This window comes from Lysobacter sp. P5_B12, from assembly GCF_056400425.1.
Map to the genome: position 1 here is coordinate 55204 of NZ_JBFULG010000008.1, position 56023 is coordinate 111226.

The window sequence follows — 56023 nt, forward strand, 5'->3', positions numbered from 1 at the left end:
TGGGCCCGAAGAAATGCACGCGCGCGGCGGGCGTGTCGTCGAACATCAGGTCTTCCCACCGACCGGGCGACATGCTGTCGGCCAGGCCCGGCCGCGAGATCGCACGGTCGGGCACGCCCCACAGGGGCGTGGCCAGGCGCGGGAACAGCCAGAACGCCGCCAATGCGATCGGCAGCCCGAGGCCGATCATGCGACCGGTGCTCGCCAGGCGTCTGAACCACGGCGTGGTGTCGGACAACTCGCCCGATTCCAGGTCCGACAGGCGCTGCATCGCGATCAATGCGCAGACCACGGCGACCAGGCCCAGGCCGAGCGAAACGGGGCCCTGGTCGAGCAGGAAGGTCGCGAACGGCGCGAACAGCGCGAAGCCCAGCAGGCTGCGCGCATCGCGCACGCTGTCGGTTTCCGCGGGTTTGACCGCGAGCATCGCGGCGAGGATCGCGCAACCGGTGTCGCGGCCGAAATTCACGCCCATCGTCGCGAACACCGCGCCGGACATGCCCAGCGCGAGGATTACGCGCAGCCACGCCGGCAACGGACGCCGCCATGCGCCCACCGCGACGGCGATGCCGGCGGCCAGGATGCCGGTCGCGAGTTTCGGATCCAGCCGCAGCAACAAGGGCGCGACGCACGCGGCGCCTGCGAGGAGCACCGTCGCGCGCGAGCGCGGATCCAGGCGCATGCGGCTCGTGGAGGGCGAGGCGCTCATGCGTGCCCCGGCAGCAGGGCGAGTGCGCGCAAGCACGCATGGCGATGCGCGGGCCCGTGCGCCGGGCCGATCGGCGCATGGCCGGGCACGACGAGGCGATAACGCCGCGCATCGCGTTCGGCTTCGTCGACCCAGCGCGCGAGGCGACGGATGCGCGCTTCGGTTTCCATGCCGGACAACACCTGCCAGTCGAGCACGATGTCGGCCGATTGCGGGCGTTCGTATTCGCGCACCAGCAGGTTGCCCAGGCGCGCGGTGGGTTTCCACGCGATGGTGCGCGGCGGATCGCCGCGACGGTACGCGCGCAGGTGGTGCACGTCGTCGCCGAGCGGATGCAGGCGCGCTGCCGCGGCCTCGCCCGCGCCTTCGGGCAGCGGCGGGCCGTCGGCTTCGGGATGCGGATACACGAGCAGCGGTTGCTCGGGCCAGATCCACGACCATGCACGGACGATGCCGAGCGGGCGCGTGGTCGACACGCGCAGGCGCGGAAGATCGAACCAGCCGCGCTGCGAGGTCGGCAGCGCGATTTCCACCTCGCCGGCGCCGTCCTGCAGGGACAACTTTCCCGCGCCGCCGGCGCAATCCACGCGCAAGCCGCGTCGCGCGCGACCGCGCTGATCGGCACGTGCGTGGATGCGCACCAGGATCGGCGTGCCGGCGGGAACGGGGTCGCCACCGACGGCGACGAAGCGCATGCCGCTCAACTGGAGATGCGCGCTGAGCAGGCTCGTCAGCGCAGCGCCCGCGAGCAGCAACATCAGCAACAGCGCCGGGTTGTTGTTGTAGTTGAGCGCGCCCAGGCCCATCGCCATCAGCGCGGCGCAGAAGAACAGGCCGAAGCGCGTCGGCAGGACGTAGATGCGGCCGCGATGGAGCTGGATCGGCACCGCTTCGGGCCCGCGCGGGCGCGCGAAGGTCTCGATCCATGCGCGCAGCGCGTGCGGCGTGGCCCGCATCGTCAGTCGACGGGAACCGCGTGCAGGATCGCGCGCGCCAGCGCCGCACCATCGCCGGCGTCGGCGTCCGCGCCCAGGCGATGCGCGGCGACGGGCGCGAACAAGGCCTGCACGTCTTCGGGCACGACGTGTTCGCGACCGAGCAACAACGCATACGCGCGCGCCGCACGCAGCAGCGCCAGGCCCGCGCGCGGCGAGAGCCCGACGCGCACGCCCGGATGGCGACGGCTGCGCGCGAGCAAGGCCTGTACGTAGGAAACCAGGGCCTCGCCGGTGTGCACGTCGTTCGCGGCGGTGCGCAGCGCGAGCACGTCGGCGTTGCCGAGCACGGGCTTTGCCTGCGCGATCAATTCGCGGCGGTCGGTGCCGGCGAGCAAGGCGCGTTCGGCCTCTTCGCCGGGATAACCGAGAGTGAGGCGCAGCAGGAAGCGATCGAGCTGCGAATCGGGAAGCGGATACGTGCCCGCCAGGTCCACCGGATTCTGCGTGGCGATCACGAAGAACGGCGAGGGCAGGGCATGCGTGCGCCCGTCGACGGTGACCTGGTGCTCGGCCATCGCTTCGAGCAGCGCGCTCTGCGTGCGTGGCGGCGCGCGATTGATTTCATCGGCGAGCAGCACGTGCGCGAAGATCGGTCCGGGATGGAAATCGAAACGCCGGGATTGCGCATCGAACACCGAGACGCCGAGGATGTCGGCCGGCAACAGGTCCGAGGTGAACTGCACGCGCTGGAAACCCAGGCCGAGCGTGGCCGCCATCGCATGGGCGAGCGTGGTCTTGCCCAGGCCCGGCAGGTCTTCGATCAGCAGGTGGCCATCGGACAACAGCGCCACGAAGGCCAGCCGGACCGCCTGCGCCTTGCCCAGCACCAGCGTGTTGACCTGGCCCTGGGCATCCCCGAGGGCCTGGCGGAGCGCATCGGGTAGCATCTTCGCGGCCGGGAGTGCAGACATACGCTTCCTGCTGGGTTGGGCACGATGTTCGATGGAGTGTACGAGTTCGAGTCTAACGAGGCCGGGGTCGATGCGGAACGAAGAAGACGCACGACGCGCACGACGCGCGTTCCTGTGGACATGGGCCGTGGTGGCCGCGATCAAGTTGCTGGTCGCGGTGCGCCTGCCGCCGTTCGTCGATGAAGCCTTCTACTGGCAGGAGGGCCAGCATCTCGCGCTCGCTTATTCCGACGTCCCGGGCCTGACGGCATGGCTCGCGCGCCTGGGGACGGCCGTGGCGGGCACCAACGTCTTCGGCTTGCGCTGGCCGTTCCTGTTGATCGGCATGGCCTTGCCGTGGCTGATCGTGCGCATCGCCCGGCACGCGTGCGCGCCGAAGGACGGCGACCGCACGTGCGATGTCTTCGCATGGCAGGCCGGCTTGCTCGCGGTGCTCTTGCCCCTGGGTGGCACGCTCGGCTTGCTCGCGGTGCCCGACGTGCCGCTCGCGCTGGCGACCTTGTTGTGCGTGGATGCCGGCGCGCGGCTGTTGCGCAAGGTCGATCCCGCCGGCGCGCTGGAACTCGCCGCGGGCCTGGCCATCGGCGCGTTGAGCCACTATCGCTTCGCGGCGGTGATCGGCGTGGGCCTGGTCGCCTTGCTGATGATCCCGCGCGGGCGCCACGTGTTGAAGGATGTGCGCACGTGGGTCGCGCTCGCGATCGGCGCGGTCGCGTGGACGCCGCTGATCGTGTGGAACCTCGACAACGCCGATGCGGGCCTGCGCTTCCAGCTCGTCGATCGCCATCCGTGGGATTTCCATTTCGACGGCGCGTGGTTCTTCGTGATCCAGGCGCTCCTCGCGACGCCGTTGTTGTTCGCCGCGATGGCGCACGCGGCGGTGCGTGGTTGGCACGGGCAGGGCGCGGACGATCGCAACCATGCCAAGTATTTCGCGCTGCTCGGCGGCGGCACCGTGGTGGCGTTCTGCCTGCTCGGGTTCTTCGCCGACAACGAGCGCATCAGTTTCCATTGGACGCTCGCAGGGCTGTACGCACTGGTGCCGCTGGTGCCGGCAACGCTCGCGCAATGGCCGCGCGGCTGGCGTCGCGCGACGTGGGCGCTCGCGGTGGCGGGCCTGGTCGCGATCCTCGGGTACTACGTCGTCGTTTCCAGCCCGCTCGCGCGCGCGCGGTTCGCGGCGGCGAAGTGGTATCCGGCCAATTTCGCCGGCTGGGGCGCGCTCGCCGATGCGGTGCGCGATGAACGCGCGAAGCTGCCGCACGATGCGCGCATCGTCGCCGACAATTTCAAGGTCGGCTCCGAACTGGGGTTCGCGCTCGACGATCCGGACATCGCGGTCCTGCCGCATGCACTCAACGTCGCGCATGGGCGCGCGCCGCAGCTCGCGTTGTGGAAATTGAGCGTGCACGATCGCGCGTCCTTGGGCGAACGCGAGCTGCTGCTCGTCGTCGGTGCGTCGGAAGTGCGCTATCGAGACTTGCTGCAGCACTACCACGCCCTGTGCGACATGCTCGGTCCGTTGCCGCCGCCGCGCGTGGTGAACATCGACCACGGGCGCCAGCGTTTCCTGTTGTTCCGCATGCCCGCAAAACGCGCGAGCGGCCAATGCACGGCGCCGGCGATGGCCTACATCGATTCGCCATTGGCGAAGGCGCGCGTGTCGCGCGATTTCGAAGCGGCGGGGTGGGCGTTCAAGGATGGCGTCGGCATCGCGCGCGTGGAAGTCACGCTGGATGGCGAAGTCGTCGGCCTGGCCGATTACGGGCAGCAACACGTGGGCATCCGCGGTTACTGGCGCGAATCGAACGATCCGCAGCATCCCTACGTGGCGTGGACCGCGCGCGTGCGCGTCGGCGCCGTGTCGCCGGGCATGCATTGGCTCGGATTGCGGCTGACCGGGCGCGACGGCAGCGTCGAACAATGGTCCGAGCAACCGCTGCGGATCGTCGACTGATCCTCAGGGAAGCGAAAAGCCCGCGGCGCGCAGCATGCGCGCCGTGGCGATCATCGGCAGGCCGATCAACGCAGTGGGATCGTGCGTTTCGATCGCATCGAACAGCGCGATGCCGAAGCCTTCGGATTTGAAGCTGCCCGCGCAATCGAAGGGTTGCTCGGCATCGACATAGCGTTGCACTTCCTCGACGGCCAGGCGCCGGAAGCGCACGCGCGTGCAATCGACCGAATCGAAGGCGGCATCGTCGCGCCGCACGCTCACGGCGGTGCGGAACACCACGGTGCGCGCGGACATGGACAGCAGTTGCGCGATGGCCGTTTCGCGATCGCCCGATTTGCCGAGCGGCGTGCCGTTCAGGTCGGCGACCTGGTCCGAACCGATCACCCAGCTTCCGGGATGCGCGGCGGCGACGGCTTCGGCCTTGGCGCGCGCCAGGCGGAGCGCGAGGGAGGCCGGGGATTCGCCCGGGGCCGGCGTCTCGTCGACCTCGGGCCGCACGACATCGAAGGGCAGGCGCAGGCGGCCGAGCAACTCGCGCCGGTAGGGCGAGGTGGAGGCGAGGATCAGGTGCATGGTCAGGCCAGCGGCGCGCGGGCGCGTTCGATGAGGGCCAGCTGGGCCTCGATGCGGGCGCGGGCGGCGTCGATCGACGTGCGCACGGTCTGGAGTTCGCCCAGCGAGGCGGTCTGGCCGTGCTTCTGGAGCCACAGCCGCTGTCGGAGCATCTCGCGCAGGGCCTGCTGGACCGGGTTGTCTTCGTCGCCGGCCACGGCCTCGATCTCGGCCCGGGCCACGCGCAGGCGGGCTTCCAGGGCATCGGCGGAGTCCAGCAGGGCGGCCACGGCCCGCTGGCGGCCCCGGTTGGCCCGGCGCCGCAGGGCCAGGATGAATGCGGCCGCGACGACCACCGCAAGGATGAGGATGAGAAGGGTGGTGGTCACGCAGGCTTCCGTGGACAATCTGCTCGGCAGTCTGCCGTCCGATTCCCTGCCTTATCAAGCAGTTCGAAGTCCGGCGGTTTGACACCGACGGGGTGAGTGCCTAACAATTCCCGGCTTATGTCCGCCGATACGCCCACCCATTCGGCCGGTCACCCACGCGGGCTTCCGGAACAATTGGACGCCTGGCGCATGGTCGCCGCGCAACGCACCTTCGAAGGCGCGCTGCCGCTGGCCGGCATGCAGCGGTTGAAGGGCGCACTCGCGGACACGGAAGGCAGCGCACGCGTCGAGGTCGAATTCGGCCAGGACATGTTGCGCATCCCCTTCGTCGAGTTGCGGATCGACGCCAGGCTCCCGCTGGAATGCCAGCGCAGCCTGCAGAAATTCGCACTGCCGGTATCGATCGTGCAACGGCTCGGTCTGATCCGCGACGAGGAAGGGGAGAACGCATTGCCGGAAGGCTACGAGGCGCTGCTGGTCGGCGACGATGGCCTGCTGCGGCTCGCGGAGCTGGTGGAGGACGAATTGATCCTCGCCGTCCCCGTGGTTCCCGTGGCGCCCGGTACCGAGGCGGTCGAGCGCGACTGGACCGCATCGGAAGAAGAAATGCAGCGCGCAAGTCCGTTCGCCGGGCTGTCGGCGCTGAAGGACAAACCGAAAGGCTGATCGCAGCCCTTCGACAATTCAAAAAGCTTTCATCGGAGCAAGACCATGGCTGTCCAGAAGTCCCGTGTTTCCCCGTCCAAGCGCGGCATGCGCCGTTCGCACGACGCCTTGACGGCCAAGCAGCTGTCGACCGACCCGACCACGGGCGAAACGCACCTGCGCCACCACGTGACCGCCGACGGCTACTACCGCGGCAAGAAGGTCGTGCCGTCGAAGAACCGCGTCGTCGAAGAGTGACGATCGCGGCGCTGGCGCGCCAAAGCGCCGGCGCCCCCGGGCCAATTCCATTCAGGGCAGGGGCATGACCCAGCAAGTGTTCGCGCGCATCGCCGGTACCGGTAGCTATCTGCCGGAAAAGGTCCTCACCAACGACGATCTGGCAAAGCTCGTCGATACCAGCGATGAGTGGATCACCGCGCGGACCGGCATCCGCGAGCGCCACGTGGCCGCCGAAGGCGAAACCACCGGCGACCTCGCGTACCACGCAGCCGTCCGCGCGCTCGAAGCCGCGGGCGTGCAGGCCTCCGAGCTCGACCTGATCATCCTGGGCACGACGACGCCGGACCTGGTGTTCCCGTCGACCGCGTGCCTGGTGCAACACCGCCTCGGCGCGCTCGGCTGCCCGGCGTTCGACGTCAACGCCGCCTGCTCGGGTTTCATCTACGCGCTCACGGTCGCCGACAAGTTCATCCGTTCCGGTGCGGCGAAGACCGCGCTGGTGATGGGTTCGGAAACGCTGACGCGCATGGTCGACTGGACCGACCGCACCACGTGCGTGTTGTTCGGCGACGGCGCCGGCGCGGTCGTGCTCAAGGCCGACACCGAAACCGGCATCCTCAGCACGCACATGCACGCCGACGGCAGCAGGAAGGAATTGCTGTGGAGCCCGGTCGGCGTCTCGGTCGGCTTCAAGGCCGAGGAAAACGGCGGCGTGCGCATCCAGATGACCGGCAACGACGTGTTCAAGCACGCGGTGAAGGCACTGGATTCGGTCGTCGAGGAAGCGCTCGAAGCCAACGGCATGGACCGCCACGACATCGACTGGCTGATCCCGCACCAGGCCAACCTGCGCATCATCGAAGCCACGGCCAAGCGCCTGGACATGCCGATGGACCGCGTGGTCGTCACCGTCGACAAGCACGGCAATACGTCTTCGGGTTCGGTGCCGCTGGCGCTGGACGAAGCGGTGCGCGCGGGCAAGGTGCAGCGCGGGCAACTGGTGTTGCTGGAAGCCTTCGGCGGCGGCTTCACGTGGGGCTCGGCGCTGCTTCGTTACTGATCGTTCGCGCCGCATCGGCGGCGTGTCGGACTCCGCAGTTCACACGTTACATACGTCGTCGTACAGACGCCCCGCGGCGAACGCACTTATCATGCCGCCCTCTTCGCAACGGGTGACCGCGTGAGCAATCCCCAACTCGCCTTCGTTTTTCCCGGACAGGGCTCGCAATCGGTCGGAATGCTTTCCGATCTGGCGGCGGGCGATGCGCGCGTGCGCGCGGCGTTCGACGAAGCCTCCGAAGGCGCCGGCGCGGATCTGTGGTCGCTCTCGCAGCAGGGCCCGGAAGAGCAACTCAACAAGACCGAATTCACGCAGCCCGCGCTGCTCGCCGCCGGCGTCGCCGCATGGCGCGCGTGGCAGGCGCGCGGTGGTGCGCAGCCGGCGTTGTTCGCGGGCCATAGCCTGGGCGAATACGCCGCGCTCGTCGCCGCCGGTGCGCTCTCGCTGCACGACGGCGCCAAGCTCGTCCGCCTGCGCGGCCAACTGATGCAGGACGCCGCGCCCGCCGGCACCGGCGCGATGGCCGCCGTGCTCGGCGCCGAAGACGCGCTCGTGCTGGAAGTCTGCAAAGAAGCCTCGGGCGACAACATCGTCGTGCCCGCCAACTTCAATTCGCCGGGCCAGATCGTCATCGGCGGCCATGCGGCCGCGGTGGATCGCGCGCTCGAACTGCTCGCCGCACGCGGCGTGCGCAAGGCCGTGAAGCTCGCCGTCAGCGTGCCGTCGCACACGCCGTTGATGCGCGAAGCCGCGAACCGTCTGTCCGAAGCGATGAACGCACTGTCGTGGTCTGCGCCCGATCGCCCGGTGGTGCAGAACGTCGACGCCGAAGTGCACGAGGGCGTGCAATCGATCCGCGATGCGCTCGTGCGCCAGCTCTACCTGCCGGTGCAATGGACCGGTTGCGTGCAGGCGCTCACCGCGCGCGGTGCCACGCGCATCGCCGAATGCGGGCCGGGCAAGGTGCTGACGGGCCTGGTCAAGCGCATCGACAAATCGCTCGACGCGCGTGCGATCGGCACGTCCGCCGACATGGAATCCGCGCTCACCGAATGGAGCCAGGCATGAGCGAACAAACGTTGAAAGGTGAAGTCGCCCTCGTGACCGGCGCGAGCCGCGGCATCGGTGCCGCGATCGCCGACGAACTCGCCGCCCTGGGCGCTACCGTCATCGGCACGGCCACCACCGACAACGGCGCGGCCGCCATCGGCGAACGCCTCGCCGCCAGGGGCGGCCACGGCCGCATGTTGAACGTCACCGATGGCGCGTCGGTCGAAGCGCTCATCGAAGCGATCGGCAAGGAATTCGGCGGCGTCTCCATCCTCGTCAACAATGCCGGCATCACGCGCGACAACCTGTTGATGCGCATGAAGGACGAAGACTGGCAGGCGATCCTCGACACCAACCTGACGAGCGTGTATCGCACCTCCAAGGCCGTCATGCGCCCGATGATGAAGGCGCGCAAGGGCCGCATCATCAACATCGCCTCGGTCATCGGCGTCACCGGCAACGCGGGGCAGGCGAACTACGCCGCCGCGAAGGCCGGCATCATCGCCTTCAGCAAGTCGCTCGCGAAGGAAATCGGCAGCCGCGGCATCACCGTGAACGTGGTCGCCCCGGGCTTCATCGCCACCGACATGACCGCGGGCCTGCCCGAGGACGCCAAGGCGGCGCTCGTGGGCCAGATCGCGCTGGGCCGCCTCGGCGAGCCGGCCGACATCGCCCGCGCCGTGGCCTTCCTGGCCGGGCCGTCGGCGGCTTACATCACGGGCGAGACCCTGCACGTCAACGGCGGCATGTACATGCCCTGACGGCTGGGCCAAGCCGCCACTCCATTTCACCCACCGGCTTGCCGGGCCAGGCCCCCACGCGCCGCCGCCCGGCTTCCACTACACTACCCGCCTGAACAGACTCCCTGGAGGAGCACGATCCATGAGCAGCATCGAAGAACGCGTCAAGAAGATCGTCATCGAACAGCTTGGCGTCAAGGAAGAAGAAGTGACCAACAGCGCTTCGTTCGTCGACGACCTCGGCGCCGACTCGCTCGACACCGTCGAACTGGTGATGGCGCTCGAAGAGGAATTCGAGTGCGAGATCCCGGACGAAGAGGCCGAGAAGATCACCTCGGTGCAGCAGGCCATCGATTACATCAAGGCGCACGTCAAGGCCTGAAGCAGGGCATGACGTCGCAGCCACGGGGCCGCTTTCGCGGCCCTGTGTGTTTCTGCGATTGCATTCGCCGCCGTACGTGAATCCTCGTACGGCGGGTCCAAGAAGTTGAGGAGCACTCTATGCGTCGCGTCGTCGTAACGGGAATGGGCATCGTCTCGCCGCTGGGCAACGACCTGGCAAGCACCTGGGACGGCATCGTCAACGGGCGTTCGGGCATCGGCCCGGTCACGCACTTCGATGCGTCCAACCTGACCACGCGCATCGCCGGCGAAGTGCGCGACTTCGACGTCACCCGCTGGGTGGGGCCGAAGGACGCCAAGAAGATGGATGAGTTCATCCACTACGGCGTGGCGGCCTCGCTGATGGCGCGCGACGACGCCGGCCTGGTCATCGACGAGTCCAATGCCGAGCGCATCGGCGCGATCATCGGCTCGGGCATCGGCGGCCTGCTCGGCATCGAAGAGCAGACGATCAAGGCGCACGAAGGCGGCCCGCGCAAGATCTCGCCGTTCTACGTGCCCAGCACGATCATCAACATGGTCCCCGGCCAGGTGTCGCTGCTCACCGGCGCCAAGGGTCCGAATTTTTCCGCGGTCTCCGCGTGCGCCACGTCGAACCATTCGATCGGCATCGCCATGCGCATGATCCAGCACGGCGACGCCGACGTGATGTTCGCCGGCGGTGCCGAACGCGGTTCCACGCCGACCTCGATGGGCGGCTTCTGCTCGATGAAGGCGATGTCCACGCGCAACGACGATCCGACGCGCGCCTCGCGCCCGTGGGACAAGGACCGCGACGGCTTCGTGCTCGGCGACGGCGCCGGCATCCTCATCCTGGAGGAATACGAATTCGCGAAGGCGCGCGGCGCGCGCATCTACTGCGAGCTCGCCGGTTTCGGCGCCAGCTCCGACGCCTTCCACATGACCGCGCCCAGCGAAGACGGCGACGGCCCCGCGCGTTGCATGGCCGCGGCCTTCCGCGACGCGAAGATCAACGCCGACCAGGTGCAATACCTCAACGCGCACGGCACGTCCACGCCGCTGGGCGACGTGGCCGAAACGCTCGCGATCAAGCGCGCGCTCGGCGAGCACGCGTACAAGACGATGGTCAGCTCCACCAAGTCGATGACCGGGCACCTGCTCGGCGCGGCCGGCGGTGCCGAAGCGGTGTTCTCGGTGATGGCGCTGCACCAGGGCATCATTCCGCCGACCATCAACCTGGAAAACCCCGGCGAAGGCTGCGACCTGGACTACGTGCCCAACGTGGCCCGCGAGAAGCACATCGACATCGCGGTGTCGAACGGCTTCGGCTTCGGCGGCACGAACGGCACGTTGGTGTTCCGCCGGATCTGATGGCAGGAGACGGGCCCGTGCTCGTCACGCACCAACTCGACCCCGCCCTCGACCTGCTGGCCCTGCACCGGCAGGCGCCGGCGCGTTATCCGGTGCTGCTGGAATCCAGCGCGCACGGCACCGCGCAGGGGCGTTGGGACATGTTGTTCGTCGATGGCGGCGAAACGGTGCGGCTCGATCGCGACGGTATCGTGCGCGACCAGCATGGCACCGCGCGCGACGGCGATTTTCTTTCGGCGCTCGATGCCCAGTGGCAGGCCGCGCGCGTGCCGCGCGACGAACCGCGCTGGCCCTTCCGCGGCGGGTGGGTAGTGTTCCTCGCCTACGAACTCGCGGGCGAAGTCGAACCGGTGCTGCGCCTGCCGCAAGCACAGGGGCGCGTGCCCGTCGCCCATGCGATGCGCAGCCCCGCGGCCGTGTTGCGCGATCATGCGACGGGCGAAGTGTTCGCGATCGCCGAAGCAGGGCGGCGCGATTGGATCGACACGATCCTCGCCGATGCGCAGGCTGCGGCTTCGTTGTCGCCATTGCCGGAATGGCGCGCGCCGGCGTCGATCGAAGAAGACGAACCCGAGCGCTTCACGCGCGGCGTCGAACGCGTGATCGAACACCTCGCCGCGGGCGACGTGTTCCAGGTGAATCTTTCGCGCGGTTGGCGCGCGCGTTTCGATGCGCCGTTGCCGCCGGCGGAATTGCATGCGCGTTTGCGCACCGCGAATCCGGCGCCGTTCGCCGGCCTGTTCGCGGGACCCGACTGGGCCATCGTCAGTTCCTCGCCCGAGCGCCTGGTTTCGATCCGCGGCGATGCGGTGGAAACGCGTCCGATCGCCGGAACGCGCCCGCGCTTGCCCGGCGATGACGAAGCAGCGCGCATCCGCGAGCTGGTCGGCCATCCGAAGGAACGCGCCGAACACGTGATGCTCATCGACCTGGAGCGCAACGACCTCGGTCGCGTTTGCACGCCGGGCAGCGTCGAGGTCGACGAACTGATGACCGTCGAAAGCTACGCGCACGTGCACCACATCGTGAGCAACGTGCGCGGCAGATTGCGCGCCGATGCAACTCCCGGCGACGTGATTCGCGCCGTATTCCCCGGCGGCACGATCACCGGTTGCCCGAAAGTGCGCTGCATGCAGATCATCGCCGCGCTGGAGGGGCAGGGGCGCGGCGCGTACACCGGCGCGTTCGGCTGGTTGAACCGCGACGGCGACCTCGACCTCAACATCCTGATCCGCAGCGCGGAACTCGAAGGCGACACGCTGCGCTTCCGCACGGGCGCGGGCATCGTCATCGATTCGATTCCGCAACGCGAGCTCGACGAAACGCGGGCGAAGGCGCGCGGATTGCTGCGCGCATTGGGCGCGGGCGAATGAGCGGACGCTCGTTCATCGGCGATCACCGCGTCGATGCCTTGCCGGGCGACGCGCGTGGATTCGCCTATGGCGACGGCGTGTTCGAAACGATGCGCGTGCATGCAGGCACGGTGCCCTGGTGGGAGGCGCATCGTGCGCGCCTCGAAGCCGGCGCTGAACGGTTGCGCCTGATGTTGCCATCGGACACGGCGATCGACGGCGTGCTCGCCGAGTTGTTCGACGATGTGGGCGACGGTGTCGCACGCCTGATCGTCACGCGCGGCGGGGGTGGTCGCGGATATGCGCCCGACTTCGATGCACCACCGGTCTGGCGGCTGTCGCGCCATCCGCTTCCCGCGCCGGTGCGCGAAGGCGGCCTGGTCCTGCGCTGGTGCGAAACCCGGCTCGCCGTGCAACCCGCGCTTGCCGGGCTCAAGCATTGCAATCGCCTCGAGCAGGTCCTCGCGCGGGCCGAGTGGAGTGACCCCGAGATCGACGAAGGCCTGATGTGCAGCACCGACGGCGACGTGGTCTGCGCGACCGCCGCGAACCTGTTCGTCCTGCACGGCGATCGATGGACCACGCCGCGCATCGACCGATGCGGGGTGGCCGGCACGTGCCGTGCGTGGCTCCTGTCGCAAACCGGCGCGACGGAAGACCGCCTGGCCCCCGCCGACGTCGAAACCGCCGACGCTGTCCTGCTCTGCAATGCCGTGCGGGGTATCCTGCCCGTGGCCCGGCTTCAGGCGCGCACGTTCGCGCCGCACCCGGCCGTGGGGGAGCTCGTGCAGCGCCTGTCGCGCGCGCATCCGGGCTTTTCCGCAGGACCCTTGCAATGACCATGGAGGTGGCGTGACACGCAGTCGACGCAGCCGGCGCCAGCCCGGCCCACGCCGCAGCCGCGGCATATCCAAGCTTTTCGTGCTCGTCGTGCTGCTCGCATTGGCGGGCGCCGCCTTCTGGGCGTGGCAGCGTTACACCGGGTTCTCCGATGCGCCGATGGCGGGCATCGAGCAAGGGGAAACGTTGGTGGTGAAACCCGGCGATTCGCTCGCCAAGGTCGTCGCGCGGTTGCGCGCATCGGGCGTGGAAACCGGGCATCGGGTCGAATGGCTGGCGCTTGCGCGCGAGCTCGGCGCGGCCAACAAGATCCAGGTGGGCGAGTACGCACTCGAACCGGACATGTCGCCGCGCGACCTGCTCAAGGCCTTGCGCGATGGTCGCGTCATCAGTCGCGGCTTCATGATCGTGCCCGGCTGGACCATGCGCGATGTCCGCGCCGCCCTCGAGCGAGACACCACGCTGCAACACGAAACCGCCGAGCTGACCGACGCCGCGCTGATGGCGAAACTCGGCCACGCGGGCGAACATCCCGAAGGACGCTTCCTGCCGGAAACGTACCAGTACGTCCGCGGCGACAGCGACCTGGACATCCTGCGTCGCGCGCACGATGCGATGACGCGCGCGTTGGATGCCGCATGGGAAGCACGCGCGAAAGACACGGTGCTCAAGTCGAAGGACGAAGCACTCATCCTCGCCTCGATCGTCGAGAAGGAAACCGGCGTGGCCGATGAACGCCCGCAGATCGCGGGCGTATTCGCGCGACGGCTCAGGCTCGGCATGCGCCTGGAAACCGATCCGACGATCATCTACGGCATGGGCAGCGCGTACGCCGGCAACATCCGCAAGGCGGACCTGCAGGCCGACTCGCCCTACAACACCTACAAGATCGCCGGCTTGCCGCCGACGCCGATCGCGATGCCCGGCATCGACGCGCTGCGCGCGGTCGTCAATCCCGCGGGCGGCAACGCGATCTACTTCATGGCCGTCGGCGACGGTAGCGGGCGCCACGTCTTCAGCAGCAACTACGCCGACCACCAGGCCGCATGGCGCGCGTACATGGCGCGTTATCGCGCAAGGAATCGTGCGCAGTGAACGGCCTTGTGACGCAACCGCGCTTCATTTCCCTGGAAGGCGGCGAAGGCGCGGGCAAGTCCACGGTGCTCAACGCCCTGCGCGATGCGCTGATGGCCACCGGCGCCGAAGTGGTCTGCACGCGCGAACCGGGCGGCACGCCGCTGGCCGAACGCATTCGCGCGCTGCTGCTCGATCCCACGCATGAGCCGGCATCGGCGGAAACCGAACTCCTGCTGATGTTCGCCGCGCGCGCGCAGCACGTGCGCGAGACGCTGCTGCCCGCGCTGCAACGCAATGCCTGGGTGTTGTCGGATCGCTTCACCGATTCCAGCTACGCCTACCAGGGCGGCGGGCGCGGGCTGGATCCTGCGCTGATCGCCGAACTCGAACGCCGCTTCGTGGTCGTGCGGCCGGGCCTGACCCTGCTGCTCGACCTGCGCGTGCAGCAGGGCCGCGAACGCACGCGCGGGCGCGACCTGGTGCCCGATCGCATCGAAAGCGAGCGCGACGAATTCTTCGAACGCGTCCGCGCCTCCTATCTGGCGCGCGCAGGCGCCGAGCCCGAGCGCATCCGCGTCATCGATGCGTCGGCCTCCGCCGAAGATGTCGCCCTGCGCGCGACGGCGCTGTTGCAGCACTACATCGAAGGCGGCCTGTGACGCCGCTCGCGCCCTGGCAGCAGCGCATCTACGACCACCTGCTGTCGGTGCACGAAGCCGGCCGGCTCGGGCATGGCGTGTTGTTCGTCGGGCCCGCGGGCATCGGCAAGCGCGCGGTCGTCGAACGCCTGGCGCAACGCGTGCTGTGCCGGCAACCTCCCGAATCGGGGCTGCCCTGCGGCACGTGCAAGAGCTGCCAGTTGTTCGTCGCGGGCACGCATCCCGATTACAGCCTCGTGAGTTTCCTGCCGAACACCGAAGGCACGAAACTGCGCACCGAGATCGTCATCCAGCAGATCCGCGAACTCTCCCAGCGCCTCGCGCTCACGCCGCAATACGGCGGCGCGCAGGTCGCGCTCATCACGCCGGCCGACGCGATCAACCACGCCGCGGCGAACGCATTGCTCAAGACGCTCGAAGAACCGCAACCCGGTCGCTACCTCTGGTTGCTGAGCGCGCATCCCTCGCGCTTGCCCGCGACGATCCGCAGCCGTACCCATCGCGTCGAATTCCATCTGCCACCGCGCGCCGAAGCCCTGGCCTGGCTTGGCACGCAAGGCCACAAGCCCGCCGCCGCCGAAGAAGCGCTCGACGCAGCGCGCGGCCATCCGGGCCTGGCCGACGACTGGTTGCGCAACGACGGGCTCGCGTTGCGTCGACAGGTCGCCGCCGACCTCGACAAACTGGAGCAGGGCACCGCCGGCGCACTCGCGACCGCGCAGGCGTGGGTGGCCGATGAATACGCCGGAATGCGTCTAAGACATGCGGCGGACCTTGCTTTGCAACGCGCCACGCGCTTGACCGATCCGGGGCGAACCCGCAGTCTGGCCGCGTGGTTCGATGCAGCGAACCGCACCCGCGAATTGCTGCGCACCACGGTGCGCGCCGATCTCGCGGTCACGGAATTGTTGTTGGCCTGGCGCGGCGATGCGCCGGTGCCGGTCGCACGAGGGGGCAGGGGATGAGCGCAGTCGCAGGGGCAGGCGGGGCACGGCAGGGCATCCTGTCGCTGGCCATCAAGGACAAGTCGGCGTTGTACAACGCGTACATGCCGTACCTGAAATCCGGCGGCATCTTCGTGCCGACGCCCAAGCGTTACTTCCTCGGCGACGAGGTCTTCCTGCTGCTCACGCTGCTCGAAGAGAAGGACCGCCTGCCGGTCGCCGGCAAGGTCGTCTGGGTCACGCCGCCGGGTGCGCAGGGCAACCGCGCCGCCGGCATCGGCGTGCAGTTCGCCGACAGCGCCGAAGGCGAAGCGGTGCGCCACAAGATCGAGACGATCCTCGCGGGCACGCTGACGGCGGACAAGCCGACGCACACGATGTAACTGCGCCTCAGCGCAGCGCCGGCGAATCCCATCCCGCGCGCGGCGCAAACCGCGCACCGTACTTCGCTTCCAGCGCCTTCAACTTCGAGAGCAGCACATCCGCGCCGACCGCACGAATGTGCTGGATCGGGCCGCCGCGGAACGGTGCGAACCCCGTGCCGAAGATCACGCCCGCATCGAGCAGGTCGCCGTCGGCGACCACGCCGTCGTGCAGGGCCGCGACCGATTCGTTGAGCATCGGCAGGATCAGGCGATCCTCGAGGTCGTCGGGCGCCTTGTAGTCCTTCGGCAACTCCGGCTTGCGCGGTTTTCCTTCTTCCCAGGTGTAAAAGCCCTGGCCGTCCTTCTTGCCGCGCTTGCCCGATTCGAGCTTGTTCTCCAGGCCTGCGGGAATCGGCAACCCGAGGAAGGGCGCCAATTCGCGCCCGACGCCCGCCGCGACATCCAGGCCGACGGTGTCGACCAATTCGATCGGCCCCATCGGCATGCCGAACTTCACCGCCGCCCGATCGATCGCAGGGCCGGGGATGCCGTCGGCGTACGCGGCCATCGCTTCGAGCATATAGGGGAACAACACGCGGTTGACGAGGAAGCCCGGCGTGCCCGCGACGGGCACCGGCAACTTGTCGATCGCGCGGCAGAACGCGGCGAGGCGACGCTCGGTGTCTTCGGCCATCGCGTCGTGCCGGATGATTTCCACCAGTGGCATCAACGCAACCGGATTGAAGTAATGCAGGCCCGCGAATCGCGCTGGCTGCGCAAGGCCCTCGCGCAATTCCGTCAGCGGAATCGACGAGGTGTTCGTCGTCAGCAATGCATCGGGCTTCAGGTGCGGCTCGAGCTCCGCGTACAACGCACGCTTCGCATCGGGCCGTTCGATGATCGCTTCGATCACCAGGTCGGCGTTGTGCACGCCTTCGCCGAGCAGGTCGCCGCGCAGGCGCGCCGATACCGCCGGACGCTTGCTTTCATCCTTCACGCGCTTGGCGAACAGGTCCTGCGCACGCGTCAGCGCACCGTCGATGAAGCGTTGCTCGCGATCGGCGAGCGTGACTTCGAAGCCCTTGTAGGCCGACCACGCGGCGATGTCGCCGCCCATCACGCCCGCGCCGACGACATGCACGCGCACGATGCCGTGGTCCTTGCCGCCGAGACTTTTCAGGCGCTCCTGCAGGAAGAACACGCGCGTGAGGTTGCGCGCGGTCGGCGTGGAGGCGAGCTTCATCACCGACTTGCGTTCGGCCGACAGCAGCGACTGCACGCCGCCGCTCGCGCGACGCCAGGTTTCGATCAACGCGTACGGCGCGGGGTAGTGTTCCTTGCGCGCCTTGCGTGCGACTTGCTTGGCGAGCATCGGCGCGAGCGCCTGCCGCACGGGGAAGGTGTTGGTGAGCCACGCGAGCGCGCGCTGCTTGAACGGATGCACCGCGCCCTTGCGTGCGAGTTCGATCGCCGCGTCGGTGAGCATCGCCGGTTCGACCACCTTGTCGACCAGGCCGATCGCCTTGGCCTGCTTGGCGGACAACGCGCGGCCGGTCAGCATCATGTCGAACGCCGGGGGCGCGCCGACCAGGCGCGGCAAGCGCACGCTGCCGCCCCAGCCCGGATAGATGCCGAGCTTCACTTCGGGCAGGCCCATGCGCGTGGACGGGTCGTTGGAGGCCACGCGATAGCGGCAGGCGAGCGCCAGTTCGGTGCCGCCGCCCATGCAGTGGCCGTGGATCGCAGCGACCGTGGGGCAGCGCAATTCCGCCAGCCGCTGGAACACCTGCTGCCCGCGCCGCAATGCGTCGCCGACCGTGCCCTTCGCGTCGAAGGCCGCGAATTCGCGGATATCGGCACCGGCGATGAAGCCCGCGGCCTTCGCCGAGCGCACCACCAGGCCCTTCGGCGGGTCCAGCGCCAGGCGCTCGAGGATGCCGTCGAGTTCGAGCAGGACATCCTGCGCGAGCGTATTCACGCTTTCGCCGGCGCGGTCGAAGCTGAGCACGACGATGCCGTCGGCGGCGGATTCGGCACGCCAGTGGCTGAAGCGCAAACCGTCGAGACCAGCAAGCATGCGGCCACCATTCGTCGAGGTACGGGAGAGGCGTCTATGATCCCGGCGAGGTTTGGATGCCGTCAATGCCGCCCCCATTAGTCTTCTCGTGTCGGGCGAAGGCGGGGGTGAAGCCCGAACCGGCGCGCGGCGGGCACCGTGAACTTTCCCGCCGCCGACTTGTCCATATGCCCGGCCTCGGCCGAGCTGAGCATCCCAGGAGTCCCCGGCGCGGCCATGGCCACCGAAAACGAATCGCAGGAACTGGACCAGGCGCTCGTCGCGCGGGTGCAGCGTGGTGACAGCGTCGCCTTCGATCTGTTGGTACGGAAGTACCAGCATCGCGTGCAGGCGTTGATCGCGCGTTACGTCCACGACTGGAGCGAAGTCCAGGATGTCGCACAGGAAACGTTCATCCGCGCGTATCGCGCGATCGGGAACTTCCGCGGCGATGCGCAGTTCTACACCTGGCTCCACAGGATTGCAGTCAACACGGCCAAGAACCACCTTGTCGCGCACAACCGCCGCCCGCCGACCGACGACATCGACGTCACCGACGCCGAGCAGTTCGATTCCGGCATCCGGTTGCGCGACACCGACACCCCGGAGCGCGAGCTGATGCGGCAGGAGATCGAACGAACGGTGATGCGTGCGGTGGAGCGCCTGCCCACCGAACTGCGCGAAGCCATCACCCTGCGGGAAGTGGACGGACTGAGTTACGAAGACATCGCCGAACGGATGCAATGCCCGATCGGCACGGTGCGCTCGCGGATCTTCCGCGCGCGCGAGGCCATCGACGCGGAACTGCGCCCCGTGCTCGACACCGAACCGAAACGCGAGCGTGCCACCCGATGAACACGACGACCCCAGACAACCATTTCGATTCCGATCGCGAAGCGCTCAGCGCGTTGTTCGACGGTGAGCTCGTCGGCGACGTCGCGCGTTTCGCGCTCAAGCGCCTGGACCACGACCAGAACTGGCGCAGCACCTGCGATCGCTGGCAACGCATCGGCGATGCGCTGCGTGCGCAGAGCGCCGCGTTGCCGCTGTCCTTCCCCGAGCGCGTGCGCGATGCACTGCGCGACGAAGCCGCCGTCGCCGCGGTGCCCGCGCGTCGCGCCGCCGGCGGTGGCATTCGCTGGGGCAGCGTCGGCATGGCGGCCTCCGCCGCGTTGGTCGCCTTCGTGCTGGCGCGCATGCCGATCGGTTCGGACGCCGCGCACAAGGCATCGCCTGCGCAAGTGGCCGCGCAGTCGCTGCAGCAGCCGCCCGCGCAATCGCCGTCGACGCCCGATCCGGGTTTGCAGCAAGCCTCCGCCGCGGTGGCGATCGCCGCCGTCGCGCGTCCCTTGTCCGAGCGCGTCGCCCAACGTTCGCGCAATGTCGAACGCGCCCGCGCCGCCACCGATCGCGTCGTGAGCGCCGCCGTCGGCGCGCATTCGGGCGCGTCGAAATCCAACGCACAGATCACCGGCGAAGCGCCACAACCGGTCACCGCGATCAATACGGCATTGGTCGCCGATGTTCCCGAGGTGCATGCGAGCCAGGCGCTGCAAACCAGCTTGCTCCAGGGCGAAGCGCTCCAGGCCGAACCCGCGCGTCCGTGGCCGCGTGCCGTGCTGCCGCGGTTGAACGGCGGCGGCACCCTGTCCGCCGATTACGCGACCGGCCCTTCGTTCTATCCGTTCTCGCCCGGCCCCACGCTGCAACCGGCGAACGACGACGACACCGCACCGGCCTCGCCGCCGGAGCCCTGACGTCACGCCGGCGCACGCATCCTTTCGTTCACGCCACTTCGAGGCCCCGGTCCCGATGCGCAAACTGCTCCGTCACCTCCCTGTTCGTAACGCATTCCTGGTCGCGATGACCGCGGCCACCACTTCTGCCGTGTTGTTGTCGACCGACCTGCCCGCGCAAACCGCGGCGCCAACGGCCGCGCCCGCGCCGCAGATGGTCACGGGCCTGCCCGACTTCACCCATCTCGTCGACCAGGTCGGCCCCGCGGTCGTCAATGTCACCGCCAACATCGGTGCCGACACCGGCGATCAGCCGGCGATGGACGACGAGGAGGAAATGCCGGAGTTCTTCAAGCGCTTCTTCGGTCCGGGCATGCCGATGCCGCAGATGCCACCCGGTGGCGGTGGCCAGGACCGCGGCGTTTCGATGGGCACCGGTTTCATCATTTCCAACGACGGTTACGTGCTGACCAACCACCACGTCGTCGATGGCGCGGATGAAGTCACGGTGCGTCTGTCGGATCGTCGCGAGTACAAGGCCAAGGTGGTCGGCAGCGACGAGCAGTCCGATGTCGCGCTGCTCAAGATCGCCGCCACCAACCTGCCGTTCCTGCGCGCGGGCGATTCGCGCGCGCTGCGTCCGGGCCAGTGGGTCGTCGCGATCGGTTCGCCCTTCGGGCTCGACCACTCCGTCACCGCGGGCATCGTCAGCGCGGTCGGCCGTTCCAATCCCTACGCCAACCAGCAGTACGTGCCCTTCATCCAGACCGACGTCGCGATCAACCGCGGCAATTCCGGCGGTCCGTTGCTCGACACGCGCGGCCAGGTGGTCGGCATCAATTCGCAGATCTTCAGCAACTCCGGCGGCTACATGGGCGTGAGCTTCGCCATTCCCATCGACGTCGCGATGAACGCGGTCGACCAGCTCAAGGCGAAGGGTCGCGTGAGCCGCGGCCTGCTCGGCATCGGCCTGGAAGGCATCGACAACGACCAGGCCCGCGCCCTCGGCCTGCCCGACACGCGCGGTGCGCTCGTGCGCGAAGTGCAGCCGGGCAGTGGCGCGGCGAAGGCCGGCGTGCAGCGGCTCGACGTGATCCGCGCGTTCAACGGCACGCCGATCGAAGATGCCTCGTCGCTGCCGCCGCTGGTGGGCGCGCTGCCGCCGGGCGCGAAGACGACCCTCTCGATCCTGCGCGACGGCAAGGCGCGCGACGTGACCGTGGTGCTCGGCGAACTCGCCGTGGCCGAACCGCGCGTGATCCCGACGTCGGCCACGCCGGCGCCGACCTACCGCAACCCGCTGGGCATCGTCGGTGAAGACGTCGACGCCGCGCAGCGCCGCCGCCTCGGCCTGGAGGACAACGAAGGCGTGGCGATCGCCCGCATCGAAGGCCTGGCCGCACGCAAGGCGGGGCTGCAGCCGGGCGACATCATCCTGGCGGTCGGCCGCAATTCCGTCGCTTCGACGGCGCAACTGGATCGCGAACTGGCGGCCGTGAAGCCGGGCGACACCGCCATGCTGCTGGTGCAGCGCGGCGGGACCAGCCGCTACATCGCCGTCTCCCCGCGCCCGGCGGCCGATACGCAGTAAATCCGTCCGCCCGCATCGAGCTGCGCCGCGTCCGCCCTGCCCAAAGGGGCGGCCCCGGCGCTAAGTCGCTGTAATCAGTGCGATAATGGCGAGCTTTTTCCCCGGCCCAGGCTCGATGCAGCACATTCGCAATTTTTCCATCATCGCCCACGTCGACCACGGCAAGTCGACGTTGGCCGACCGCATCATCCAGCTCTGCGGCGGCCTCGAAGCCCGCGAGATGGAGGCGCAGGTCCTCGACTCGAACCCCATCGAGCGCGAGCGCGGCATCACCATCAAGGCCCAGTCCGTCTCGCTCCCGTACACGGCGAAGGACGGCATCACCTACCAGTTGAACTTCATCGACACGCCCGGGCATGTCGACTTCTCCTATGAAGTCTCGCGCTCGCTCGCCGCGTGCGAAGGCGCGCTGCTCGTCGTCGACGCTGCGCAGGGCGTGGAAGCGCAGTCGGTCGCCAACTGCTACACCGCGGTGGAGCAGGGGCTGGAAGTCGTGCCGGTCCTGAACAAGATCGACCTGCCGACGGCCGACGTCGACCGCGTCAAGAAGGAGATCGAAGCGGTCATCGGCATCGACGCCGAAGATGCCGTGGCCATCAGCGCGAAGACCGGCCTCAACGTCGCCGACGTGCTCGAAGCCATCGTGCATCGCATCCCGCCGCCGAAGCCGCGCGACACCGACAAGCTGCAGGCGCTGATCATCGACTCGTGGTTCGACAACTACCTCGGCGTCGTGAGCCTGGTGCGCGTGATGCAGGGCGAGATCGTGCCGGGCGCGAAGATGCTGGTGATGTCCACCGGCCGCACGCACCAGGTCGAAGGCGTCGGCGTGTTCACGCCCAAGCGCAAGCCGCTGAAGAAACTCGGCGCGGGCGAAGTGGGCTGGATCACCGCGTCGATCAAGGACGTGCACGGCGCGCCGGTCGGCGACACGCTCACCCTGGCCGCCGATCCGGCGACCACGCCGCTGCCCGGTTTCCAGGAAATGCAGCCGCGCGTGTTCGCGGGCCTGTTCCCGGTGGATGCCGAGGATTACCCGGCGTTGCGCGAAGCGCTCGAAAAACTGCGCCTCAACGATGCCGCGCTGCGCTTCGAACCGGAAAGCTCCGAGGCGATGGGCTTCGGTTTCCGCTGCGGCTTCCTCGGCATGCTGCATCTGGAGATCGTGCAGGAGCGCCTGGAGCGCGAGTACGACCTCAACCTGATCACCACCGCGCCGACGGTGATCTACGAAATCCTCAAGACCGACGGCAGCGTCATGCCGCTCGACAACCCGGCCAAGATGCCGCCGGTGAACCAGATCGAGGAAATCCGCGAACCGATCATCCGCGCCAACGTGCTCACGCCGCCCGACTACGTCGGCAACGTGATCACGCTGTGCGAAGAAAAGCGCGGCTCGCAGGTCGGCATCACGTACATGGGCAGCCAGGTGCAAATCAGCTACGAGCTGCCGATGGCCGAAGTGGTGCTGGACTTCTTCGATCGGCTGAAGTCGGTCTCGCGCGGCTATGCCTCGCTGGATTACCACTTCGTCCGTTTCCAGCCCGGTCCCTTCGTCCGCGTGGACACGCTGATCAACGGCGACAAGGTGGATGCGCTGTCGATCATCACCCACCGCGCGCACGCCGACCGCCGCGGCCGGGACCTCACCGAGAAGATGCGCGAACTGATTCCGCGACAGATGTTCGACGTGGCCATCCAGGCCGCCGTCGGCTCGCAGATCATCGCGCGCAGCACGGTCAAGGCGCTGCGCAAGAACGTGCTGGCCAAGTGCTACGGCGGCGACGCCACCCGCAAGAAGAAGCTCCTCGAGAAACAGAAAGAGGGCAAGAAGCGGATGAAGCAGGTCGGACGCGTCGAGATCCCGCAGGAAGCGTTCCTCGCCGTCCTGCAGGTCGATAACAAGTAAGCTTGCCCCGGCACGGACCGGCAACAAGGAGCTGGCATGGTGTGGTTCGAAACGATCCTGGTGGTGCTGACCCTGCTCACCGGGATCATCTGGCTGGGAGACAAGCTGTTCTTCGCGAAGCGTCGCAAGCTCGAGGCCGGCCTGCTCGACGAGAAGGAGCCGCTGCTCGTCGATTATTCGCGCGCGTTCTTCCCGGTGCTGGCGATCGTGCTGGGCCTGCGCAGCTTCGTGGCCGAGCCTTTCCGCATTCCCTCCAGTTCGATGATGCCCTCGCTGCTGATCGGCGACTTCATCCTGGTCAACAAGTTCGCCTACGGCCTCCGCCTGCCGATCAGCAACAAGAAGTTCGTCGCCATCGGAGAGCCGAAGCGGGGCGACGTGGTGGTCTTCCGCCCGCCGCACCACCCCGACCAGGACTGGATCAAGCGGGTCATCGGCCTGCCGGGCGACACCGTCGCCTATCGCGACAACACCGTGTTCGTGAACGGCGTCGCGCTGAAGTACCAGCAGATCGGCGAATATGCCGGCAAGGGGCAGGGAGCGGACATGACCGGCGCGGACCTTCGGCAGGAAGGCCTGCCGGGTCGGCCGCACCCCGTCCTGGAACGCGAGGACTCTCCGTTCTCCATGCAAGGGGAAGGGGAATGGGTGGTCCCGCCCGGTCACTATTTCGTGATGGGCGACAATCGTGATAATAGCGAGGACAGCCGTTTCTGGGCCGTGCACTTCCTGCCGGAGGAAAACCTCCGCGGAAAGGCATTCCTGATCTGGTTCAACTGGGACAAGCAGGCCGGTGGCGTGGATTTCTCGAGGATCGGCTCGAACATCCCGTAATCGTCGCCGCACATCGATCGACCCGAGGGGAAGGGGACAACATGAAGCGTTCGCAGAGCGGCATCTCGATGTTGGGATTCATCATGATCCTCGCGGTCGTGGGCGTCAGCGTGTACGTGGGTATGAAGGTCATCCCGATGTACACCGAGTTCTACGCGGTGAAGAAGTCGCTCGAGGGCGTCGCGCTCGAGCCGGGCGTCAACAACGCACCGCCCGATCGCCTCAAGACCATGTTCTTCCGCCGCCTCGACGTGAACTACTCGGAAAACGTGAAGCCCGAGAACGTCTCGATCGAACGCATGGAAGGTGGCTGGCACATGACGGTGTCGTACGAAGTGCGCCGTCCGATGATCGCCAACCTGGATGTCGTGGGGAATTTCGTCGCGGAAAAGGACATGACCCACGGTGGTCCGGCCGACTGACGCCCTCCGCCTGCCCGGATACGACTTCGTCGATCCGGGCCTGCTGGCGCAGGCGCTCACGCACCGCAGCGCCGCGCCGCTGCACAACGAGCGTTTGGAATTCCTTGGCGATTCGCTCGTCAATCTGTTCGTCGCCGAAGCCCTCTACAAACGCTGGCCGCGCGCCGACGAAGGCACGCTGACCCGCGCGCGCGCCGAACTGGTGCGCGAATCGGCGCTCGCATCGATCGCCCGCACGCTCGACCTCGGTGCGCACCTGGTGCTCGGCCCCGGCGAAATGAAGTCGGGCGGGCATCGCCGCGATTCGATCCTGGCCGATGCGGTCGAAGCCATCGTCGGCGCGATCCACCTCGATGCGGGGTTCGAGGCCTGTCGCGCCGCGGTGTTGCCGTGGTTCGAAGCGGCCATCGATGCGCTGCCGCCGCCGAACAAGATTGGCAAGGACGCGAAGACGCGTTTGCAGGAATGGTTGCAGGGGCGCGGCAAACCGCTCCCCGTGTACCGCCTGGTCTCCGAAAGCGGCGACGAGCACGCGAAGATCTTCCGCGTCGCCTGCGCCGTGGCGGAGCCTGCGGTGGAATGCGAAGGCGAGGGGACGTCGCGCCGCGCAGCGGAACAACTCGCGGCCGAAGCGGTATTGCAGCAAATCGCGCCCTGAATCAGCGTGGCTTCGACAGGCGCCCCAGGTCCGCCAGCATTTCCCAGGATTTCAGGCCGCGCGCCCCCAGGTGATACGCCAGCACTTCGCGCATCGTGCGTCGCAGGCTCGCGAGATCGTCGCCCTCGGGCTGCACGTCGCCGGCCAGGGCCAACAACGCGCTTCCGGTTGCGGTGGTATCGCGATCGGCCTGCCCGCGGTCGTGGCGGACGCGTCGAGCGCCTTGTTCCGGATCGAGGCGATAACGCGCCGCGGGATCGAGCGGCATGCCGTCGGTGTCGGCATCCAGGACCAGGCCGAAGCCCAGGGCTTCGAGCAAGTCGCGTTCGAAGCGGCGCAGCGTCCACGCCAATGGCGCATCGCTCGCCAGGTGCGTGCGCACCTCGCCGTAGGCATCGAACAATTCCGGTAGCGCATCGCCGCGCGGGGCCAGCCGCAACACCAACTCGTTGACGTAGAACGCAGCCAGGGCGTTGTCGCCCTGCAACACGGGCGCGGCATCGAGCGCTTCGGCGCTGCGCAATTGCGCCAGTTCACCGCGCAGCACGGCATCCAGTCGGATGTATTGCATCGGTTGCAAGGCCGCGCGCAGCACGTGCCGCTTCGGGCCTTGCACGCCGCGCGCGATCAATCCCATGCGGCCCTGTTGGTCGGCGAGGACTTCGACGAGCAGGCTCGTCTCGCGCCAGGGACGCGCGTGCAGCACGTACGCGGCTTCGCCGGCGATGCGCACGCGTCAGTCGTGGTATCCGAGCGTACGCAGCGCGGCTTCGTCGTCCGACCAGCCTTCGCGCACGCGGACCCAGGTCTCCAGGAACACCTTGCCGTCGAACAGGCGCTCCATCTGTTCGCGCGCGCGCGTGCCGATTTCGCGCAGGCGCTCGCCCTTGTTGCCGATCACGATGGCCTTCTGCCCGTCGCGTTCGACCCAGATCACGGCATTGATGCGCCACATCCGTCCATCGAGTTCGAACTTCTCGATCTCCACGGTCGTGGCGTACGGCAGTTCGGCGCCGAGCTGGCGCATGAGCTGCTCGCGCACCAGTTCGCCGGCGAGGAAGCGCTGGCTCTTGTCGGTGATCTCGTCTTCGCCGTACAGCGCGGCCTGCTCGGGCACCAGCTTGAGCAGATCGTCGACCAGCGGCTCCAGGCCCTTCTTCTTCAGCGCGGAAATCGGATGCACCGCGGCGAAGTCCCGTTCCTTCGCGATCTTCGCGAGGAAGGGCAGCAGCGTGGTCTTGTCCTTGATGCGGTCGACCTGGTTCACCGCGAGCACGACCGGCACGCCGGCTTCCTTCAGCGCGTCGTAGGCCAGCGTGTCTTCGTCGTCCCAGCGGCCGGCTTCGATGACGAGCAGGGCCGCATCCACGCCTTCGAGCGCACCGCGCGCGGCGCGGTTCATCCAGCGATTCATCGCGCGCTTCTGCTCGCGGTGCAGGCCGGGGGTGTCGACCAGCATCAGTTGCCCGTGCGGGAACGTTGCGATGCCGAGCAAGCGATGCCGCGTGGTCTGCGGACGGTTGGAGGTGATGCTGATCTTGAAGCCGACGAGCGCGTTGACGAGGGTCGACTTGCCCACGTTCGGGCGGCCGATCACGGCGACGTGGCCGGCGCGGAAAGGTTGGGTATCCATGGCGGGCATTGTAGTCCCCCCATGCCGAAGCCCGTGCCTTCATCCCCCTTCCAAGGCGGATCGAGCGCGCGCAGCGCGCTCGAGGGGGATAAACCTCACGCGTATGCCGCTATCCTCCCGCCCCAATGAGACGCGCGATCCCCTTCGTCTGCCTCCTGGCCCTCGCGGCCAACGCACACGCGCGCATGCTCGAAGCCGACATCGCGAAAATCACCTTGCCCATCGCCACGCTCGAGGGCGTCCACGTCCAGCTGGACTGGCCCGCGAACGCATCGCAAGGCACCCTGCGCCTGCACACCACGCGCCTGGAATCCCCCGACCTCGGCGTCGACGCACGCAACCTGGCGTGGACCTGCCCGTTGCAGCGCATCGACGCGCACGGCTGGGGCTGCGACGGCGAATTGCGCGCCGGCAAGCACACCTTCCGGCTCGGCATCGCCTTCGACGAAGCCGGCCTGTCGGGCACGCTGCGGCAAGGCCGCGGCACGATGGCCGTGCAGCGCGGCACCGCGACCCCCGACCTCACGCGCATCGACCTCACCCGCGTCCCGATCGCCTGGGCGCAGAGCCTGTTGTCGAAGAGCTGGGCCGACGCACGCCTGCAGGGCGGCACGCTGGACGGGCGCGTCGATGTCGCCGCACCGTCGAAAGGCCCGCTGCGCATTTCCGGTCGCCTGCAGGCCCAACAGGTCAAGCTCGAAACCACCGATGCGAGCATCGCCACCGATCACCTCGGCGGCACGTTCGATTTCGACTATCGCATCGACGATGCGCCACGCCCTTCGTTGCTCACGCTGGATGGCACGTTGAACGGCGGCGAAGTGCTTGCAGGCAGCGCGTACATCGCATTGCCGACGTCGCCCGTGCGCCTGTCGATCACCGGCGAACATCGTGACGGCGCCGGTTGGTCCTTGCCGTCGATCGCATGGACCGACGACGACACGCTCACCGTGCGCGGCCGTGCCGCGTTCGCCGAAGACGCCACGCTGCGCCTGCTCGACGTGGCCCTGCACAGCGGCGACCTCGCGCCCGTGCGCGACCGCTACCTCTCCGGCCCGCTCGGCACCGCGGGCCTGTCCGACATCACACTCGCCGGCGCGCTCGATGCGCAACTGCATTACGAAGGCGATGCGCTGCAATCCTTCAGCGTCGTCCCGCACGCGGTCGATATCGAAGACGGCGATGCGCATCGCTTCGCCTTCATCGGCCTGGGCGGCGACCTGCGTTATTCGGCAACCGCGCCGGTGGACAGCGCGCTCACCTGGCGCGAGGGATCGCTGTACGAATTGCCCTTCGCGCAAGCACGCTTGCCGATGCGCAGCGGACAGGGCGCGATCGCACTCACCGACGCCGTGCCCGTTCCCTTCCTCGGCGGCACGCTGCGCTTCGAGAACATGACGCTGCGTCCGCCGTCGGGCGGGCAGGGCGCCGATGCCGTGTTCGGCCTGGGCGTCGAACACCTGGACATCGGCAAACTCGCGACGACCTTCGGCTGGCCCGCCTTCCGCGGCGAACTCACCGGGCGCCTGCCGCGCGCGCATTACGCGAACGAGCGCCTGGATTTCGAAGGCGGCCTCTCGCTGGCGGTGTTCGACGGACGCGTGGATGTCTCCTCGCTGTCGATGGAACGTCCCTTCGGCGTCGCGCCCACGCTCGCCGCCGACCTGAAGATCGAAGACCTCGATCTGCTCCCGCTGACCGAGGTCTTCGACTTCGGCAGCATCAGCGGGCGGCTCGACGGGCGGATCGATGCCCTGCGCCTGGTCGACTGGACCGTCACCGCCTTCGACGCCGACCTGCACACCGACCGCACGCACAAGACCCGCCAGCGCATCAGCCAGCGCGCGGTGCAGAGCATTTCGAGCGTCGGCGACAGCTCCTTCGTCTCCAGCCTCCAGGGGCAGGTGATCGGGCTGTTCGACGACTTCGGCTACAAGCGCATCGGCATCGGCTGTCTGCTGGCCAACGAGGTGTGCCGGATGCGTGGCCTTCATTCAGCAGGCGACACCTTTACTATCGTCGAAGGGGCGGGCCTCCCGCGCCTGACGGTCGTCGGCATCCACGACAACGTGGATTGGCCTACGCTGGTCGAACGCCTGTCGGCGGTCGCCGGCGGCGAGGTGACACCCGAGGTCCGCTGATGGACGATGCCACCCAATGCAACCCTGACGATCCAAGGAGCGTTTCAATGTCCGCCACGCGCAAAGTCCGCAGCAAGTTCGCGCCGACCGCGGCGAGTTTCGCCGCCATGGCGCTGCTCAGCGCCTGCGTCACCATCAACGTGTACTTCCCCGCGGCGGAAGCGAAGGAAGCGGCGAAGGAATTCGTCGAGAAGGTCATCGGCGACGACATGCCGGGCGCCAAGCCCGAAGCCAAGCCGGAAGCCAAGCCCGAAGACAAGAAGCCGGGCGGTGGCGGCGGCATGGCCAGCCTGCTGCAGCGCATCGATCCGCTGAGCCTGGTCGGCATCGGCAGCGCATACGCGCAGTCGCAACCGGACATCACGATCAAGACGCCGGCCATCCAGGCGATCCAGGCCCGCATGGCGGCGCGTTTCGATGCCTCGCTGCGCAAGGGCTTCGACCTGGGCGCACTCGGCTTCAGCAAGGACGGCCTGGTGGTGCTGCGCGACCCGGGCTCGCTCGAGTTGAAGGATCGCGTCGGCATGCAGAAGGCCGTGGCCGACGACAACCGCGACCGCGAAGCGGTCTACAAGGAAATCGCCGTCGCCAATGGTCATGCCGATTGGGAAAAGAACATCCGCAGCGTCTTCGCCAAGCAGTGGGTCGACAGCGCCCGCGGCGGCTGGTGGTACCAGGACGCCGGCGGCAGCTGGAAGCAGAAGTAAAGGCAAGAGCGGGAATGGGGAATAGGGAATAGGGAATCGAAGCGGCGGGTCGCGTCGAACGTACAATTCCCCATTCCCTGTTCCCCATTCCCCGCCCTTGGCCCGCCTCGACCAGACCCCCTTCGAAATCCAGATCACCGGCCTCACCCACGACGGCCGCGGGGTCGCCCGCCGGCCCGATCCCAAAGTCCCCGGCGCAGGCAAGGCGATTTTCGTCGCGGGCGCATTGCCCGGCGAGACCGTCGTGGCGCAGCAGACCGCGCGCCATCGCAGCTTCGACGAAGCCAAAACCCTGGAAGTCCTCGAGGCCTCGCCCGATCGCGTACCCGCGCGCTGCCCGCACTTCGGCGTGTGCGGCGGTTGCGCCCTGCAGCACCTCGATGAAGCCAAGCAGATCCACGCCAAGCAAAGCGTGTTGATGGAAAACCTCGAGCGCATCGGCCACGTCACGCCCGACACGGTGCTCGATCCGCTGGTCGACGCCGCGTGGGGCTATCGCCGCAAGGGCCGTTTCTCCGTGCGCCGCGTGGAGAAGAAGGACAAGACGCTCGTGGGCTTCCGCGAGCAGGATCCGCGCTTCGTCGCCGACCTGCGCGAATGCCACACCGTGATCCCGCAGATCGGCACGAAGATCGCCGCGCTCTCGGCGCTGGTCGATGGCATGGACGCGCGGCGCGACATTCCGCAGATCGAATTCATCGCAGGCGACGACACGATCGCACTGGTGTTCCGCCATCTGGCGCCGTTGTCGCCGCGCGATACGCAGGCCCTGGAAGACTTCGCGAAGGCGAACGATTTCGCAGTGTTCCTGCAACCCGGCGGCATCGATTCGGTGCATGCGTTGTGGCCGCACCAGCCCAAGCTCGCCTTCACTTTGCCCGCGTGGGACATCGAACTGCTGTTCCGTCCGCTCGACTTCATCCAGGTCAACGCGGGCCTGAACCAAACCATGATCGCCAAGGCGCTCGCGCTGCTCGACGTGCAGCCGGGCGATCGCGTGCTCGATCTGTTCTGCGGCCTGGGCAATTTCACGCTGCCGCTGGCGCGCACCGCCGGTGAGGTGGTGGGCGTCGAAGGCGACGCCGGCCTGATCCGTCGCGCGCGTGAGAACGCGACGCACAACCACCTGACGAACGTCGACTTCCACGCCGCCGACCTGGCGCAGGACCTGTCTTCGCATGCCTGGATGCGCGCCGGGTTCGACCGCCTGCTGCTCGACCCGCCGCGCTCGGGCGCCGACGTCGTGCTGAAACAACTGTCCCTCGACGGGCTCAAGCGCATCGTCTACGTGAGCTGCCACCCGGCCTCGCTGGCGCGCGATGCCGGGTACCTGGTGAACGAGCGCGGCTGGAAGCTGCGCGCCGCCGGCGTGATGGACATGTTCCCGCACACGGCGCACGTGGAAAGCATCGCGATGTTCGAACCACGCTGAACGTATGATCCGAAGAATTTCGAAGGAGTCCCCCGCATGCTCGTGATCGGCGTCGCCGGCACCGAACTCACCGCGCAGGAGCGCGACTGGCTGCAGCACGACGCCTGCGCCGGCGTGATCCTGTTCACCCGCAACTTCGCCTCGCGCATGCAGATCGCCGAGTTGTCGCAGGCCATCCGCGAAGCCGCGCCGCGGCCGCAGCTGGTCTGCGTCGACCAGGAAGGCGGCCGCGTGCAACGGTTCCGCGAGGGGTACAGCGCGCTGCCCTCGCTCGAAGCGTTCGGCAAGCTCTACGGCAGCCAACCCGACCGTGCGATCGCGCTGGCGAAGGAACACGCGTGGGTGATGGCGAGCGAAGTGCGCGCCAGCGGCGTGGACCTCAGCTTCGCGCCGGTGGTCGACCTCGGCCGCGGCAATCGCGCGATCGGCGACCGTGCGTTCTCCGCCGATCCGCAGATCGTCGCCGAGTTCACGCGCGCGTATGTCGAAGGCATGCACGCGGCCGACATGGCCGCGACGCTCAAGCATTTCCCGGGCCACGGTTCGGTGCTGGAAGACACGCACTTCGACGATGCGATCGACAACCGCACGCTCGACGAAATCCGCGCGCTGGATCTCATGCCCTTCGTCGCGGGCATCGACGCCGGCGCCGACGCGGTGATGATGGCGCACGTGGTGTATCCGAAGGTCGCGCCGGAACCGGCGGGCTACTCGCCGCTGTGGATCGAAGAGATCCTGCGCAAGGAGATGGGCTTCAAGGGCGTGGTGTTCTCCGACGACATCGGCATGGCCGCGGCCTTCTCGGCCGGCGGCGTGAAGTCGCGCATCGATGCGCACCTGGATGCCGGTTGCGATGTCGTGCTCGTCTGCCATCCCGAGCTGGTGCCCGAATCGCTCGCCGCCGTCGAGGGGCGCAAGCTCAACACGATGGCCCTCGCCGGTCTGATCGGCCGCGGCCCGCTCGCGTGGGAAGGCCTGCTCGCCGATGCGCGCTACACCGACGCGCACGCGCGCTTCGGCGGCGATCTCGCATGAACGCCGCGCCCCTGGCCGATGCCCTGAAGCGTTCGGTCGTCGTGCACGACCGGCAGGCGATCGAGGAAGCGATCGCGCGCATGTCGGTGCGCATCCGCAACGATTTCGCGGGCAGCGTGCCGGTGTATCTCACGGTGATGCACGGCGGCTTGCCGTTCGCCGCGCAATTGGCGCTCGAACTGGGTGCGCGCGGGCTCGACCTGGAATTCGATTACCTGCATGCCACGCGCTACCGCGGCGCGCAGTCCGGCGGCACGCTGCATTGGAAGCACCGGCCCGCGACGCCCTTGCGCGGGCGCCGCGTGTTGCTGGTCGACGACATCGTCGATGAAGGCCACACGCTGGCCGAAGTGCGCGCGTGGTGCCGGAGCGAAGGCGCCACCGATGTCCGCATCGCCGCACTCGCGGTGAAGGCGCACAACCGCTGCGTGCCGGGTTTGACGGCCGATTACTCGGGCCTGGTCGTGCCGGATCGCTATGTCTACGGCTACGGCATGGACTACCACGAACAGGGCCGCAACCTGCCGGCCATTTACGCACTCGAATGAGCATCGCTGGAGTGAGCATGCACCACGCCGATCTCGCGCTCGCCGTCATCGGCGGCACCGGGGTGTACCGGATCGCCGAACTCGAAGATGTGAAGAGTCACCTGCCGGAAACGCGCTACGGATTTCCTTCGGGGCCGGTGCGGGTCGGGCGCATCGCCGGGCAACGCGTCGCCTTCCTTGCGCGCCACGGCGAAGAACACGGCGTGCCGCCGCACAAGATCAACTACCGCGCCAACCTGGTCGCGCTGCAGATGGTCGGGGCCACACGCGTGCTCGCATTGAATACGGTCGGCGGCATCACCGAGCGCTTCGGCCCGACCGTGCTCGCATGCCCCGATCAGCTCATCGACTACACCTGGGGCCGGATCTCGACGCTGTCCGAGGAACCGGGCACCGAGGTGTTGCATGTCGACTTCGGCGATCCCTACACGCCGGAACTGCGCGCACACGTGCTCGCTGCAGCGCAGCGTGCGGGCGTCGCGCTGGTCGACGGCGGTTGCTATGGCGCGACCCAGGGCCCGCGCCTGGAGACGAAGGCCGAGATCGCCCGCATGCGTCGCGACGGCTGCGACCTGGTCGGCATGACCGGCATGCCCGAAGCGGGGCTCGCCCGCGAGCTCGGTCTGGAATACGCGTGCCTGGGGATCGTCGCGAACTGGGCCGCCGGATGCGGCGATGCAGCAGAGATCACGATGGCCGAAGTACTGGCCAACGTTGAAACCGCTTCCAGTGGCATCCCACCCCTGTTGAGGGCGCTGCTGGGCGGTTTCGGGGCCTGAACGGCTGTTGCCAACCGTTCACACTCATGCATACTCGCGCCGTGCGCAGGAAGCCCCCGCGCCGGCGCACGCACACGCAACCGCATCCAGACGAGGTCACACAGGTTATGCAGTACGGCACCGTGAAGTGGTTCAACGACGCGAAGGGTTTCGGGTTCATCGCCCCGGAAGACGGCAGCGCCGATGTGTTCGTGCATTACTCGGCGATCAACAGCAAGGGCTTCCGCAGCCTTCAGGAAGGCCAGCGCGTGAGCTACGACGTCGTCCAGGGCCCGAAGGGCGCCCAGGCCGCCGGCGTGGTGCCCGTCGCCTGAGTCTCGAGCGCATCGTTTCGCTCGGAAAGCCCCGCGCATAGCGGGGCTTTTTTATGCGCATCGCCATCATCGGATACGGCACCGGCGGCCAGGCCGCCGCGGTTGCCCTCTCGCGCGACGGACATCGCGTCGAGGTCTTCGAACAAGCCCCGGCCCCCGGTCCGGTCGGCGCCGGCTTCCTGCTGCAACCGACCGGCCTGTCCGCGTTGTGGCGCATGGGATTGCTCGACCAGGTGCTTGCGCACGGCGCGCCGATCGCGCGCCTGCATGGCACCTCGCATCGCGGCCGCACCGTCATGGACATGTGGTATCGCGACCTGGATGCGCGCCTGTTCGGACTCGGCGTGCAACGGGGTGCGTTGTTCGCGCTGCTCGATGCGGCGTGGACGCAGCAGCGCACGCTGCACGTGGGGCGGCGCATCGTCGCGATCGACCCGGACACCGGTGTGGTGCAGGATGAAGCGGGACATTCGCACGGCGCATTCGACCTGATCATCGTCGCCGACGGCGCGGCCTCGCGCCTGCGCACGACGATCGCGTCGCCTGCATTCGATCGGCCCTATCCGTGGGGCGCGCACTGGTGCCTGGTGCCCGCGCGCGATTGGGCCTTCGCCGACGAATTGCGGCAACGCTACGTCCGCGCGCATCGCATGGTCGGCATGCTCCCGGTCGGGACGCGGCCAGGCGATGCGACGCCGCGCGTGAGTTTCTTCTGGAGCGTACGGACCGATGCGTTCGACACCGCGCACGATGGCGAACGGTGGCGACGCGATGTCGCCGACGTATGGCCCGAAGCGGCGGACACCCTGCGCGATACGCAGGTCCCCAAAGGACTGGCCCTCGCGCGCTATCGCGACGCCGTGCAGCGACGGTGGCATCGCGGACGCGCGGTGCTCCTCGGCGACAGCGCGCATGCCATGAGCCCGCAATTGGGGCAGGGCGCGAACATGGCCTTGCTCGATGCGCTCGCCCTGCGCGATGCGTTGCGTGCGCACGCGCATTTGCCCGAGGCCTTTGCGGCCTATGAACGCGTGCGTCGCGCGCACGTCGGGATCTACCATCTGTGGAGCCGATGGCTGACGCCGCTGTTCCAGTCGGAACACCACCGCGTCGCCGCGCTGCGCGATCTGATGTTCCATCCGCTCAATCGAATGCCCGGGTCGCGTGGCCAATCCTTGCGTGTGCTCACGGGCACGCGGCACGGGTGGTTCGGCGTGGTGCCGTTGGAGCCGGCGTTCTTCGATGCGCTATCTTCCCATCGTGAAGCCCGACAACCAGCCACCGGAATTCGCCCCGCGTGACCTCTGGCGCGACGACGTCGCGCTGCGCGAGGCCCTCGACCGTGAAGCCGGCGTCGCCTTCACCGATCGCATCGCCACCTACGGCGCACTGGCCGGCGACAAGCTGTACGCACTTTCCTTCGACGCACACCGCGACCGCCCGCGGCTGCGCACGCACGATCGTTTCGGCGCGCGCATCGATCGCGTCGAATTCCATCCCAGCTACCACGCCCTCATGCGCGCGGCGATCGAACATGGCGTCGCCGGCCTGTCGTGGCACGAACCCGCGCCCGGCGCGCATGTCGCGCGCGCGGCGCTGAGTTACCTGCATCACCAGGTGGAGCCCGGGACGAGTTGTCCGTTGACGATGACCCATGCGGCGGTGCCCGCATTGCGTCGCGCACCGGCGTTGGCGGAATGGGCCGAGAAGGCGGCGGCACCACATTACGATCCGCGCGAGGTGCCGATCGCCGACAAGCGCGGCGTCACCCTCGGCATGGGCATGACGGAGAAGCAGGGCGGCTCGGACGTGCGCGCGAACACGACCCGCGCCGAATCCCTCGGTGGCGACGACTACGCGCTGACGGGCCACAAGTGGTTCTTCTCCGCGCCGATGTCCGACGGCTTCCTCGTCCTCGCGCAGGCGCCGGGTGGTTTGACCTGCTTCCTGTTGCCGCGTCGCCTGCCCGACGGTGCGAAGAACGCGTTCACGCTGATGCGTTTGAAGGACAAGCTCGGCGATTGGTCCAACGCCTCCTCCGAAGTCGAATTCCAGGGCGCACGCGCCACGCGCGTCGGCGAGGAAGGGCGCGGCATCGCCACCATCCTCGACATGGTGATGCTGACGCGCTTGGATTGCATGCTCGGTTCGGCGGCGGAAATGCGCATGGCGCTCGCGCAGGCGTTGCATCACGCGCGGCATCGCATGGCGTTCGGGAAGTTGCTCGCCGACCAACCGCTGATGCGCAACGTGCTCGCCGACTTGGCAATCGAATCCGAAGCGGCGCTCGCGTTATCGATGCGCGTCGCACGCGCGGTGGATGCGTCCGAGCGCGACCCGCGCGAGGCCGCGTTCGCGCGCATCGCGACGGCGATCGGCAAATACTGGATCTGCAAGCGTGCGCCGGCCTTCGTCAACGAAGCGCAGGAGTGTCTGGGCGGCAACGGTTACGTCGAGGAATCGCTGCTGCCGCGCCTGTATCGCCAGGCGCCGCTCAATTCGATCTGGGAAGGCAGCGGCAACATCCAGTGCCTCGACGTCTTGCGCGCCTTGCATCGCGAGCCGGAAACCGGCGAGGCGTTTTTCGCCGAGCTCGGCGAAGGGCTGCATCCCGCGCTCGATGCGGCGATCGCGCGCCTGCGGCAGATGGTGCGCAAGCCCGACGAAGCAACCGCGCGCCTGCTGGTCGAACGCATGGCGCTCGCGTTGCAGGCTGCGATCCTGTTGCGTGCGAAGTCGCCGATGGCGCCGCTGTTCTGCGAAAGCCGCCTGGCCGCCGCGCATGGCCTGGCGTTCGGCACCTTGCCCGTCGACGACGCGGCCTTCGAATCGATCCTGTCGCGCGCGCTCTGATCAGCCCGCGAAGAACCCGCGGCCGCGCGCGTCTTCCAATTGCGGCGCGAGCCATGCCCACAGCGCCGGGCAGCCCGCTTCGATGGGCGGACCGACCTTGCGGATCACGCGCTCGTAGGCGATCCCGTTCTCGACCCAACTCCCGCCGCCATTGGCGAGGTTGAGCAACACCGGCATCGCGCGATCGGCCGCGTGCGCGAAGCGCGCTTCGGGCGTTTCACCGTCTTCGAACTCTTCCCACAGCGCGAGGAAGCGCGCGCCGTGCGCGTTCGGCAGCATCCCGAAGATGCGCTCGACCGCCACGCGTTCGGCGGCCTTGCGTTCGGCCAGGCCCGTGTCGTCGTAGACGATGGTGTCGCCCGTATCGATCTCGCCGATGTCGTGCACCAGCAACATCTGCATCACGCGATGCACGTCGACGCCCGGCTCGGCGAACTCCGCCATCGCGCCGGCCAGCATCGCGATCTGCCAGCTGTGCTCGGCCGAATTCTCGTAGCGGTCGAGGCCGACGGGCCGCGACTTGCGCGTGACGCCCTTGAGGCGATCGAGTTCGAGGATGAAGTCCACGACGTGTTGCATGCGGTCAATCCAGGAATTGCAGCCGGGCAAGGTCGGCGTAGAGCCCACCCTGCGCAAGCAGTTCGGTGTGCGTGCCTTCGGCCACGATGCGGCCGCGGTCCATCACGATGATGCGGTCGGCCTTCAGCACGGTGGCCAGGCGATGCGCGATCACCAGCGTCGTGCGGCCCTGCATGAGGTTTTCCAGCGCATGTTGCACGGCGCGCTCGCTCTGCGCGTCGAGCGCTGAGGTCGCTTCGTCGAGCAGCAACACCGGCGCGTCCTTCAACAGGGCGCGCGCGATGGCGATGCGTTGCTGCTGCCCGCCCGACAGGCGCGCGCCGCGCTCGCCGAGTTCGCTCTCGTAGCCCTGGGGCAGGGCGGCGATGAACTCGTGCGCTTCGGCCGAGCGCGCGGCTTGCTCGACTTCGGCGTCGGTGGCTTCCAGCCGGCCATAGCGAATATTGTCGGCGGCCGTCGTGGCGAAGATGGTCGGCGCCTGCGGGACCAGCGCGATCGATTCGCGCAGGCGCGCGGGGTCGAGCTTGCGCAGGTCGATGTCGTCGATCGCGATGCCGCCGCGCTGCGGATCGTGGAAGCGCAGCAGCAGGGCGAACACCGTGCTCTTGCCCGCGCCCGAAGGCCCGACCAGCGCCACCGTTTCGCCGGGGCGCACGTGCAGCGAGAAGCCTTCCAGCGCCGGTGCATCCGCGCGCGAGGGATAGTGGAACACGACGTCGTCGAGACGGATGTCGCCGCGCAAGGGCAGCGGCAAGGGCGTCGGATCCGCCGGCGCGACCAGCAGCGCGCGTTCCATCAACAGGTCGTTGATGCGGCCCATGCCGCCGGCCGCACGCTGCACGTCGTTCCAGACTTCGGCCAGCGCGCCGACCGAGCCGCCGCCGAGCATCGCGTACAACACGAACTGTCCCAGCGTGCCCGCGCTCATGCGCCCGGCCACGACGTCGTGCGCGCCCGACCACAGCACGATGATGATCGCGCCGAAGAACGCGGTGATCGCGACCGCGGTGACGATCGCCTGCATGCCGATGCGGCGGCGCGCGGTGGCCACGGCGCGCGCAACGGCATCGACGAAACGGCCGCGCTCGTAGGGTTCGCGCGCGTGCGATTGCACCGTGCGCACGTTGCCGAGGACTTCGTTGGCGAGTGCGTTGGCGTCGGCCACGCGATCCTGGCTTTGCCGCGACATCTTCTGCAGGCGCCGGCTGCCGATCACGATGGGCGCGACGAACAGGGGAATGCCGACCATGGTGTAGGTCGCAAGCCGCGGGCTGGTGACGAACATCATCGCGATGCTGCCCAGCACCATGATCAAGCTGCGCAAGGCGACCGAGATGCTGGAGCCCACCAGGCTGCGCAGCAGTTCGGTGTCGGCCGACAGGCGCGAGACGAGTTCGCCGCTGCGCGTGGCTTCGAAGAACGCCGGGTCCAGGCCGAGCAGGTGGCTGTACAGGCGCTGCCGCAGATCGGCCACCACGCGTTCGCCCAGCAGCGAAACGAAGTAGAAGCGCGCCGCCGTCGCCAGCGCGAGCGCGGCCGTCACGCCGAAGAGCAGCGCGAAGGTCGCATCGATGTTGCTCGCGCTGTGGAAGCCGTCGTCGATCATGCCGCGTACTGCGACAGGCAGGGCGAGCGTCGCGGCGGAGGAGGCGCACAGCGCCAGCAACCACGCCGCGAACAAGCCGCGCTGGCGATGCACGAAGGGCCACAGGCCGCGCAGGCTGACAACCTTGCCCTTGGACTGCGCGGTTTTCTCGATGTCTGCGGAAGCGTCGGCCATCAGCCATTGTCCCCGATGCGCGCGCGATTGCGCGTGGCGTCGCGCAATTGGGCCGCCAGCGCGTCCACGCGGTCGGCGGGCAGGCGCACCCGCAGGCGCAAGCCGTCCGCATCGAAGGCTTCGGACAGTCGCTGCGCCCCGTGCGCCGCAAGCGCGGCGTGCACGGGCCCGGTGTCGTCGAAGCCGGCAAGGATGTCGAACTCGCGCCAGTCCACCAGCGCCTGCCGCGGTGCGGCGCGCAGGCATTCGGCCGCGGCGCCGCCATAGGCGCGCACGAGGCCGCCGGCGCCGAGCTTCACCCCGCCGTACCAGCGCGTGACCACCACCATGACGCGATCGAAGCCCTGGCCGTCGATCGCCGCGAGGATCGGCCGCCCCGCCGTGCCCGCAGGTTCGCCGTCGTCGCTGGAGCGGTAATCGCCGCCGATGCGCCAGGCCCAGCAGTGGTGCGTGGCGGGCGTGCGCGCGATCTCCTCGAGGAAGGCTAGCGCTTGTGCGGACGTTTGCACGGGCGCTGCCTGCGCGAGGAAGCGGCTGTGCTTGACCTCGATGGCGTGCGAGGCGGGCGCGGCGAGCGTGTCGCTCATTGACCGAGCGCGCGCAGGTCCTCGGGCAAGGGCTGGCCCGGATAGCGCGCGCGGAAGGCCTGCAGGCTCTCGCGCGCCTGGTCGAGTTGGCCGGCGTGCACGAGTTCGCGGATGCGCAGCAGCCATGCGTCGCGCACGGCGGGGTCGTTGGCGGTCGCGGGCGGCACGTCGGCGTCGTCGGATTCGTCGAACACGGGTTCTTCGGCGCGGGCGGCCTTCGCGGCGACGTCCGCGGCCTCGCGTTGCGCAGCGACCGGTGCCGGTGCGGCCGCGGCAGCGGCGGGCGCCGCGTTGCCGCGCACTTCCGACTGGCGCGCGAGCTGTTCGGCGCTCATCACCGTCGTGCTGTCGACCGTCGTGACCTGCCGCGGCGCCGGCGCGGCCGGCGCGGGATGCACCGCCTCGTCGAGCACGATCGCGGGCTTGTACGCGAAGGCCTGCGGTTTGGGCTCGACCTTCGCGCGTGCCGGTGCGCGCGATGCCGATTGCGGTTGCGTCGCGACCGATTCCTCCGGTGGCGGCGCGGGCACGTTCAACGGACGGCGCGGCACCACGCGCGCCGACATCGACGGCGGCGGTGGCGGGCGATATTCGACCGCTTCGTCGGCGGGCGCCTGCACCACGGGCGCGGGCGCCGGGGTATCGGGCATTTCGCGCAAATTCCAGGCGATGCCGCACGCGATCGCGAGCGAGGCGGCGAAGCCGAGCGTCGTCACCCAGGTCTGCGGCTTGCGCCTGCGGATCGGCGTGGCGCGCGCGGTCGCCGCATCGGCGGAGACCTCCGACGCGGCGGCATGCGCCATCGCGAGGATGCGCGCATCCAGCGACGGCGAGGGCTCGCCCTGCGGCCCGACCTTCGCCAGGCGCTGCGCGAGCGCGCGCTCTTCCGGGGTCAATCCATTGTCGTCGCGAGCATTCATGAGGCTTCCGCTTCCCGATCCGCTCCCGGCGTTTCGCCGGCCAGGTGGGTGCGCAACTTGTCCATCGCGTAACGCAACCGCGACTTGACCGTTTCGCGCCCCACACCCGTGATCGTGCCGATTTCCTCCAGGGTCAGTTCCTGTTCGAGGCGGAGCAGCACCACCTCGCGTTGTTCCGGCGGCAGCGCATCGAGTGCGAGCTGCAGGCGCCGGCGTTGTTCGAATTCCGACAACTGCCGTTCCGGCGTGTCGGGATCGGGAATGCGCGCGGCGCGCTCGTCGCCGTCTTCGGGCGCCGGCGGGCGGTACTTCGCGGCCCGCCAATGATCGCCCAGGCGGTTGTGCGCGATGCGATACAGCCACGTGCCGAAGGGGGCGTCGGGCTTCCATCCGGCCCGCGCGGCGATCACCTTCTGCCACACGTCCTGGAAAAATTCGTCCGCCAGGGCGGTATCGCGCAAGTGGCGGAGGAAATACCGGTACAGGCGGGTGCGGTGCCGGCCGTACAACTGCTCGAACGCAGCGCCGTCGCCCGATACCCAATCGAGCATCAGCTTCTCGTCGCTGGCCTGCACCCCATCGTCCATGGCGCGCAGCGTACGGGCTGGCGAGGGGGCGGGGAAGCGGCCGTCGGGGGCGAGGGCGGCGGCGGTCACGGGGAATGGAACGGGCGGGGCGGCCGCGCGGGGTTCCGGAGGCGGCGCCGATTTCCGTTCATCGGGTTCATGGAGCCTCTCAACACCCTCTTGCGGACCGGCCGTTGCCTGTGGCACGAAGCCTGTATGCTCGGTCCCATGTCTGGGGGGACGACGTAAACGTGCGCAGCCCGGAGTTGGCTGGAGCGACAGGGGTCGCGGCATCGTCCGCAGGGCCGGCGCTGGTGCGCGCGGTTCGCGAACTGCTGCCGGCGGATACCCGAATCGTGGTGTGCTGGCGCGATGCCGGCGGCGACGCCTACTCGGCGGACGACGCGGCACCGGCGGCGCTGGTCGCGCGCGCCCTTTCGATGCTCGGCACCAAGGGCCGTGCACGCGACGCCGAAATCCTGGATCACTGGACCACCGAGCACGGCACGCAGATCGTGCTCGCCGCGCAGAGCGCCTCGGGCGTCGTGACGCCGTTGCGCGATGCCTGGCAGGCGATGGCGCGTCGCACGGTCGCCGCTTCGCTGGAAGCCTGGCAAGCCCGCAACCGCATCGCCACGCTCGAAAAGAGCGAGCGCCTCCAGCAGGCCCTGTACGAAATCGCGGATCTCGCCGGGTCGAGCCTCGAGATGCACGAGATGCTCCGCCGCATCCACGCGGTCGTGGGCTCGCTGATGTACGCGGAGAACTGCTTCATCGTGCTGTACGACGAAGTTCGGCAGTCGCTGCGTTTCCTGTATTTCGCCGACCGCCACGACCCCTACATCGCCGATCCCTCGCACGAGATCCCGGTCGCGGAAGTGCCCACCAGCCTCACGATGGCACTGCTTCGCCACGGCGAACCCTTGCTCGGCCCGTCGGCCGCACTGCGCGCGAAGCTGCAGATTCCGCCCGATCCCGTGCACGGCCCCGATTCGGAAGACTGGCTCGGCGTGCCGATGCGCCGCGAAGGCACCGTGTGCGGCGCGATCGTCGTGCAGTCCTACGAACACCGCGCCAGCTACAGCGACGAAGACCGCGCGCTGCTCAGCTATGTCGCGCAGCACATCCTCACCGCGCTCGATCGCCGCCAGGCGCGCAGCGAACTCGAACGCCGCGTCGAAGAACGCACGCACGCGCTGCAGGAAGCCAACCGCGTATTGCAGGCCGAGATCGTCGAGCGCCAGCGCGCCGAGCGCCTGCAACGCGCGCTGTTCCGCATCGCCGAGTTGTCGATCACCTCCGAAACCCTGGAGCGCTTCTACGCCGAAGTGCACGATGTCGTCGGCGAGTTGCTCTACGCACGCAACTTCTACATCGCCTTGCTGGCCGGCGAGGGCGACGAGCTGGAATTCCCGTACTCCATCGACGAACGCGACCCCAATCGCCCGCGCCGCAAGTTCGGCATGGGCATGACCGAATACGTCATCCGCACCGGCCGCCCCGTGCTCGCCGACCGCAACGCGATCGAAGCGCTCGATCGCGAAGGCAAGGTCAAGACGATGGGTACGCTGTCGCACAACTGGCTGGGCGTGCCGCTGTTCCGCGACGAATCGGTGGTCGGCGTCATCGCCGTGCAGAGCTATTCGCCCGCGGTGGCGTTCACCCCGCGCGACCAGGAGTTGCTGACCTTCGTCGCGCACCACATCGGCGCCGGCCTGCAACGCAAGCAGGCGCAGGAAAACCTCAAGGCGGCGCACGCAGAACTCGAAGGGCGCGTGGAAGAACGCACCCGCGAACTGGCCGCGGCGAACGCCGAGCTCATGGCGCAGATCGGCGAACGCATGCACGCCGAGCGGCGGCTGACGCACCAGGCGCAACACGACACGCTCACCGGCCTGCCCAATCGCGCGCAGTTGCTCGAACGCCTCGGTCATGCGATCCAGCGCGCGCGCAGCGGGGCCGATGAAGGACGCACGTTCGCGGTGCTCTTCCTCGACCTCGACCGTTTCAAGCTGGTCAACGATTCGGTCGGCCACGCGGTCGGCGACGAATTGCTGATCGAAGCCGGACGCCGCATCGTTGCGGCCGTGCGCGCGGGCGATACCGTCGCGCGCCTGGGCGGCGATGAATTCGCGATCCTGGTCGAACAGATCGACGGCCAGGAAATGGCCGAGGAACTCGCCGGGCGCGTGCTCGGTGCGCTCGGCGCGCCGGTGTGGATCGCCGGGCGCGAGTTGTTCCCGACCGCTTCGATCGGCATCGCGCAATGGATCCCGCGCTATCGCAGCGGCGAAGACATGCTGCGCGACGCCGACGCGGCGATGTACCGCGCCAAGAGCGCGGGGCGCGATCGCAGCGCGGTGTTCGACGAAGCGATGCGCGACGAAGCCACGCGCATCCTCGACCTGGAAGCCGACCTGCGCCGCGCGATCAACGCCGACGGTTTCGAGCCGCATTACCAGCCGATCGTGCGCATCGCCGATGGCACCGTACTCGGCCACGAAGCGTTGTTGCGCTGGCGCCACGAGAAGCGCGGAGTTTTGTCGCCGGCCGAGTTCATCGGCGTGGGCGAGGACAGCGGGCTGATCGAACAGGTCGACTGGCTGCTGTACGCGCGCGTGATCCAGGACATGGCCACCTGGAACAACGATGGCTATGTGTCCGTCAACGTTTCGCCGCGGCACTTCCGTTCGGCGGACTTCGCCGAACGCCTGTTGGGCCTGCTCGAAGGATCGAATGTCGATCCGGCGCGCCTGCGCATCGAGATCACCGAGGTCGCGCTGTTCGACGACGCCCCGCGCGCCTTGCGCACGCTGAGCGACCTGCGTCGCCATGGCGTGCTCGCCTTGCTCGACGACTTCGGCACCGGTTTCTCGGCGCTGTCCTACCTGCACCACTTCCCGATCGAATGCCTGAAGATCGATCGCAGCTTCATTGCCGGCCTGTCGACGGCGCAGCCCGAAAGCCTGGCGGTGATCCGCGCGATCCTCGCGCTGGCCGGCACGCTCAACATCGACACGATCGCCGAAGGCATCGAGACCGAAGCGCAACGCGATGCGTTGATCGGCCTGGGGTGCGAAAGCGGGCAGGGGTATTTGTTCGCACGGCCGGCGGCGCGTTCCGCCTGATCGATTCGGGAATCGTCTGCTAGTCGCCCTGCGCGCTGACTCGCGAAGGTAAGGCCTTCGCGCGGTTGCGCGCACGCAAGGCGCAAGGACGATGACGGCACGGGGATGGGCGCGGGTTGCGCTACTTGCGGGCGCGTTCGCATTCGGCGCGCAGGCACAGACTGCGCGGCACGAAACGACGACGTACGCCGACGACCTCGATGCCTGGGTGTTGGGGCAGGTGGCCTCGTCGAAGACCTTCGATCCGGCGGCGAACGCGTGGGTCGAGACCGAACGCACCGACTACGACGGGACGACCGCGCTCCCCGTGCGCCAGTACGCGTTCGGCGCGTTGCAGCAGACGCTGGCGCACCACGCCGACGGCACGCTCGCCAGCGTCTCCGACGCGCGCGACAGCGCCACGTTCGATACGACGGTGCATTACCTCGACTGGTATCGCGGGACGCCGCGGCGCGTCGAGTTTCCCGACGGCACGCAGGTGCGCGCCGGCGTCAACCCCGACGGCACGATCGCCTGGACCATCGACGAAACAGGCGGGAAGACCTGCCATGACTGGGATGCGATGGGGCGTTGGGCGGGGACCACGTTCACGTCGGAAGCGCAGCCCGGCGCGTGCGATGCGAGTACGTGGCAGCCGACGGTGGCGTCGTTCGTGCAGTCGACGCACGCGCAGATGGGTCTCCCCGCGGGGCATTGGCGCCGCACGGTACAGACCGGCGAACGCCGCGAGATCACCTACTTCGATGCGCTCTGGCGGCCGGTGCTCGTGGATCTCCACGACACGACCGACATCGGCAACACGGCGCGGCGGACCGTGCGGCGTTTCGATGCGCAGGGGCGCGAAACCTTCGTCTCCTACCCGGTGCATGCCTTGCACAGCGTGGACGACGTCACGCTGGGGTCGCGCACCACCTACGACGCCCTCGGTCGCGCCACGCGCGTGGAGCAGGACAGCGAGCTCGGCGTCCTCGCCACGCGCCATTCGTATCTGACGGGTTTCATCACGCTGACGACCGATCCGCGCGGGCACGCCACGCGCACGGGTTACCTGGCGTGGGACACGCCGTCGCACGACCTCCCGAAGGTGCTGCTGCATCCCGAAGGCGCGCGGACCGACTTCGCGCGCGATGTCTTCGGCAAGCCGACCACGCTTTCGCGCAGCGGTGGTACGCCCAACGCGTGGAACGGGCGTTACTACGTGTACGACGCGCAGCAACGGCTGTGCAAGCGTGTCGAGCTCGAGACCGGCACCACGTCGATGCAATACGACGCCGCCGGCAACCTCGTGCGCGAAGCCACGGGCCTGCTGTGGTCGGATACCACGTCCTGCGCGGTGGATGCGGCGGCGTTCGATGCCCGCGCCGTGCATCACACGTGGGATGCGCGCAACCGGCTCACCGCACTCGCGTTTCCGGACGGATCGGGCGACCAAGCGTGGAGTTACACACCCGATGGCCAGCCTGCGCGCATCGAAACCCGCAACGGCACGACGCTCGCCGTCAACACGTATGCCTACAACGCGCGGGGCTTGCCGGCGGCCGAAACGCTCGCGCAACCGGGCTGGCACGACTGGACCTTCGCGACGCAGTACGACGCGCTCGGGAACGTCGCGGCGCACATCTATCCGAAGGAGACCATCACCTACCAGCCCAACGCACTGGGGCAGCCGCGGCAGGCCGTCGGTGCGCACACCTACGCGACGGACGTCCGCTTCCACACCAACGGTGCGCTGAGGAGCTTCACCTACGGCAACGGCATCGTGCATTCGGTGTCGCAGGGCGCGCGCAAGCTGCCGGAACGCGCGCGCGACCACCACGGCGGCACGCTCGTGCTCGACGAGAGCTACGACTTCGACGCCGCGGGCAACCTCGCCGCGATCAGCGACGCCAGGCCGGACGCCCGCGGCGATCGCACGATGGAATACGACGGCCTGGACCGCCTCGTCGCCACGCAGTCGCCGGTGTTCGGCAGCGCGCGCTACACCTACGACGCGCTCGACAACCTCACCCACGTCGCCATCGGCGGCGCACACGCCCGCGACCACCACTACTGCTACGACGCGAAATGGCGCCTGACCAACATCAAGGTCGCCAGCTGCACAGGCGAGAGCGTCGTGGGCCTGGGCTACGACGCGCAAGGCAACCTCGAAAACCGCAACGGCCAGGCCTATCGGTTCGACTTCGGCAACCGCCTGCGCGAAGCGACGGGGCAGGAACACTACCGCTACGACGGCCACGGCCGGCGCCTGCTGGCGTGGAGCCCCACCGCCGGCAACATCCTTTCCTTCTACGACCGCGACGGCGTGCTGCGCTACCAGGAAGACGCGCGCCGCGGAATCCATGCGCGCCACGTCCACCTTGCAGGGCGCTTGATCGCGACCCGCGAAACGACGCCCGCGACCGGCGCGTCGATTGTTCGTTTCCAGCACACCGACGCACTCGGCAGCCCGGTCGCGGTGACCGACGGCAATCGCGTGGTCGTGGAGCGCAGCGAGTACGAACCTTATGGCTTGCTGCTCAACCGGCCCGTTTCCAATGGGCCGGCCTACACCGGCCACGTCAGCGATGCCGCGACCGGGATGCTGTACATGCAGCAGCGGTATTACGACGCGGAGATCGGGCGGTTTCTGAGTATCGATCCGGTGGTGGTTGACCGAAAGACCGGCTGGAACTTCTGCCGCTACTGCTACGCCGCCAACAGCCCGTACAAGTTCCGGGATCCGGACGGCCGCGCAATTGACCTGGTCGTTGATGTGGGCTTCATCGCCTACAGCGGTTACAAGCTGGCAACTGAGCCGAGCTGGACGAATGCGGCGGCGCTCGGCGCAGACGTTGTTGGTGCCGCAGTACCATTCGCGACAGGTTTGGGGGCTGCCGTCAGGGCGGGCTCCCGCGCGGCTGATGTTACGAGGCCTGCAGAAAAGGCGATCGCTGCCGGCAGCGATGCTGCTTCTGCCAATCATGCCGAGAATGTTGCAAAAGGCATTCCTGAGAGTCAGCTAGGTCCCTCTGGAAAGCCAAAGATTCACGTGGTTGACCATGGCGGAAAACGGGGCGAGGCAAAGGAGGCTGCACGCCGCGAAGTCGGCAGGGGCGGAAGCACGGACAATCACATGAGCCCAAAGGTCGGAAAAGATCACTATCACGGGACCACTCAATCAGGAAAAACCAGTCGAGTTCACCATGAGTACGACCGTTGAGCATCAATACTGGGCGGGAGTGGCAGAGGTCATTCCGATGCCGGGTAACCATTTGCTGGAAGGCGCGGACGGTGCTTACGTTGGCGTCGTAGGCGTTGCAAATTCAGAGAAAGAGTTCATCGCGAATGCAAAGGCCGCGTTTTCTGCACTGGAACTCGACATGCTTGAATTGGCGGAGAGAGAGCTGATTCCGGCAGTGGAGCTATGGGTCAATGCTGACGATAGACTGCGGGAAAAGGTATCAATGCTGAGCGCGCAGAACCCAATCGAGTTCGGGGTGTTCCACAGTTTCAAGGGCTAGTGACAAGGCCGCTTGCGAAGTTCACTAACTGGCGGAAGCTCCGAGAGCAACGAGATGGACGAAAAGCAAGCTCGCAGGAGCCGCTTCAGCAGAATCAGCACAGCCACATCGAGATCGAACATGACTGACGAGCATGCCACCAACGAGCTTGTGGACATTCTGTTGGGCGCAAGCTTCGACTCGATGCGCATTTATTCTGTTGTTCTCCAGATAGCGTTCATGAAAACGAATCCGGACGACGGCGCCCTGGACCAGGTTTGGTTGAGCATCAACGGTGGCATGCAGGTCGGCATACATCGTGTCGACGACGCGACGGCGGACCCCGCTGCCGCGCGCGCGCAGGCAGTTGGCCTTCTTTCGTTGCTGTTCGGGCAAACCGTATCGAGCGTGCACGTGGATGATCGGGGCGAGCTCTCGATTACCGTTGGAGATCAGTCAATCCGAGCCTACTCGGCCGGCTACGACATGGAGGACATTTGGACCGTCTACTCAGGTTCGTCGGCGCCCTACGATTTTCACGAACGCTACGTGGGGCTGGCTGATACCGGTGAAGTCGTCATCAGGCGTGAGCCCAGGCGTTCGCGGCCGTGAAGCAATTTGTAAGAGCAGGAACTCGCATGGAGCAAGATCCATGAAAATCGCGACCCGGGCTTTGACTGCATTGACAGAACACTTGCCGTTGAAGATCGAATCGATCCAATGCAACGATCCCATTCTTGTGTTGATCGGCATGGATTGGAGCATCGCATTGATGGCTCCTTGGCGAATTCTCCTCGACGGGAAGATGATCGCGTGGGGAGACAAGCCAGACCCCGCCCAACTTGAGCCGCTTTTGAGCGGAAACGCGATCATCGGATGCGACTTCCAGGGAAAGTATTCGCAACTGGATCCTGTGCTGGTGCTGGATTCAGGCCACGTCTTCGAAATCTTCTCTTCCTCGCCCCTGGAACCTTGGATCGTTCAACTGGACGGGAACAGGACTTACGTCGCGGAGCCTTCCGAATGAAGTCCGCACTGGACCAGGCCCTCAAACATCCCGCACCACCAACAACCGCTCCTCCGTCATATCCCTGATCGCGCTCCGCACGCCTTCCCGCCCCAGCCCGGAGTGCTTCACGCCGCCATACGGCATGTTGTCCACGCGGAAGCTGGGCACGTCGCCCACGATCACGCCGCCGGCTTCGATGCCGTCCCACGCTTGCATCGCGTGCGCGATCGATCCGGTGAACACACCGGCCTGCAAGCCGAAGTCGCTCTCGTTGACCAAGTCGATCGCCTCGTCGAAATCATCGAAGGCTTCGATCAGCGCAACCGGGCCGAAGGCTTCCTGCCGGTACAGGTCGCTGTCGTGCGGCACTTTTTCGAAGAGCGCCGCAGGCACCAGGTTGCCTTTCCGCTTCCCGCGCACGAGCACCTTCGCGCCGCCCGCGATCGCTGCGTCCATCCACGCGTCCACGCGTTTTGCCGCGGCTTCGTCGACCATCGGGCCGATGAAGACGCGTTCGTCTTTCGGATCGCCCATGCGCAGTCTGGCGACGGCATCGGCCATCTTCTTCCTGAACTTCGCGTATTGCGCGCGGTGCACGAAGATCCGCTGCACGCTGATGCAGCTCTGGCCGGATTGGTAGTACGCGCCGAAGACCATGCGTTCGACGACGGCGTCGAGCGATTGCCCGGGGTCTTCGTCGACGATGCACGCCGCGTTGCCGCCCAGTTCGAGGGTCACTTTCTTGCGGCCCGCGCGCGCCTTGAGGTCCCAGCCGACCAGGCCGCCGGTGAAACTCAGCAACGCGAGGCGCTCGTCTTCCACCAGCAGGGACGCGTCTGCGTTGGAGCAGGGCAGGATGGAGAACGCGCCGCGCGGGAGGTCGGTTTCGGCGAGGACTTCGCCGATGATCAACGCGCCGACGGGCGTTTTCGCAGCCGGTTTCAACACGAACGGGCACCCGGCCGCCAGCGCGGGCGCCACTTTGTGCGCGACGAGGTTGAGCGGGAAATTGAACGGCGTGATGAAGGCGCAGGCGCCGATCGGGACGCGCTTGACCATGCCGCGATAACCGCGCGTGCGCGGCGAGATCTGCAGTTCGAGGACTTCGCCGTCGATGCGCGTGGCTTCCCCGGCGGCGATGCGGAAGGTGTCGATCAGGCGCGTGACTTCGCCGCGCGCATCCTTGATCGGCTTGCCGGCTTCGATGCACAGCGCGAGCGCGAGTTCTTCCTGGCGTTGCGTGAATCGCCGCACGCAGTGTTCGAGCACGTCGCGGCGTTGGTCGGGCGCGAAGGCCGCCATCGCACCGCGCGCCTTGTGCGCCGCCACGATCGCCTTGCGCACCAGCGCGGCATCGGCGAATCCCACGCGCGTGGCACGCTTGCCGGTGAACTTGTCGAGGACGTCGAGTTCCGACGCGCCCGGGATCGGCGCATTGGCGAGATAGCAGGGGTAGCTCTTCGACAAACCTTGCTTCGCCATGGCGGTCTCCTTGATGGCTCAGTCTTCCGGGTCGATCACCCGCAACGGCAACGTGCCGTCGCCCAGCCGCGCCCGGAGGCGTTGCCCGGCTTGCACATCCTGCACGCTGCGGATGACGTGGCCGTCGTCGCGCTGGAGGATCGCGTAGCCGCGCGCCACGGTGGCCAGCGGACTGACGGCTTCCAACGAACGCGCCAGGCCGCGCAGATGCACCTGGTCGTGGCGCAGGCGGCGCGTCACCGCGGCGAGCGGACGGGGGCGCAGCGCTTCCAGGCGTTGATGGAGCAGGGCGATGCGCCGCTTGGGCGCCATCGTGCGCAACACCGCGTCGGCGTGGCGCATGCGGGAATGCAAGCGTTCCAGCTGCTTGCGGAATGCATGGTCGAGGCGTCGTTGCGCTTCGATCTGGCGCCGAAGCAACAGATCCAGCCGCGCGCGCGGCCGCAACGCGTGCAAGCGCAAGGCCGCACGATCCGCGCGTTGGGCGTCGCGATGCATCCGATGCGACAGCAAGCGCGTCGCGCGGCGCTGCAAGCCCTGCAGTCGCAATGCGAGATCGTGGCCGCTCGGCGCGAGGAGCTCGGCGGCGACCGAGGGCGTCGGCGCGCGCAGGTCGGCGACGAAATCGCTGAGGCTGAAGTCGGTCTCGTGCCCGATCGCGGACACCACCGGCACGGGGGATTGCGCGATCGCGCGCACGAGGCGTTCGTCGTTGAAGGCCCACAGGTCTTCGAGCGAACCGCCGCCGCGCGCGAGCAGGATCGCGTCGTAGCGTTGCGAGCGATACGCACGCTGCAACATCTCGACGATCTGCGCGGGCGCCGTTTCGCCCTGCACGGGCACGGGCAGCACCTCGACCTGCATCAGCGGGAAGCGCCGCGCGAGCACGCTGAGTACGTCGCGCACTGCGGCGCCCGAAGGTGAGGTCAGGACCGCGAGGCGCCGCACGAAGGCGGGCAGCGGTCGCTTGCGCTGCGTTTCGAACAAACCTTCGGCGGTCAGCTTCTGTTTCAGTTCTTCGAATGCGCGCCGCAGCGCGCCTTCGCCGGCTTCCTCGAGCGAATCCAGGATCAGCTGGTAGTCGCCGCGCGCCTCATACAGCGTGAGGCGGCCGCGCGCGAGCACACGCAGGCCTTCGCGCGGGACGAAGTTCAGCCACTGGCTCTTGGGCTTGAACAGCGCGCAGCGCACCTGGGCGCGCGCGTCCTTCAGGGTGAAATACAGGTGCCCCGACCCGGGGCGCGAGAGGTTGCCCAGCTCGCCTTCGACCAGGACCGACGGGAAGGACCCTTCCAGCAGGTCGCGCGCCAGGGTGTTGAGCTGGCTGGGCGAAAGGATCCGGCGGGCGTCGTCGCGGGAGGACATGCGGGGGCGGGAGACGGCGGGACACGGTAGCGCAGGCGGGGCCGCCGGTCACGCACGGTACAATTCGCGCATGTCGATCGATACCCGCATGCCCGCCGCCAACGACCACCTGCCGTGCCACGCCACGCGCTTCGGCCCCGCGCCGCGCCGGCAGACCCGGCAGGTGCACGTGGGCGGGATCGCGGTCGGCGGCAACGCGCCGGTCGTCGTGCAGTCGATGACCAACACCGATACCGCGGATGTCGCGTCGACGACCAAACAGGTCGCCGAACTCTGGCGCGCGGGGTCCGAACTGGTCCGCGTCACCGTCAACACGCCCGAAGCCGCCGCCGCCGTGCCGCGCATCGTCGAGAAGCTCGAGATGATGGGCGTGCACGTGCCGATCATCGGCGACTTCCATTACAACGGGCACCAATTGCTCGCCGGCGAGCCGGCCTGCGCGCGCGCGCTCGCCAAATACCGCATCAACCCGGGCAACGTCGGCTTCGGCAAGAAGAAGGACCTGCAGTTCGCGCAGTTGATCGAGTTCGCGATCGCCAACGACAAGCCCGTGCGCATCGGCGCGAACTGGGGCTCGCTCGACCAGGCGCTCGCCACGCAACTGATGGACGAAAACCACCTGCGCGCCGAACCGTGGGATGCCGGGCGCGTGTTGCGCGAAGCCTTGATCCGCTCGGCACTGGATTCGGCGCATCGCGCCGTCGAAATCGGCCTGCCCGCCGACCGCATCGTGCTCAGCGCGAAAGTCAGCGGCGTGCAGGAATTGATCGCGGTCTATCGCGAACTCGCCACGCGCGGCGATTTCGCGTTGCACCTGGGCCTCACCGAAGCCGGCATCGGCAGCAAGGGCATCGTCGCCAGCAGCGCGGCACTCGCGGTGCTCTTGCAGGAAGGCATCGGCGACACCATCCGCATCTCGCTCACGCCCGATCCGGGCGCGTCGCGCACGCAAGAAGTCATCGTTGCGCAGGAATTGCTGCAAACGCTCGGGCTGCGCGCATTCACGCCGATGGTCACCGCCTGCCCCGGTTGCGGGCGCACCACCTCGGAGTTCTTCCAGGAATTGGCGAAGACCGTGCAGGAACACGTGCGCGACAAGATGCCGATGTGGAAGGTCAGCCACCCGGGCGCCGAGAACCTCACGCTCGCGGTCATGGGCTGCGTGGTGAACGGACCCGGCGAATCCCGCCACGCCAACATCGGCATCTCGCTGCCCGGCACCGGCGAAGCGCCTTCCGCACCGGTCTTCATCGATGGCGAGAAGGCCAAGACGTTGCGCGGGGACAACATCGCGCAGGAATTCGTCGCGATGATCGACGATTACGTCGAGCGCAAATTCGGGCGGTCTTCGGTCGCCTAACGCATCTTGTACGCGGTGAGCGCGGCTTCACGTGCGGCCGCCAAGTCGACGATCGGCAACGGGTAATCCTTCGTACCAACTTCCGGCACCCACCGGCGCACATACGCGCCGTCGGGATCGAAGCGCTTGGCCTGCAACAACGGATTGAAAATGCGGAAGTAGGGCGCCGCATCGGCCCCCGTGCCGGCAACCCATTGCCAGCCGAGCGTGTTGTTCGCCAAGTCCGCATCCACCAGCGTCTCCCAGAACCAGCGCGCGCCTTCATTCCAATGCACGCGCAGATGTTTGGTCAACAGACTCGCGACCAGCATGCGCACACGGTTGTGCATCCAGCCGGTCTGCCAGAGCTGGCGCATTCCCGCATCGACGATCGGGATGCCCGTGCGGCCGGATTTCCACGCGTCCAATTGTGCGTCGTCGACGCGCGCCCAATCGAAATCGTCGAAGCGCGGATCGAGGTTGTCATCGGTCGTGCGCGGGAAATGATGCAGCAGGTGATGCGCGAATTCGCGCCAGAACAATTGCCGCAGGAACGCGATGCGCGCGTCCTTCGATGCGTCGCATTGCGCGATCGTCGCGTAGACGCGCTGGATCGACACCTCGCCGAAATGCAGGTGCGGCGAGAGCGACGAGGTGCCGTCGACCGAAGGCAGGTCGCGCGCTCCGGGATAGTCGGCGACCTTCGCAACGAAAGCGTCCAGGGCCGCGCGCGCGCCGACTTCGCCTGGCGTCCAGTGCGTCCAGAACGAACGATCCCACGCGGGTGTCGGCGCAGGAAGCAGCGCATCGATCGACTCACCTTCGATCGCCACCGCCGGCAATCGTGCAGGCGCATCGAAGGTCCGCGGCGTACGCATCTTCGCGGCGGCCGCCTTCCAGAACGGCGTGAACACCTTGTACGGATCGCCGGCTTTCGTCGCGACCTCCCAGGGCTCGATCAGCAGCGCGCCGTTGTGGCTTTCGGCGAACAGGCCCGCGCGACGCAATGCGCGCTTCAAAACGGTGTCGCGTGCTTCGATCGCCGGTTCGTAGCGGCGCGTCCAGAACACCGCCTCCGCTTGCGTCTCGCGCGCCAGGCGCTCAAGGGCCGCTTGCGTCGGCCCCCGCACGCACACCAATCGCGATCCGCGCGCACGCAGGTCCGCATCGAGTGCGATCAGCGACCGACGTCGCCACGCATCGGAAGCCGCACCCGGCGCCCAATCGCCTTCCTCCTCCGGTGCATGCACATACACGGGAACCGGCGCGAAACCTTGGGCGAGCGCCGCCTGCAGCGCGGGCTGGTCGTCGAGGCGGAGATCGTCGCGGAACCACACCAGGGCGTTGGGCATGTGGGGCAGTATCGCCGCCGCATGTCGACGGGGGCGTCACCGTGCGTCGAAGGCGTAACGCAGCTGCAGGCGGAAGGAGAGCAGGGGATCGCTGTCGGCCGAGCCGTTCGGCTCCCGCAAGACGGTGAGCGGCATGTAGAGCACTTCGACGGCGGCGCCCCAGCCCTTGGGCAACGTGCGACCCAGGCCGAGCGCGACATAGCCGAGATCGTCGGTCGCCGTCAGCCGCGAGTAGTCGCGGAATCCGTAGGTGATCGCGTCGACCTGCACTTCGTTTTCCATCCGCACCACGCCGCCGCTCAGATGCCAGGTCCATGGGCCCTGCATCAATGCGGCCGTTGTTTCCAGGCCGTAGTAGTTCAACTGCAGCGTGTCGCTCGACGGCGCGTCGCAGCCATAGGGGTTGATGGTGTAGTCCTGGATGCCCGCCAGTTCCTCCGGGCATGTGACGTCGCCGACGACCGCGCCATGTTGGCCGAACGCGCGCAGGGACACGACCACGCCGTCGGCATCCACCACGCGCCGCGCGATCGCGGCGGCCCACAGTTCGCGCGCTTTCGCCCCCTGGATTTCGATCGGCGGCGTCCACGCCAACTCGGCGACGAATCCATACGGCAATCCGATCCAACCGCGCACGCGCCCGAACACCGGCGACTTGTTGAGATCTTCGTTCTTCTGTCCGTTGAACCCGATCTCGCTCTTGCGCGCGGGGATGTGCGGCACGTCGTTCAGTTCGAACGCCGCCTGCCAATGCCACGGCGCAAGCGCGGGCGACGGGCCGAAGGCCGTCATCAGGGTCGAGGCGGTGCGGTAATGCATGGCCCAGGCTTCGGGCCGGTCGCCGTCGAGCGTCTCGTCCTCGCGGATGACTTCCTGCGCCGCGGCAGGCAGCGAGGCGAAGACCAACAGGGCGGCGATGCAGCTGGGCAGGTGCGAGGGCATGCGCACCAATACTGGCATGCGCCGCTTCGGTTCAACCGGCACACCCGCCAGGCGAACCCGAACGCGTCACGCGCCCGGGCCCGATGTCATTCCCAGTCGTGCCCGCCGGGGGCCTTGGCCAGCGCGGGGGCGCCGAACTGGGCCTGGATCCGCGCCACCAAATCGTCGGTGATCGCTTCGGCGATGCGCGCTTCCCAGTCGCGGAGCGTGCGTTCGTCGGCGTGGTTGGCCTGGCGCATTTCGTCCAGGACCGTCTCGAGTGTCTTGATGTTCATGGGCCTTCCCCCTGTGTCGCGTGGCGTGCCAAGGATGAGCTACGCGGGTGAATGCGGGGTGAGAATTGCGCGGTCCCCCGGCCGAGCGGCACGGGCGGGGAGCCGGGCGGCGCGGCCGCTTTTGCTACCGTGGGAAAAAGCTTCGGAAAAACTGCATGCGACCCGGAAAACACGCGTTCCTGTCCTGCCTCGCCTTGCTCGCCACCGCTTGCGCAACGCAACACAATTCCGCGCAACCCGTTTCCCCGGCGACGACCCCGGAACAAGCCGACCTCGTCGACATCCGCAGCCTCCTGCCCGACATCGACCTGGACATCCGCTACGCCGGCGCGAACAACTTCACCGGTGCC

The 56023-nt window shown here is 68.0% G+C and carries 55 protein-coding genes (2 of these 55 running past the window's edge); 37 read left to right on the forward strand and 18 right to left on the reverse strand.

Annotated elements, in window-relative coordinates; all coding sequences use genetic code 11:
- The 3 genes in view from AC1DOM_RS13040 to AC1DOM_RS13050 are tightly spaced (at most 2 nt apart) and all read right to left on the reverse strand, a layout consistent with a single transcriptional unit that may run on beyond the window.
- Window positions 1–709, reverse strand: partial view of a transglutaminase TgpA family protein gene (locus AC1DOM_RS13040; protein WP_498963957.1) — the start only. 1250 nt of this gene lie to the left of the window's left edge; the window shows 709 of its 1959 coding nt (coding positions 1–709); the start codon lies at window positions 707–709; its stop codon lies off the left edge, out of view.
- Window positions 706–1665, reverse strand: a complete 960-nt coding sequence (locus tag AC1DOM_RS13045) for a DUF58 domain-containing protein (protein WP_498963959.1) — start codon at window positions 1663–1665, stop codon at window positions 706–708. Before AC1DOM_RS13045 ends, AC1DOM_RS13040 begins: the two co-directional genes overlap by 4 nt.
- 2 nt (window positions 1666–1667) lie before the next feature.
- Window positions 1668–2618 carry an AAA family ATPase gene (locus AC1DOM_RS13050; RefSeq protein ID WP_498963961.1) on the reverse strand — a complete coding sequence of 317 codons (951 nt, stop codon included), beginning with the start codon at window positions 2616–2618 and terminating at the stop codon, window positions 1668–1670.
- 70 nt (window positions 2619–2688) lie between these two features.
- On the opposite strand from AC1DOM_RS13050, the gene AC1DOM_RS13055 reads away from it, so the two are divergent.
- Window positions 2689–4575: an ArnT family glycosyltransferase gene (locus AC1DOM_RS13055; RefSeq protein WP_498963963.1), complete on the forward strand. Its 1887-nt coding sequence runs from the start codon at window positions 2689–2691 to the stop codon at window positions 4573–4575.
- A gap of 3 nt (window positions 4576–4578) precedes the next feature.
- Here the strand turns inward: AC1DOM_RS13055 and AC1DOM_RS13060 are convergent, their stop codons facing one another.
- Together AC1DOM_RS13060 and AC1DOM_RS13065 are read right to left on the reverse strand one after the other, a co-directional pair.
- Window positions 4579–5148, reverse strand: coding sequence for a Maf family protein (locus tag AC1DOM_RS13060; protein WP_498963965.1), 570 nt, complete (start codon window positions 5146–5148; stop codon window positions 4579–4581).
- A 2-nt stretch (window positions 5149–5150) separates the two neighbouring features.
- Entirely contained in the window at window positions 5151–5516 is a 366-nt protein-coding gene (locus AC1DOM_RS13065) for a hypothetical protein (protein WP_498963967.1), read from the reverse strand.
- 117 nt (window positions 5517–5633) lie between these two features.
- Here AC1DOM_RS13065 and AC1DOM_RS13070 point away from each other — a divergent pair, with 117 nt between their 5' ends.
- The 13 genes from AC1DOM_RS13070 (at window position 5634) to AC1DOM_RS13130 (ending at window position 16240) form a co-directional block, all read left to right on the forward strand.
- Window positions 5634–6182: a YceD family protein gene (locus tag AC1DOM_RS13070; protein WP_498963969.1), complete on the forward strand. Its 549-nt coding sequence runs from the start codon at window positions 5634–5636 to the stop codon at window positions 6180–6182.
- Between the two features lie 45 nt (window positions 6183–6227).
- Window positions 6228–6419 (forward strand): 50S ribosomal protein L32, encoded by a 192-nt coding sequence (gene rpmF, locus AC1DOM_RS13075; RefSeq protein WP_498963971.1) that lies wholly within the window; start codon window positions 6228–6230, stop codon window positions 6417–6419.
- A 64-nt stretch (window positions 6420–6483) separates the two neighbouring features.
- On the forward strand, window positions 6484–7461 hold the full coding sequence (locus tag AC1DOM_RS13080) for a beta-ketoacyl-ACP synthase III (protein ID WP_498963973.1): 978 nt from the start codon (window positions 6484–6486) through the stop codon (window positions 7459–7461).
- Between the two features lie 120 nt (window positions 7462–7581).
- Window positions 7582–8529, forward strand: coding sequence for an ACP S-malonyltransferase (gene fabD / locus AC1DOM_RS13085; protein ID WP_498963975.1), 948 nt, complete (start codon window positions 7582–7584; stop codon window positions 8527–8529).
- Window positions 8526–9272, forward strand: a complete 747-nt coding sequence (gene fabG, locus AC1DOM_RS13090; protein ID WP_498963977.1) for a 3-oxoacyl-ACP reductase FabG — start codon at window positions 8526–8528, stop codon at window positions 9270–9272. Before fabD ends, fabG begins: the two co-directional genes overlap by 4 nt.
- A 121-nt stretch (window positions 9273–9393) precedes the next feature.
- Entirely contained in the window at window positions 9394–9633 is a 240-nt protein-coding gene (gene acpP, locus AC1DOM_RS13095; RefSeq protein ID WP_036169052.1) for an acyl carrier protein, read from the forward strand.
- Window positions 9634–9752: 119 nt separating this feature from the next.
- Complete coding sequence (gene fabF / locus AC1DOM_RS13100; protein WP_498963979.1) at window positions 9753–10985, forward strand: beta-ketoacyl-ACP synthase II; 1233 nt, start codon at window positions 9753–9755, stop codon at window positions 10983–10985.
- Between the two features lie 17 nt (window positions 10986–11002).
- Window positions 11003–12358 carry an aminodeoxychorismate synthase component I gene (locus AC1DOM_RS13105; protein ID WP_498963981.1) on the forward strand — a complete coding sequence of 452 codons (1356 nt, stop codon included), beginning with the start codon at window positions 11003–11005 and terminating at the stop codon, window positions 12356–12358.
- A complete protein-coding gene (pabC, locus tag AC1DOM_RS13110; RefSeq protein WP_498963983.1) occupies window positions 12355–13176 on the forward strand; it encodes an aminodeoxychorismate lyase in 822 nt (273 codons plus the stop codon). Before AC1DOM_RS13105 ends, pabC begins: the two co-directional genes overlap by 4 nt.
- A gap of 13 nt (window positions 13177–13189) precedes the next feature.
- On the forward strand, window positions 13190–14272 hold the full coding sequence (mltG, locus tag AC1DOM_RS13115) for an endolytic transglycosylase MltG (protein WP_498963985.1): 1083 nt from the start codon (window positions 13190–13192) through the stop codon (window positions 14270–14272).
- A complete protein-coding gene (gene tmk / locus AC1DOM_RS13120; protein WP_498963987.1) occupies window positions 14269–14913 on the forward strand; it encodes a dTMP kinase in 645 nt (214 codons plus the stop codon). Before mltG ends, tmk begins: the two co-directional genes overlap by 4 nt.
- Window positions 14910–15878: a DNA polymerase III subunit delta' gene (locus AC1DOM_RS13125; RefSeq protein WP_498963989.1), complete on the forward strand. Its 969-nt coding sequence runs from the start codon at window positions 14910–14912 to the stop codon at window positions 15876–15878. The genes tmk and AC1DOM_RS13125 overlap by 4 nt, the downstream gene beginning before the upstream one ends.
- Entirely contained in the window at window positions 15875–16240 is a 366-nt protein-coding gene (locus tag AC1DOM_RS13130) for a PilZ domain-containing protein (RefSeq protein ID WP_156641539.1), read from the forward strand. The genes AC1DOM_RS13125 and AC1DOM_RS13130 overlap by 4 nt, the downstream gene beginning before the upstream one ends.
- Before the next feature lie 7 nt (window positions 16241–16247).
- Here the strand turns inward: AC1DOM_RS13130 and AC1DOM_RS13135 are convergent, their stop codons facing one another.
- Complete coding sequence (locus AC1DOM_RS13135) at window positions 16248–18299, reverse strand: 3-hydroxyacyl-CoA dehydrogenase NAD-binding domain-containing protein (RefSeq protein WP_498963992.1); 2052 nt, start codon at window positions 18297–18299, stop codon at window positions 16248–16250.
- A 216-nt stretch (window positions 18300–18515) separates the two neighbouring features.
- On the opposite strand from AC1DOM_RS13135, the gene rpoE reads away from it, so the two are divergent.
- The 7 genes from rpoE (at window position 18516) to rnc (ending at window position 25428) form a co-directional block, all read left to right on the forward strand.
- On the forward strand, window positions 18516–19133 hold the full coding sequence (rpoE, locus tag AC1DOM_RS13140; RefSeq protein WP_498963994.1) for an RNA polymerase sigma factor RpoE: 618 nt from the start codon (window positions 18516–18518) through the stop codon (window positions 19131–19133).
- Window positions 19130–20035 (forward strand): RseA family anti-sigma factor, encoded by a 906-nt coding sequence (locus AC1DOM_RS13145; RefSeq protein WP_498963996.1) that lies wholly within the window; start codon window positions 19130–19132, stop codon window positions 20033–20035. Before rpoE ends, AC1DOM_RS13145 begins: the two co-directional genes overlap by 4 nt.
- Before the next feature lie 55 nt (window positions 20036–20090).
- Window positions 20091–21605: a DegQ family serine endoprotease gene (locus AC1DOM_RS13150; protein WP_498963998.1), complete on the forward strand. Its 1515-nt coding sequence runs from the start codon at window positions 20091–20093 to the stop codon at window positions 21603–21605.
- Between the two features lie 115 nt (window positions 21606–21720).
- Complete coding sequence (gene lepA / locus AC1DOM_RS13155; protein WP_498964000.1) at window positions 21721–23514, forward strand: translation elongation factor 4; 1794 nt, start codon at window positions 21721–21723, stop codon at window positions 23512–23514.
- Between the two features lie 36 nt (window positions 23515–23550).
- Window positions 23551–24348, forward strand: a complete 798-nt coding sequence (gene lepB, locus AC1DOM_RS13160; protein ID WP_498964002.1) for a signal peptidase I — start codon at window positions 23551–23553, stop codon at window positions 24346–24348.
- Window positions 24349–24389: 41 nt separating this feature from the next.
- On the forward strand, window positions 24390–24770 hold the full coding sequence (locus AC1DOM_RS13165; RefSeq protein ID WP_498964004.1) for a DUF4845 domain-containing protein: 381 nt from the start codon (window positions 24390–24392) through the stop codon (window positions 24768–24770).
- A complete protein-coding gene (rnc, locus tag AC1DOM_RS13170; protein ID WP_498964006.1) occupies window positions 24754–25428 on the forward strand; it encodes a ribonuclease III in 675 nt (224 codons plus the stop codon). The genes AC1DOM_RS13165 and rnc overlap by 17 nt, the downstream gene beginning before the upstream one ends.
- A gap of 1 nt (window position 25429) precedes the next feature.
- On the opposite strand, the gene recO is transcribed toward rnc, so the two are convergent.
- Together recO and era are read right to left on the reverse strand one after the other, a co-directional pair.
- The gene (gene recO, locus AC1DOM_RS13175) at window positions 25430–26161 is read right to left on the reverse strand and encodes a DNA repair protein RecO (protein ID WP_498964008.1); all 732 of its coding nucleotides are present in this window, start codon (window positions 26159–26161) and stop codon (window positions 25430–25432) included.
- Window positions 26162–26164: 3 nt separating this feature from the next.
- Complete coding sequence (gene era / locus AC1DOM_RS13180; RefSeq protein WP_498964010.1) at window positions 26165–27061, reverse strand: GTPase Era; 897 nt, start codon at window positions 27059–27061, stop codon at window positions 26165–26167.
- A gap of 125 nt (window positions 27062–27186) precedes the next feature.
- On the opposite strand from era, the gene AC1DOM_RS13185 reads away from it, so the two are divergent.
- The 9 genes from AC1DOM_RS13185 to AC1DOM_RS13225 all read left to right on the forward strand — a co-directional run bounded on the left by AC1DOM_RS13185 (window position 27187) and on the right by AC1DOM_RS13225 (window position 36870).
- Complete coding sequence (locus tag AC1DOM_RS13185; RefSeq protein WP_498964012.1) at window positions 27187–29202, forward strand: translocation/assembly module TamB domain-containing protein; 2016 nt, start codon at window positions 27187–27189, stop codon at window positions 29200–29202.
- 47 nt (window positions 29203–29249) lie between these two features.
- Window positions 29250–29909, forward strand: a complete 660-nt coding sequence (locus AC1DOM_RS13190) for a YdbL family probable chaperone protein (RefSeq protein WP_498964014.1) — start codon at window positions 29250–29252, stop codon at window positions 29907–29909.
- A 97-nt stretch (window positions 29910–30006) separates the two neighbouring features.
- The gene (gene rlmD / locus AC1DOM_RS13195; protein ID WP_498964016.1) at window positions 30007–31341 is read left to right on the forward strand and encodes a 23S rRNA (uracil(1939)-C(5))-methyltransferase RlmD; all 1335 of its coding nucleotides are present in this window, start codon (window positions 30007–30009) and stop codon (window positions 31339–31341) included.
- A 36-nt stretch (window positions 31342–31377) separates the two neighbouring features.
- Window positions 31378–32376, forward strand: a complete 999-nt coding sequence (nagZ, locus tag AC1DOM_RS13200; protein ID WP_498964018.1) for a beta-N-acetylhexosaminidase — start codon at window positions 31378–31380, stop codon at window positions 32374–32376.
- Complete coding sequence (locus AC1DOM_RS13205) at window positions 32373–32924, forward strand: hypoxanthine-guanine phosphoribosyltransferase (protein ID WP_498964020.1); 552 nt, start codon at window positions 32373–32375, stop codon at window positions 32922–32924. The genes nagZ and AC1DOM_RS13205 overlap by 4 nt, the downstream gene beginning before the upstream one ends.
- A 17-nt stretch (window positions 32925–32941) precedes the next feature.
- Complete coding sequence (locus AC1DOM_RS13210; RefSeq protein WP_498964022.1) at window positions 32942–33703, forward strand: S-methyl-5'-thioinosine phosphorylase; 762 nt, start codon at window positions 32942–32944, stop codon at window positions 33701–33703.
- Window positions 33704–33810: 107 nt separating this feature from the next.
- Window positions 33811–34017, forward strand: coding sequence for a cold-shock protein (locus tag AC1DOM_RS13215; RefSeq protein WP_036169005.1), 207 nt, complete (start codon window positions 33811–33813; stop codon window positions 34015–34017).
- Window positions 34018–34070: 53 nt separating this feature from the next.
- Window positions 34071–35318: an FAD-dependent oxidoreductase gene (locus tag AC1DOM_RS13220; protein ID WP_498964024.1), complete on the forward strand. Its 1248-nt coding sequence runs from the start codon at window positions 34071–34073 to the stop codon at window positions 35316–35318.
- Complete coding sequence (locus tag AC1DOM_RS13225) at window positions 35260–36870, forward strand: acyl-CoA dehydrogenase family protein (protein ID WP_498964026.1); 1611 nt, start codon at window positions 35260–35262, stop codon at window positions 36868–36870. Before AC1DOM_RS13220 ends, AC1DOM_RS13225 begins: the two co-directional genes overlap by 59 nt.
- Here AC1DOM_RS13225 and AC1DOM_RS13230 read toward each other — a convergent pair whose 3' ends face one another.
- Genes AC1DOM_RS13230 through AC1DOM_RS13250 form a run of 5 tightly spaced genes read right to left on the reverse strand, consistent with a single transcriptional unit; the run spans window position 36871 to window position 41323 of the window.
- On the reverse strand, window positions 36871–37449 hold the full coding sequence (locus AC1DOM_RS13230) for an HD domain-containing protein (protein WP_498964028.1): 579 nt from the start codon (window positions 37447–37449) through the stop codon (window positions 36871–36873).
- A gap of 4 nt (window positions 37450–37453) precedes the next feature.
- Entirely contained in the window at window positions 37454–39229 is a 1776-nt protein-coding gene (locus AC1DOM_RS13235; protein ID WP_498964030.1) for an ABC transporter transmembrane domain-containing protein, read from the reverse strand.
- The gene (locus tag AC1DOM_RS13240; protein WP_498964032.1) at window positions 39229–39816 is read right to left on the reverse strand and encodes an IMPACT family protein; all 588 of its coding nucleotides are present in this window, start codon (window positions 39814–39816) and stop codon (window positions 39229–39231) included. Before AC1DOM_RS13240 ends, AC1DOM_RS13235 begins: the two co-directional genes overlap by 1 nt.
- Window positions 39813–40736 (reverse strand): hypothetical protein, encoded by a 924-nt coding sequence (locus AC1DOM_RS13245; RefSeq protein ID WP_498964034.1) that lies wholly within the window; start codon window positions 40734–40736, stop codon window positions 39813–39815. Before AC1DOM_RS13245 ends, AC1DOM_RS13240 begins: the two co-directional genes overlap by 4 nt.
- Window positions 40733–41323: an RNA polymerase sigma factor gene (locus AC1DOM_RS13250; RefSeq protein WP_498964036.1), complete on the reverse strand. Its 591-nt coding sequence runs from the start codon at window positions 41321–41323 to the stop codon at window positions 40733–40735. The genes AC1DOM_RS13245 and AC1DOM_RS13250 overlap by 4 nt, the downstream gene beginning before the upstream one ends.
- Before the next feature lie 293 nt (window positions 41324–41616).
- Here AC1DOM_RS13250 and AC1DOM_RS13255 point away from each other — a divergent pair, with 293 nt between their 5' ends.
- From AC1DOM_RS13255 to AC1DOM_RS13275, 5 genes are all read left to right on the forward strand, one after another.
- The gene (locus tag AC1DOM_RS13255; RefSeq protein ID WP_498964038.1) at window positions 41617–44430 is read left to right on the forward strand and encodes an EAL domain-containing protein; all 2814 of its coding nucleotides are present in this window, start codon (window positions 41617–41619) and stop codon (window positions 44428–44430) included.
- A gap of 91 nt (window positions 44431–44521) precedes the next feature.
- Window positions 44522–47629: an RHS repeat domain-containing protein gene (locus tag AC1DOM_RS13260; RefSeq protein WP_498964040.1), complete on the forward strand. Its 3108-nt coding sequence runs from the start codon at window positions 44522–44524 to the stop codon at window positions 47627–47629.
- Window positions 47613–47930, forward strand: coding sequence for a hypothetical protein (locus AC1DOM_RS13265; RefSeq protein WP_498964042.1), 318 nt, complete (start codon window positions 47613–47615; stop codon window positions 47928–47930). The genes AC1DOM_RS13260 and AC1DOM_RS13265 overlap by 17 nt, the downstream gene beginning before the upstream one ends.
- A 120-nt stretch (window positions 47931–48050) precedes the next feature.
- Window positions 48051–48521: a hypothetical protein gene (locus AC1DOM_RS13270; RefSeq protein WP_498964044.1), complete on the forward strand. Its 471-nt coding sequence runs from the start codon at window positions 48051–48053 to the stop codon at window positions 48519–48521.
- A 40-nt stretch (window positions 48522–48561) separates the two neighbouring features.
- Window positions 48562–48936, forward strand: a complete 375-nt coding sequence (locus AC1DOM_RS13275; RefSeq protein ID WP_498964046.1) for a hypothetical protein — start codon at window positions 48562–48564, stop codon at window positions 48934–48936.
- Window positions 48937–48957: 21 nt separating this feature from the next.
- Here AC1DOM_RS13275 and AC1DOM_RS13280 read toward each other — a convergent pair whose 3' ends face one another.
- Both AC1DOM_RS13280 and xseA read right to left on the reverse strand, forming a co-directional pair.
- Window positions 48958–50400, reverse strand: coding sequence for an aldehyde dehydrogenase family protein (locus AC1DOM_RS13280; protein WP_498964048.1), 1443 nt, complete (start codon window positions 50398–50400; stop codon window positions 48958–48960).
- A gap of 18 nt (window positions 50401–50418) precedes the next feature.
- Complete coding sequence (xseA, locus tag AC1DOM_RS13285; protein WP_498964050.1) at window positions 50419–51765, reverse strand: exodeoxyribonuclease VII large subunit; 1347 nt, start codon at window positions 51763–51765, stop codon at window positions 50419–50421.
- Between the two features lie 88 nt (window positions 51766–51853).
- Between xseA and ispG the strand changes: the two genes are divergently transcribed.
- Window positions 51854–53125, forward strand: coding sequence for a flavodoxin-dependent (E)-4-hydroxy-3-methylbut-2-enyl-diphosphate synthase (ispG, locus tag AC1DOM_RS13290; protein ID WP_498964202.1), 1272 nt, complete (start codon window positions 51854–51856; stop codon window positions 53123–53125).
- On the opposite strand, the gene AC1DOM_RS13295 is transcribed toward ispG, so the two are convergent.
- The 3 genes from AC1DOM_RS13295 to AC1DOM_RS13305 form a co-directional block, all read right to left on the reverse strand.
- The gene (locus AC1DOM_RS13295; RefSeq protein ID WP_498964052.1) at window positions 53122–54456 is read right to left on the reverse strand and encodes a cryptochrome/photolyase family protein; all 1335 of its coding nucleotides are present in this window, start codon (window positions 54454–54456) and stop codon (window positions 53122–53124) included. The genes ispG and AC1DOM_RS13295 overlap by 4 nt on opposite strands.
- Window positions 54457–54492: 36 nt before the next feature.
- Entirely contained in the window at window positions 54493–55416 is a 924-nt protein-coding gene (locus AC1DOM_RS13300) for a hypothetical protein (protein ID WP_498964054.1), read from the reverse strand.
- Between the two features lie 68 nt (window positions 55417–55484).
- Window positions 55485–55673, reverse strand: a complete 189-nt coding sequence (locus AC1DOM_RS13305; RefSeq protein ID WP_498964056.1) for a hypothetical protein — start codon at window positions 55671–55673, stop codon at window positions 55485–55487.
- 155 nt (window positions 55674–55828) lie between these two features.
- On the opposite strand from AC1DOM_RS13305, the gene AC1DOM_RS13310 reads away from it, so the two are divergent.
- Window positions 55829–56023, forward strand: partial view of a M15 family metallopeptidase gene (locus AC1DOM_RS13310; RefSeq protein WP_498964058.1) — the start only. Its footprint extends 528 nt past the window's final position; the window shows 195 of its 723 coding nt (coding positions 1–195); its start codon is at window positions 55829–55831; the stop codon falls past the right edge of the window.

Bases quoted from the DNA above. Each gene is read 5' to 3' on its own strand.
- AC1DOM_RS13055 (WP_498963963.1), top strand. From the start codon at position 2,689: ATGCGGAACGAAGAAGACGCACGACGCGCACGACGCGCGTTCCTGTGG.
- AC1DOM_RS13185 (WP_498964012.1), top strand. From the start codon at position 27,187: ATGAGACGCGCGATCCCCTTCGTCTGCCTCCTGGCCCTCGCGGCCAAC.
- AC1DOM_RS13150 (WP_498963998.1), top strand. From the start codon at position 20,091: ATGCGCAAACTGCTCCGTCACCTCCCTGTTCGTAACGCATTCCTGGTC.
- lepA (WP_498964000.1), top strand. From the start codon at position 21,721: ATGCAGCACATTCGCAATTTTTCCATCATCGCCCACGTCGACCACGGC.
- AC1DOM_RS13050 (WP_498963961.1), bottom strand. From the start codon at position 2,618: ATGTCTGCACTCCCGGCCGCGAAGATGCTACCCGATGCGCTCCGCCAG.
- AC1DOM_RS13250 (WP_498964036.1), bottom strand. From the start codon at position 41,323: ATGGACGATGGGGTGCAGGCCAGCGACGAGAAGCTGATGCTCGATTGG.
- AC1DOM_RS13235 (WP_498964030.1), bottom strand. From the start codon at position 39,229: ATGGCCGACGCTTCCGCAGACATCGAGAAAACCGCGCAGTCCAAGGGC.
- AC1DOM_RS13190 (WP_498964014.1), top strand. From the start codon at position 29,250: ATGTCCGCCACGCGCAAAGTCCGCAGCAAGTTCGCGCCGACCGCGGCG.
- AC1DOM_RS13280 (WP_498964048.1), bottom strand. From the start codon at position 50,400: ATGGCGAAGCAAGGTTTGTCGAAGAGCTACCCCTGCTATCTCGCCAAT.
- AC1DOM_RS13220 (WP_498964024.1), top strand. From the start codon at position 34,071: ATGCGCATCGCCATCATCGGATACGGCACCGGCGGCCAGGCCGCCGCG.
- era (WP_498964010.1), bottom strand. From the start codon at position 27,061: ATGGATACCCAACCTTTCCGCGCCGGCCACGTCGCCGTGATCGGCCGC.
- AC1DOM_RS13230 (WP_498964028.1), bottom strand. From the start codon at position 37,449: ATGCAACACGTCGTGGACTTCATCCTCGAACTCGATCGCCTCAAGGGC.
- AC1DOM_RS13060 (WP_498963965.1), bottom strand. From the start codon at position 5,148: ATGCACCTGATCCTCGCCTCCACCTCGCCCTACCGGCGCGAGTTGCTC.
- lepB (WP_498964002.1), top strand. From the start codon at position 23,551: ATGGTGTGGTTCGAAACGATCCTGGTGGTGCTGACCCTGCTCACCGGG.
- AC1DOM_RS13265 (WP_498964042.1), top strand. From the start codon at position 47,613: ATGAGTACGACCGTTGAGCATCAATACTGGGCGGGAGTGGCAGAGGTC.
- AC1DOM_RS13145 (WP_498963996.1), top strand. From the start codon at position 19,130: ATGAACACGACGACCCCAGACAACCATTTCGATTCCGATCGCGAAGCG.
- AC1DOM_RS13210 (WP_498964022.1), top strand. From the start codon at position 32,942: ATGCACCACGCCGATCTCGCGCTCGCCGTCATCGGCGGCACCGGGGTG.
- AC1DOM_RS13225 (WP_498964026.1), top strand. From the start codon at position 35,260: ATGCGCTATCTTCCCATCGTGAAGCCCGACAACCAGCCACCGGAATTC.
- AC1DOM_RS13240 (WP_498964032.1), bottom strand. From the start codon at position 39,816: ATGAGCGACACGCTCGCCGCGCCCGCCTCGCACGCCATCGAGGTCAAG.
- acpP (WP_036169052.1), top strand. From the start codon at position 9,394: ATGAGCAGCATCGAAGAACGCGTCAAGAAGATCGTCATCGAACAGCTT.
- rpmF (WP_498963971.1), top strand. From the start codon at position 6,228: ATGGCTGTCCAGAAGTCCCGTGTTTCCCCGTCCAAGCGCGGCATGCGC.
- fabF (WP_498963979.1), top strand. From the start codon at position 9,753: ATGCGTCGCGTCGTCGTAACGGGAATGGGCATCGTCTCGCCGCTGGGC.
- AC1DOM_RS13130 (WP_156641539.1), top strand. From the start codon at position 15,875: ATGAGCGCAGTCGCAGGGGCAGGCGGGGCACGGCAGGGCATCCTGTCG.
- AC1DOM_RS13245 (WP_498964034.1), bottom strand. From the start codon at position 40,736: ATGAATGCTCGCGACGACAATGGATTGACCCCGGAAGAGCGCGCGCTC.
- AC1DOM_RS13260 (WP_498964040.1), top strand. From the start codon at position 44,522: ATGACGGCACGGGGATGGGCGCGGGTTGCGCTACTTGCGGGCGCGTTC.
- AC1DOM_RS13295 (WP_498964052.1), bottom strand. From the start codon at position 54,456: ATGCCCAACGCCCTGGTGTGGTTCCGCGACGATCTCCGCCTCGACGAC.
- AC1DOM_RS13080 (WP_498963973.1), top strand. From the start codon at position 6,484: ATGACCCAGCAAGTGTTCGCGCGCATCGCCGGTACCGGTAGCTATCTG.
- AC1DOM_RS13135 (WP_498963992.1), bottom strand. From the start codon at position 18,299: ATGCTTGCTGGTCTCGACGGTTTGCGCTTCAGCCACTGGCGTGCCGAA.
- fabG (WP_498963977.1), top strand. From the start codon at position 8,526: ATGAGCGAACAAACGTTGAAAGGTGAAGTCGCCCTCGTGACCGGCGCG.
- nagZ (WP_498964018.1), top strand. From the start codon at position 31,378: ATGCTCGTGATCGGCGTCGCCGGCACCGAACTCACCGCGCAGGAGCGC.
- AC1DOM_RS13215 (WP_036169005.1), top strand. From the start codon at position 33,811: ATGCAGTACGGCACCGTGAAGTGGTTCAACGACGCGAAGGGTTTCGGG.
- ispG (WP_498964202.1), top strand. From the start codon at position 51,854: ATGCCCGCCGCCAACGACCACCTGCCGTGCCACGCCACGCGCTTCGGC.
- AC1DOM_RS13045 (WP_498963959.1), bottom strand. From the start codon at position 1,665: ATGCGGGCCACGCCGCACGCGCTGCGCGCATGGATCGAGACCTTCGCG.
- AC1DOM_RS13165 (WP_498964004.1), top strand. From the start codon at position 24,390: ATGAAGCGTTCGCAGAGCGGCATCTCGATGTTGGGATTCATCATGATC.
- pabC (WP_498963983.1), top strand. From the start codon at position 12,355: ATGAGCGGACGCTCGTTCATCGGCGATCACCGCGTCGATGCCTTGCCG.
- AC1DOM_RS13275 (WP_498964046.1), top strand. From the start codon at position 48,562: ATGAAAATCGCGACCCGGGCTTTGACTGCATTGACAGAACACTTGCCG.
- AC1DOM_RS13070 (WP_498963969.1), top strand. From the start codon at position 5,634: ATGTCCGCCGATACGCCCACCCATTCGGCCGGTCACCCACGCGGGCTT.
- AC1DOM_RS13270 (WP_498964044.1), top strand. From the start codon at position 48,051: ATGACTGACGAGCATGCCACCAACGAGCTTGTGGACATTCTGTTGGGC.
- AC1DOM_RS13300 (WP_498964054.1), bottom strand. From the start codon at position 55,416: ATGCCAGTATTGGTGCGCATGCCCTCGCACCTGCCCAGCTGCATCGCC.
- AC1DOM_RS13305 (WP_498964056.1), bottom strand. From the start codon at position 55,673: ATGAACATCAAGACACTCGAGACGGTCCTGGACGAAATGCGCCAGGCC.
- rpoE (WP_498963994.1), top strand. From the start codon at position 18,516: ATGGCCACCGAAAACGAATCGCAGGAACTGGACCAGGCGCTCGTCGCG.
- AC1DOM_RS13205 (WP_498964020.1), top strand. From the start codon at position 32,373: ATGAACGCCGCGCCCCTGGCCGATGCCCTGAAGCGTTCGGTCGTCGTG.
- xseA (WP_498964050.1), bottom strand. From the start codon at position 51,765: ATGTCCTCCCGCGACGACGCCCGCCGGATCCTTTCGCCCAGCCAGCTC.